Source organism: Colwellia sp., from assembly GCF_013214175.1.
Taxonomy (GTDB): Bacteria; Pseudomonadota; Gammaproteobacteria; order Enterobacterales; family Alteromonadaceae; genus Colwellia.
Window position 1 is genome coordinate 173,015 of record NZ_JABSPA010000008.1, and the last position, 57,671, is coordinate 230,685.

Annotated in this window: 50 protein-coding genes and 1 pseudogene (1 of these 51 cut by a window edge); 13 read left to right on the forward strand and 38 right to left on the reverse strand. The window is 39.3% G+C overall.

The genetic code is table 11. The features are described from left to right. On the forward strand, nt 1-41 hold the final stretch of the coding sequence (locus HRT55_RS17605) for a hypothetical protein (RefSeq protein WP_291623305.1). Its footprint begins 364 nt before the window's first position; 41 of the gene's 405 nt are visible here — the last part of the coding sequence; its start codon lies off the left edge, out of view; the stop codon is at nt 39-41. 640 nt (nt 42-681) lie between these two features. Further along, nucleotides 682-1,740 carry a DUF2971 domain-containing protein gene (locus HRT55_RS17610; protein WP_291623306.1) on the forward strand — a complete coding sequence of 353 codons (1,059 nt, stop codon included), beginning with the start codon at nt 682-684 and terminating at the stop codon, nt 1,738-1,740. 66 nt (nt 1,741-1,806) lie between these two features. Here the strand turns inward: HRT55_RS17610 and sucD are convergent, their stop codons facing one another. The 8 genes from sucD to sdhC all read right to left on the reverse strand — a co-directional run bounded on the left by sucD (nt 1,807) and on the right by sdhC (nt 11,874). Beyond that, nucleotides 1,807-2,679 (reverse strand): succinate--CoA ligase subunit alpha, encoded by an 873-nt coding sequence (sucD, locus tag HRT55_RS17615; protein ID WP_291623308.1) that lies wholly within the window; start codon nt 2,677-2,679, stop codon nt 1,807-1,809. Continuing rightward, nucleotides 2,679-3,845 (reverse strand): ADP-forming succinate--CoA ligase subunit beta, encoded by a 1,167-nt coding sequence (gene sucC / locus HRT55_RS17620; protein ID WP_291614853.1) that lies wholly within the window; start codon nt 3,843-3,845, stop codon nt 2,679-2,681. Before sucC ends, sucD begins: the two co-directional genes overlap by 1 nt. 231 nt (nt 3,846-4,076) lie before the next feature. After that, nucleotides 4,077-5,546: a 2-oxoglutarate dehydrogenase complex dihydrolipoyllysine-residue succinyltransferase gene (gene odhB / locus HRT55_RS17625; protein WP_291623310.1), complete on the reverse strand. Its 1,470-nt coding sequence runs from the start codon at nt 5,544-5,546 to the stop codon at nt 4,077-4,079. 63 nt (nt 5,547-5,609) lie between these two features. Continuing rightward, a complete protein-coding gene (locus HRT55_RS17630; RefSeq protein ID WP_291623312.1) occupies nt 5,610-8,420 on the reverse strand; it encodes a 2-oxoglutarate dehydrogenase E1 component in 2,811 nt (936 codons plus the stop codon). A 236-nt stretch (nt 8,421-8,656) separates the two neighbouring features. After that, nucleotides 8,657-9,364 carry a succinate dehydrogenase iron-sulfur subunit gene (locus HRT55_RS17635; protein ID WP_291614847.1) on the reverse strand — a complete coding sequence of 236 codons (708 nt, stop codon included), beginning with the start codon at nt 9,362-9,364 and terminating at the stop codon, nt 8,657-8,659. A gap of 24 nt (nt 9,365-9,388) precedes the next feature. Beyond that, entirely contained in the window at nt 9,389-11,158 is a 1,770-nt protein-coding gene (gene sdhA / locus HRT55_RS17640; protein ID WP_291623314.1) for a succinate dehydrogenase flavoprotein subunit, read from the reverse strand. Then, the gene (sdhD, locus tag HRT55_RS17645; RefSeq protein WP_291623316.1) at nt 11,159-11,506 is read right to left on the reverse strand and encodes a succinate dehydrogenase, hydrophobic membrane anchor protein; all 348 of its coding nucleotides are present in this window, start codon (nt 11,504-11,506) and stop codon (nt 11,159-11,161) included. It lies immediately after the preceding gene. Beyond that, nucleotides 11,500-11,874 (reverse strand): succinate dehydrogenase, cytochrome b556 subunit, encoded by a 375-nt coding sequence (gene sdhC / locus HRT55_RS17650; RefSeq protein ID WP_291623318.1) that lies wholly within the window; start codon nt 11,872-11,874, stop codon nt 11,500-11,502. The genes sdhD and sdhC overlap by 7 nt, the downstream gene beginning before the upstream one ends. A gap of 559 nt (nt 11,875-12,433) precedes the next feature. Between sdhC and HRT55_RS17655 the strand changes: the two genes are divergently transcribed. Both HRT55_RS17655 and tcdA read left to right on the forward strand, forming a co-directional pair. Then, nucleotides 12,434-13,720 (forward strand): citrate synthase, encoded by a 1,287-nt coding sequence (locus HRT55_RS17655; RefSeq protein WP_291623320.1) that lies wholly within the window; start codon nt 12,434-12,436, stop codon nt 13,718-13,720. A gap of 260 nt (nt 13,721-13,980) precedes the next feature. Beyond that, on the forward strand, nt 13,981-14,799 hold the full coding sequence (tcdA, locus tag HRT55_RS17660) for a tRNA cyclic N6-threonylcarbamoyladenosine(37) synthase TcdA (protein WP_291623322.1): 819 nt from the start codon (nt 13,981-13,983) through the stop codon (nt 14,797-14,799). A 66-nt stretch (nt 14,800-14,865) separates the two neighbouring features. On the opposite strand, the gene HRT55_RS17665 is transcribed toward tcdA, so the two are convergent. After that, nucleotides 14,866-16,629: a SufS family cysteine desulfurase gene (locus tag HRT55_RS17665; protein WP_291623324.1), complete on the reverse strand. Its 1,764-nt coding sequence runs from the start codon at nt 16,627-16,629 to the stop codon at nt 14,866-14,868. 148 nt (nt 16,630-16,777) lie between these two features. Here HRT55_RS17665 and HRT55_RS17670 point away from each other — a divergent pair, with 148 nt between their 5' ends. After that, a complete protein-coding gene (locus HRT55_RS17670) occupies nt 16,778-17,140 on the forward strand; it encodes a hypothetical protein (RefSeq protein ID WP_291623326.1) in 363 nt (120 codons plus the stop codon). A gap of 35 nt (nt 17,141-17,175) precedes the next feature. Here HRT55_RS17670 and HRT55_RS17675 read toward each other — a convergent pair whose 3' ends face one another. From HRT55_RS17675 to rimP, 9 genes are all read right to left on the reverse strand, one after another. Next, entirely contained in the window at nt 17,176-18,741 is a 1,566-nt protein-coding gene (locus HRT55_RS17675) for a hypothetical protein (protein WP_291623328.1), read from the reverse strand. A gap of 70 nt (nt 18,742-18,811) precedes the next feature. Beyond that, nucleotides 18,812-19,726 carry a lipoprotein NlpI gene (gene nlpI, locus HRT55_RS17680; protein ID WP_291623330.1) on the reverse strand — a complete coding sequence of 305 codons (915 nt, stop codon included), beginning with the start codon at nt 19,724-19,726 and terminating at the stop codon, nt 18,812-18,814. A gap of 132 nt (nt 19,727-19,858) precedes the next feature. Next, nucleotides 19,859-21,976 carry a polyribonucleotide nucleotidyltransferase gene (gene pnp / locus HRT55_RS17685; protein WP_291623332.1) on the reverse strand — a complete coding sequence of 706 codons (2,118 nt, stop codon included), beginning with the start codon at nt 21,974-21,976 and terminating at the stop codon, nt 19,859-19,861. A gap of 419 nt (nt 21,977-22,395) precedes the next feature. After that, a complete protein-coding gene (rpsO, locus tag HRT55_RS17690) occupies nt 22,396-22,665 on the reverse strand; it encodes a 30S ribosomal protein S15 (RefSeq protein WP_291623334.1) in 270 nt (89 codons plus the stop codon). 227 nt (nt 22,666-22,892) lie between these two features. Then, the gene (gene truB, locus HRT55_RS17695; protein ID WP_291623335.1) at nt 22,893-23,840 is read right to left on the reverse strand and encodes a tRNA pseudouridine(55) synthase TruB; all 948 of its coding nucleotides are present in this window, start codon (nt 23,838-23,840) and stop codon (nt 22,893-22,895) included. Nucleotides 23,841-23,843: 3 nt separating this feature from the next. Beyond that, on the reverse strand, nt 23,844-24,260 hold the full coding sequence (gene rbfA, locus HRT55_RS17700) for a 30S ribosome-binding factor RbfA (protein WP_291623336.1): 417 nt from the start codon (nt 24,258-24,260) through the stop codon (nt 23,844-23,846). 233 nt (nt 24,261-24,493) lie between these two features. Continuing rightward, nucleotides 24,494-27,160: a translation initiation factor IF-2 gene (gene infB, locus HRT55_RS17705; protein WP_291623338.1), complete on the reverse strand. Its 2,667-nt coding sequence runs from the start codon at nt 27,158-27,160 to the stop codon at nt 24,494-24,496. Between the two features lie 21 nt (nt 27,161-27,181). Continuing rightward, nucleotides 27,182-28,678: a transcription termination factor NusA gene (gene nusA, locus HRT55_RS17710; protein WP_291623340.1), complete on the reverse strand. Its 1,497-nt coding sequence runs from the start codon at nt 28,676-28,678 to the stop codon at nt 27,182-27,184. 48 nt (nt 28,679-28,726) lie between these two features. After that, the gene (gene rimP / locus HRT55_RS17715; RefSeq protein ID WP_291623341.1) at nt 28,727-29,182 is read right to left on the reverse strand and encodes a ribosome maturation factor RimP; all 456 of its coding nucleotides are present in this window, start codon (nt 29,180-29,182) and stop codon (nt 28,727-28,729) included. Nucleotides 29,183-29,737: 555 nt separating this feature from the next. On the opposite strand from rimP, the gene HRT55_RS17720 reads away from it, so the two are divergent. From HRT55_RS17720 to nth, 8 genes and pseudogenes are all read left to right on the forward strand, one after another. Continuing rightward, on the forward strand, nt 29,738-31,642 hold the full coding sequence (locus HRT55_RS17720; RefSeq protein WP_291623343.1) for an EAL domain-containing protein: 1,905 nt from the start codon (nt 29,738-29,740) through the stop codon (nt 31,640-31,642). Between the two features lie 200 nt (nt 31,643-31,842). Beyond that, nucleotides 31,843-32,424 carry an electron transport complex subunit RsxA gene (gene rsxA, locus HRT55_RS17725; RefSeq protein ID WP_291616225.1) on the forward strand — a complete coding sequence of 194 codons (582 nt, stop codon included), beginning with the start codon at nt 31,843-31,845 and terminating at the stop codon, nt 32,422-32,424. Nucleotide 32,425: 1 nt separating this feature from the next. Continuing rightward, on the forward strand, nt 32,426-32,995 hold the full coding sequence (gene rsxB, locus HRT55_RS17730; protein WP_291623345.1) for an electron transport complex subunit RsxB: 570 nt from the start codon (nt 32,426-32,428) through the stop codon (nt 32,993-32,995). A gap of 6 nt (nt 32,996-33,001) precedes the next feature. Next, nucleotides 33,002-35,389, forward strand: a complete 2,388-nt coding sequence (rsxC, locus tag HRT55_RS17735) for an electron transport complex subunit RsxC (RefSeq protein WP_291623347.1) — start codon at nt 33,002-33,004, stop codon at nt 35,387-35,389. A gap of 71 nt (nt 35,390-35,460) precedes the next feature. Next, a complete protein-coding gene (gene rsxD, locus HRT55_RS17740) occupies nt 35,461-36,522 on the forward strand; it encodes an electron transport complex subunit RsxD (protein WP_291623349.1) in 1,062 nt (353 codons plus the stop codon). Continuing rightward, nucleotides 36,522-37,211, forward strand: a pseudogene (rsxG, locus tag HRT55_RS17745) (electron transport complex subunit RsxG); the annotation flags it as partial. The gene rsxD and the pseudogene rsxG, both read left to right, overlap by 1 nt. Before the next feature lie 151 nt (nt 37,212-37,362). Continuing rightward, a complete protein-coding gene (locus HRT55_RS17750) occupies nt 37,363-38,163 on the forward strand; it encodes an electron transport complex subunit E (protein WP_291623351.1) in 801 nt (266 codons plus the stop codon). 90 nt (nt 38,164-38,253) lie between these two features. Continuing rightward, entirely contained in the window at nt 38,254-38,913 is a 660-nt protein-coding gene (nth, locus tag HRT55_RS17755) for an endonuclease III (RefSeq protein ID WP_291623353.1), read from the forward strand. A 134-nt stretch (nt 38,914-39,047) separates the two neighbouring features. Here nth and HRT55_RS17760 read toward each other — a convergent pair whose 3' ends face one another. The 20 genes from HRT55_RS17760 to HRT55_RS17855 form a co-directional block, all read right to left on the reverse strand. After that, nucleotides 39,048-40,301: an alpha/beta hydrolase gene (locus tag HRT55_RS17760; RefSeq protein WP_291623355.1), complete on the reverse strand. Its 1,254-nt coding sequence runs from the start codon at nt 40,299-40,301 to the stop codon at nt 39,048-39,050. A 68-nt stretch (nt 40,302-40,369) separates the two neighbouring features. After that, the gene (locus tag HRT55_RS17765; protein WP_291623357.1) at nt 40,370-41,593 is read right to left on the reverse strand and encodes a beta-ketoacyl-ACP synthase; all 1,224 of its coding nucleotides are present in this window, start codon (nt 41,591-41,593) and stop codon (nt 40,370-40,372) included. Then, nucleotides 41,593-42,324, reverse strand: a complete 732-nt coding sequence (fabG, locus tag HRT55_RS17770; RefSeq protein WP_291623359.1) for a 3-oxoacyl-ACP reductase FabG — start codon at nt 42,322-42,324, stop codon at nt 41,593-41,595. Before fabG ends, HRT55_RS17765 begins: the two co-directional genes overlap by 1 nt. Nucleotides 42,325-42,402: 78 nt before the next feature. Then, entirely contained in the window at nt 42,403-42,852 is a 450-nt protein-coding gene (locus HRT55_RS17775) for a hypothetical protein (RefSeq protein WP_291623361.1), read from the reverse strand. 17 nt (nt 42,853-42,869) lie between these two features. Next, nucleotides 42,870-44,078: a beta-ketoacyl-ACP synthase gene (locus HRT55_RS17780; protein WP_291623363.1), complete on the reverse strand. Its 1,209-nt coding sequence runs from the start codon at nt 44,076-44,078 to the stop codon at nt 42,870-42,872. Then, nucleotides 44,075-44,737 (reverse strand): DUF3261 domain-containing protein, encoded by a 663-nt coding sequence (locus HRT55_RS17785; protein WP_291623365.1) that lies wholly within the window; start codon nt 44,735-44,737, stop codon nt 44,075-44,077. The genes HRT55_RS17780 and HRT55_RS17785 overlap by 4 nt, the downstream gene beginning before the upstream one ends. Nucleotides 44,738-44,739: 2 nt before the next feature. After that, on the reverse strand, nt 44,740-45,840 hold the full coding sequence (locus HRT55_RS17790; protein ID WP_291623367.1) for a methyltransferase: 1,101 nt from the start codon (nt 45,838-45,840) through the stop codon (nt 44,740-44,742). Between the two features lie 100 nt (nt 45,841-45,940). Beyond that, nucleotides 45,941-48,253, reverse strand: coding sequence for a hypothetical protein (locus HRT55_RS17795; RefSeq protein WP_291623369.1), 2,313 nt, complete (start codon nt 48,251-48,253; stop codon nt 45,941-45,943). Beyond that, a complete protein-coding gene (locus HRT55_RS17800) occupies nt 48,246-48,986 on the reverse strand; it encodes an outer membrane lipoprotein carrier protein LolA (protein WP_291623371.1) in 741 nt (246 codons plus the stop codon). The genes HRT55_RS17795 and HRT55_RS17800 overlap by 8 nt, the downstream gene beginning before the upstream one ends. 3 nt (nt 48,987-48,989) lie before the next feature. Then, the gene (locus HRT55_RS17805; protein WP_291623373.1) at nt 48,990-49,439 is read right to left on the reverse strand and encodes a thioesterase family protein; all 450 of its coding nucleotides are present in this window, start codon (nt 49,437-49,439) and stop codon (nt 48,990-48,992) included. Further along, a complete protein-coding gene (hutH, locus tag HRT55_RS17810; protein ID WP_291623375.1) occupies nt 49,432-50,979 on the reverse strand; it encodes a histidine ammonia-lyase in 1,548 nt (515 codons plus the stop codon). Before hutH ends, HRT55_RS17805 begins: the two co-directional genes overlap by 8 nt. An 18-nt stretch (nt 50,980-50,997) precedes the next feature. Next, nucleotides 50,998-52,005, reverse strand: coding sequence for an acyltransferase (locus tag HRT55_RS17815; RefSeq protein ID WP_291623377.1), 1,008 nt, complete (start codon nt 52,003-52,005; stop codon nt 50,998-51,000). Beyond that, entirely contained in the window at nt 51,992-52,870 is an 879-nt protein-coding gene (locus HRT55_RS17820; RefSeq protein ID WP_287206623.1) for a glycosyltransferase family 2 protein, read from the reverse strand. Before HRT55_RS17820 ends, HRT55_RS17815 begins: the two co-directional genes overlap by 14 nt. Further along, entirely contained in the window at nt 52,870-53,241 is a 372-nt protein-coding gene (locus tag HRT55_RS17825) for a thioester dehydrase (protein ID WP_287206621.1), read from the reverse strand. Before HRT55_RS17825 ends, HRT55_RS17820 begins: the two co-directional genes overlap by 1 nt. Nucleotides 53,242-53,243: 2 nt before the next feature. Continuing rightward, nucleotides 53,244-54,695, reverse strand: a complete 1,452-nt coding sequence (locus tag HRT55_RS17830; protein ID WP_291623380.1) for a class I adenylate-forming enzyme family protein — start codon at nt 54,693-54,695, stop codon at nt 53,244-53,246. Beyond that, entirely contained in the window at nt 54,685-55,266 is a 582-nt protein-coding gene (locus HRT55_RS17835) for a hypothetical protein (RefSeq protein WP_291623383.1), read from the reverse strand. The genes HRT55_RS17830 and HRT55_RS17835 overlap by 11 nt, the downstream gene beginning before the upstream one ends. A gap of 38 nt (nt 55,267-55,304) precedes the next feature. Further along, nucleotides 55,305-55,556 carry an acyl carrier protein gene (locus tag HRT55_RS17840; RefSeq protein ID WP_291623384.1) on the reverse strand — a complete coding sequence of 84 codons (252 nt, stop codon included), beginning with the start codon at nt 55,554-55,556 and terminating at the stop codon, nt 55,305-55,307. Nucleotides 55,557-55,569: 13 nt separating this feature from the next. After that, complete coding sequence (locus HRT55_RS17845; protein ID WP_291623386.1) at nt 55,570-55,821, reverse strand: phosphopantetheine-binding protein; 252 nt, start codon at nt 55,819-55,821, stop codon at nt 55,570-55,572. After that, complete coding sequence (locus tag HRT55_RS17850) at nt 55,814-56,584, reverse strand: 1-acyl-sn-glycerol-3-phosphate acyltransferase (RefSeq protein ID WP_291623388.1); 771 nt, start codon at nt 56,582-56,584, stop codon at nt 55,814-55,816. The genes HRT55_RS17845 and HRT55_RS17850 overlap by 8 nt, the downstream gene beginning before the upstream one ends. Next, entirely contained in the window at nt 56,575-57,306 is a 732-nt protein-coding gene (locus HRT55_RS17855) for a beta-ketoacyl synthase chain length factor (protein ID WP_291623390.1), read from the reverse strand. The genes HRT55_RS17850 and HRT55_RS17855 overlap by 10 nt, the downstream gene beginning before the upstream one ends. Nucleotides 57,307-57,671 lie beyond the last annotated feature (365 nt).

Consider the following 57,671-nt stretch of genomic DNA (forward strand, 5'->3'; position numbering starts at 1 on the left):
AGCAAGTTCAATCAACCAAATACGATAAAGAAACCTTATAACCTTACCTTTACCTATGGGATATAATTTGTCACCTTCTACCCTATTCGCCCAAATTCAGCAGAACATTCAATAATAAACTAACGAAGCCTGAGGCCAGGCTATCTCGGTGATAACTTCGAAATCTTGGAGTATTCCGATTTGTTCGGTAATTTAACTACAATCTTCCTCGATCTGACTTAATCTAGTAACAAAGTAATAGTGAACTGGATTCCCGATTAGAAACTTCGGGAATGACAGCTTCAAAGAACGGAGATGTAACAACACAATCACCTAACCTATCAACGCGCAACAAGTCTGCTTGAATCAAGTGCCGCAATGAAAGGCAATATTCACGTATGTTCATCAGGGATGATGAGCAAAGCGATGTCGGCACATGGATGTGCCATCAGCGCTGTTACGTCGAAAATATTGCTTTTAATGTAGGATTACACTTGATTAGCAGCTCCGAGGGATTCCGAAGGGAGGCCGGAGGCAGTCTCCCTTTGGGTGTCGTCGCCACCGCGACATAAATATCAACTGACTCTGATATTGTTGATATCAAATCAACTGTTCTTACCCCTTGATATCACACTAGAAAGTTATAACAAAAAATAGGATACTGAGGGCATAAAATCCCTTAAGATTAGTAACTTACTATTTATGTCATTTTCTTATACTGTTAAATACCCTATCAAGGTACAAATATTAAATAATGAATACACTTTTTCCTGTATAGATTATCCACAGTGTGAAGTAGAGTCAGTTGATTTTCATAAAGGGTTAAATTCCATACAAAATGTAGTCGAAAATTTAATTTGTAAGATAAGCCAAGAGAACAAGTATATTACCCCGCCATCAAGTTTAAAGCAGGTTAAAGACACAAGTTGCGATGCTGCACTTTATTGTGAAGTTGAAGTACAAAAATATTATAGTGCTGTGCCAGAAACTTTGTATTACTACCTCCCCATCTCTGAAATACTTTTCAAAATGCTCATAAATCCATATATTTGGTTCTCAGACCCCAAAGAATTTAACGATCCATTCGAACTACCAGATGTATTTGAACGACAATGGACACCAAAAGAAGAGTGGGACGATTTTGTATTTGTATATAACCAACAAACTAAACTCGACATATTTAAGAAATATCAGACATCCCAAGAAGCGTATATTGATATAAAAGCAAATTCAGAAGCTTTGATGCAAAAAATACTGAGTTTTAAACTTGAGTGCCTATCAGAAACAATAAGCAAAGCTCGTGTTGCATGTTTTTCAAGGTATTATGACAATATATTAATGTGGTCACATTACTCAAAAAAACATACCGGAATAGTAATCGGTTACGACTATGCCTGCATTGTAACTGAAAAGAGTGGAATATTTGGTGGTGATGTAGATTATAAGGTGCATCAAGATAAGATTAGGGCTGGAAGTTATTCAGGTGATATTAAAAATGTAGCCTCCAAAGAGTTCATAACTAGGTCATTACTTACTAAACACCCATCTTGGTCATACGAGCAAGAATATAGGCTTATAAATTCAGAGGACTCAAACGGAAGGTACTCTATAAGTAAAGGGAGTATCAAAGAAGTGTATTTTGGCTGTGAAATAGACCCCGATATAAAGAAATCAATCTTAGCGTTGCTAGTAAACGATAAAATAGATTTTTACGAAATGAATAAATCTCATGACATTAACCTTGACCGGATAAAGATTTAAAAAAACCCGCCTTCTCTATTAGAAAAGGCGGGTTTTTATTAAGATTTACAAGCTGTAAGCGTTAGCCTACCAACCTGTTTTCTCTTTAAGTGCTTTGCCGATATCAGCTAAAGAACGAACAGTTTTAACACCCGCCGCTTCTAATGCTTTAAATTTCTCTTCAGCAGTACCTTTACCACCAGCGATAATCGCGCCAGCGTGACCCATACGCTTACCTTCTGGTGCAGTAACACCAGCAATGTAAGATACAACAGGTTTAGTAACATGTGCTTTGATGTATTCCGCTGCTTCTTCTTCAGCAGTACCACCAATTTCACCAATCATTACGATTGCTTCAGTTTGAGGATCGTTTTGGAACATTTCCAATACGTCAATGAAGTTAGTACCTGGAATTGGATCACCACCAATACCTACACAAGTAGATTGGCCGAAACCGAAATCAGTTGTTTGTTTAACGGCTTCGTACGTAAGCGTACCAGAACGTGAAACAATGCCAACTTTACCTGGTAAATGGATGTGACCTGGCATGATACCAATCTTAGTCTCGCCCGGAGTGATAACACCTGGACAGTTAGGACCGATCATGCGAACGCCAGTTTGATTAAGCTTAGCTTTAACATCAACCATATCTAAAGTTGGAATACCTTCAGTAATAGTGATGATAATTTCAATGCCAGCATCAATAGCTTCTAAAATTGCATCTTTACAGAACGGAGCTGGAACATAGATAACTGTTGCTGTTGCGCCAGTTGCTTCTACTGCTTCACGAACTGTATTGAATACTGGTAGGCCTAAATGCGTTTGACCGCCTTTACCTGGGCTTACGCCACCAACCATTTGTGTACCGTAATCAATCGCTTGCTCTGAGTGGAAAGTACCTTGACCACCAGTAAAACCTTGACAGATAACTTTAGTATCTTTGTTAATTAAGATAGACATTATTTTCCCTCCGCAGCGGCTACAACTTTTTCTGCAGCATCAGTTAATGATTCAGCAGCAATGATGTCTAAGCCAGAGTTTTTAAGAACTTCACGACCTAATTCAGCATTTGTACCTTCAAGACGTACAACAACAGGTACTTTAACGCCAACTTCTTTAACAGCGCCAATAATACCTTCAGCAATCATGTCACAACGAACGATGCCACCAAAGATGTTAACTAAAACAGCTTTAACGTTTTCGTCAGATAAAATGATTTTGAATGCTTCAGAAACACGTTCTTTGTTTGCACCGCCGCCAACATCCAAGAAGTTAGCTGGCTTGCCGCCGTGTAAGTTAACGATATCCATAGTACCCATTGCTAGGCCTGCACCGTTAACCATACAACCAACAGTACCATCAAGAGCTACATAGTTTAGCTCCCATTGTGCTGCATGTGCTTCACGTTCATCTTCTTGAGATGGATCGTGGAAAGCACGCATTTTAGGTTGACGGTAGATAGCATTACCATCGATACCAATTTTGCCATCTAAACAGTGAAGATTACCTTCGTCAGTAATAACTAACGGGTTAATTTCAAGTAGTGCGAAATCACAATCTTCAAACATTTTTGCAAGACCTAAAAAGATCTTAACAAATTGCTTCATTTGCGTAGGGTTTAAGCCAAGTTTAAAACCTAATTCACGTGCTTGGTAAGGTTGAGCGCCAACTAGTGGGTCAATTTCAGCTTTGTGAATTAATTCAGGAGTCTCTTCAGCAATCTTCTCAATGTCAACACCGCCTTCGGTAGATGCCATGAAAACAACTCTTTGTGAAGCACGATCTACAACAGCGCCAAGATATAACTCGTTAGCGATGTCAGTACAGCTTTCAACTAAAATTTTAGTTACTGGCTGACCATTAGCGTCTGTTTGATAAGTAACTAAGTTCTTACCTAACCAGTGTTGAGCGAAATCTTTGATTTCTTCTTTAGATTTAACTAGCTTAACACCGCCAGCTTTACCGCGTCCGCCTGCGTGTACTTGAGTTTTAACAACCCACATATCGCCGCCAATTTTATCAGCCGCTTCGGCAGCTTCTTGAGGTGTATCGCAAGCGAAACCTTCAGAAACTGGTAAACCATATTCAGCGAATAATTGTTTCGCTTGATACTCATGCAAATTCATGGTGTTTTATCCATTTATCTGTAAATAATGACAGTCAATTGCACTTCTAAGAAGTACTGAGAGTCTGCCCGTGAAAAGTATCTCGATTATAGTATAAACGCTCTAATGACGGTAGCCATTAGAGCAAATACTATAGTCGAGGAACTAAATTTTTATAGCTTAAGTTTTTTGTTATCGTTTTCTTAATAAAACAACTTAAAAAACGACTTAGCTATCAAGTTAACTATCTACTTATATATCTAAAAGAAGACGTGTAGGGTCTTCTAACAAATCTTTGATTGTTACTAAGAAACCAACAGACTCTTTACCATCAACTAAACGGTGATCGTAAGATAATGCTAAGTACATCATAGGTAGAATTTCAACTTTTCCATCAACTGCCATAGGACGGTCTTGGATTTTATGCATACCTAAGATTGCCGCTTGCGGTAAGTTGAGGATAGGTGTTGAAAGCAATGAACCAAAAACACCACCGTTAGTGATAGTGAAGTTACCGCCAGTCATTTCAGCCATTGAAAGCTTACCATCACGACCTTTAAGCGCTAATGCTCGAATACCATTTTCAATACCGGCCATGCTTAATTGATCTGTGTCGCGTAATACTGGAGTAACTAAACCACGCGGAGTAGAAACTGCAATAGAAATGTCGAAGAAGTTATGATAAACAATATCATCGCCGTCAATTGAAGCATTGATTGCTGGGTAGCGTTTAAGCGCTTCCGTTACCGCTTTCACGTAGAAAGACATAAATCCTAAACGGGTATCATGGGTTTTCTCAAACAAGTCTTTATATTGCTTGCGAAGCTCCATAATTGGCTTCATGTTAACTTCGTTAAAAGTTGTTAACATGGCCGTTTCATTTTTAGCTGCTAATAAGCGTGTCGCGATTGTTTTACGTAAACGTGTCATAGGTACACGTTTCTGTGTACGCTCACCTAAATCTTGAACAGCTGGTGCAGGGGCTGCGGCTTTTGCTACCGGAGCTGCTGCTGGCTTATTGGCTGCTGCAGCAACGTCTTCTTTAGAAATACGACCACCTTTACCAGTACCAACAACATCTGCTGCTGTTAAGCCTTTTTCTGTCATTAAACGACGTACTGAAGGGCTAGCAATTTCATCGCTGCTTACTGCATCTTCGGCAGTCGCAGTAGCAGTAGTATTCGCTGTAGCACCGGCGTTAAGTTCGCCAATTTTTTGTGCGCCTAAAACAGTATCGCCTTCAACATGGATAATTTTACCAATTACGCCATTGTCTTGAGCAACAACTTCAAGTACTACTTTATCTGTTTCAATATCAACTAAGTTTTGGTCAACTGATACAGTATCACCTTCGGCTACATGCCATGTAGCAACAGTCGCATCCGCTACTGATTCAGGTAAAACAGGTACAACGATATCAATAACTTTAGTTGCGGTTGCAACTGGTGCACTTGCTGCTGCAACCGGTGCTGGAGCCGCTGCGCCGCCTTCTGAATAGGTACCAATTACTTGGTCGCCTAATACAGTCGCGCCATCCACTTGACTAATATCAGTCATAACGCCATCACAAGTAGCTGGGACTTCTAATACTACTTTGTCTGTTTCAATATCTACTAAGACTTGATCACGGGTAAATTTTTCACCAACTTGTACATGCCAAGTTGCCACTGTTGCATCAGCAACGGATTCTGGTAATACCGGAACTTTGATTTCGGTTGTCATTTTATAATTCCTTACAAACTTTCTATACGCTCACTTGTTGAAACAAGTAAGCGCACTAAAGGGTTAATCTAATGTTAACGCTTGGGTAATAAGCGCTTGCTGTTCTTTCACATGAACTGACATATACCCAACAGCAGGTGCTGCTGAAGCCTTACGGCCTGCATAAGTCAAATAAGTACCTTCAGGGATAGCAGCTCTAAAATGATGCTGTGAACAATACCAAGCACCTTGGTTTTGCGGCTCTTCCTGACACCAAACAAATTGCTTCACATGTTGGTATTGTTTTAATACCGCTTGTAGCTCTTGTTCAGGGAATGGGTAAAGTTGCTCAATACGTACAATAGCAACATTATTAAGTTCATTTTTACGGCGTTGATCTAATAGCTCGTAATATACTTTACCGCTACAGAACACTACACGCTCAACTGCACTGGAATCTAATTCGTCTATTTCACCGATAACATTATGGAACACACCCGTGGCCATTTCTTCTAATGAAGAAACCGCTAATGGATGACGTAATAATGACTTAGGTGACATAACCACTAATGGACGACGCATAGGGCGAACCACTTGGCGGCGTAACATATTAAATACTTGCGCAGGTGTTGATGGTACACAAACTTGCATATTATGATCAGCACAGAGTTGTAAGAAACGTTCTAAACGTGCTGATGAATGCTCTGGACCTTGACCTTCATAGCCATGTGGTAACAACATAGTTAAGCCACATAAACGGCCCCACTTTTGTTCACCTGAACTAATAAATTGGTCAAAAACCACTTGCGCACAGTTAGCAAAATCGCCAAATTGTGCTTCCCAAATAGTTAAACCAGCTGGCTCAGCCGTAGTGTAGCCATATTCAAAAGCTACTACTGATACTTCTGACAATACCGAGTCATGAATATCAAATGGACCTTGACCTTCACGGATATTTTCTAATGGTGAATAAGTACTGCCATCATCTTGATTATGTAAAACTGCATGACGATGGAAGAAGGTGCCGCGACCTGAATCTTGGCCGGTAATACGAACACGTTTACCAAGATCAACAATAGTTGCATAAGCTAAGTTTTCAGCCATGCCCCAATCCAGTAATTTTTCACCTTTAGCCATTCTCATGCGATCATCATAGATCTTCTTAACACGCGAATGTACAGGGTGACTTTCTGGAATAGTGGCAATTTTCGTTGCTAAGTCTGTTAGTTTATCAAGCTCTATTGCTTTATCGTAATCATCATCCCACTCATGACCAAGATAAGGGGTCCAATCAACAGAATGTTCTGTCATTGGACGCCATTGCTCAACAGTACACTGACCTTCATCAAGCAATTTACGGTAATAAGCAGTTAGCTCATCAACTTTTGCTTGCGTCAAGCTGCCTTCTGCGGCCAATTTTTCTGCGTATAATTGACGTGGTGTAGGATGCTTTTTAATGATTTTATACATCATTGGCTGAGTAGCACTTGGCTCATCAGCTTCATTATGTCCATGACGGCGATAACAAACTAAATCGATAACCACGTCACGTTTAAATTCATTACGGTAATCAAGGGCTATTTGGGTTACTAAAATAACCGCTTCTGGATCATCACCATTTACATGTAAAATTGGCGCCTGTACCATTTTAGCAATTTCAGTACAGTATTCACCTGAGCGGGTATCTTCTGCTACTGAAGTAGTAAAGCCAACTTGGTTATTAACCACGATACGTACCGTGCCACCCACTTTAAATGCACGCGCTTGCGACATGTTAAAAGTTTCTTGCACCACACCTTGACCGGCAATAGCCGAATCACCATGAATGGTAATAGGTAATACTAAATCACCTTGGTCACCTTCAACACCGCCGCGTCTATCTTGTCTAGCTCTTACCGAGCCAATAACAACAGGATTAACAATTTCAAGATGCGAAGGGTTAAACGCTAAGGCTAAATGAACATTACCGCCAGGAGTAACAAAATCTGAAGAATAACCTTGATGGTATTTCACATCACCCGAGCTTGATATTTCATCATGTTTACCGGCAAACTCATCAAATAACTTTGATGGATTTTTACCCATAACATTAACTAATACATTTAAACGACCGCGATGTGCCATGCCCATAACCACTTCTTTAGTGCCAGCAGTACCAGCGCGAGTGATTAATTCTTTAAGCATGGGAACGAGTGCATCACCACCTTCTAATGAAAAGCGTTTTGCACCTGGGAATTTCGCCCCTAGATATTTCTCTAAACCATCAGCGGCAATCAAACCTTTAAAGATTTCGGTCTTTTCATCAACGCTCAAATTAGCTTGTGACTGAACTGATTCAAGACGTTGTTGTATCCAACGTTTCTCATCAGTTGAGGTCATGTGCATATATTCAGCGCCAATAGAACCACAATAGGTAGCTTTTAAGGTTTTAAATAACTCACCTAACTTCATGGTCTCTTTGCCAACAGCAAATGAGCCTAAATTAAATTCTTTATCAAAGTCGTTTTCTGATAAGTCATGATGCGATAATTGCAAATCACGAACTTTATCGCGTTGCCATAAACCCAAAGGATCTAAATTAGCGTTTTGATGACCGCGGAATCTAAAAGCATTAATAAGTTGTAATACTTTTACCTGTTTAGCATCTCCACCGGAAACAACAACTTGTTTTTGGGTTTGTTTTGCTAAGGTTTTAAATTCTTCACGGATAGCACTGTGGCGGTATTCCACCTCACTGCCTTCGACTTTAGGGAGTTGACCGAAGATTTCTTGCCATTCTGTTGATACAGAGGCGGAGTTATCTAGGTATGATTCGTACAATTCTTCGATATAAACGATGTTGCCACCGTTTAAGTGGGAAGACTCTAGCCAAGCCTTCATTACACCTTCTGGCATTGCCTTGTTCCTTTGCTGGGGGTAAAGCAATTAAAATTTATAACCATTGTAAGTTCAAAATAAACCTAAACGGTTACGCTAAAAACATATTTAATTTAACAGGGTATTCCATTTAAAAGCTAAACGGACAGTTTAACTGAAAAGTATAATACCCTGTTTATTCTTGCATATAAATCAATAAAGTAAACTTAGACTAAAGCAGTAGTTAAAGTAACTTTAGCTAAGCTTAAATGTTATTAAACCGCGCGGTTTAATAACATTGATTTAATATGACCAATAGCTTTGGTTGGGTTTAATCCTTTTGGACAAACATCAACACAGTTCATAATACCGTGACAACGGAATACGCTATAGGCATCTTGTAAATCATCTAAACGCTCTTCTGTAGCAGTATCACGACTATCAATTAAGAAGCGATAAGCATGCAACAAACCTGCTGGACCGATAAACTTATCCGGATTCCACCAAAATGAAGGACATGAAGTTGAACAACATGCACATAAAATACACTCATAAAGGCCGTCTAATTTTTCACGTTCTTCAATTGATTGTATGTTTTCACGCGCAGCGGGTTGAGCATCGTTGATCAAGTATGGTTTAATTTTTTCATATTGCTGATAAAATTGTGTCATATCAATAATCAAGTCACGCACTACCGGTAAACCAGGTAGTGGACGTAAAACGATAGTTTTCGCTTTTAACTCTGATAATGGCGTGATACAAGCCAAACCATTTTTACCATTCATGTTTAAACCGTCAGAGCCACATACACCCTCACGACATGAACGACGGAATGATAAGGTTGCGTCTTCTTCTTTCAAAAGAATAAGCGCATCAAGAATCATCATATCAGAGCCTTCAGGCACTTCCAGCTGATAATCTTTCATGTATGGCTTAGCGTCTACATCAGGATTGTAGCGGTAAATCGAAAAATTTTGTTTCATCGTATATTTCCTACAATTAAGTCCTTAGTAAACACGTGCTTTCGGTGGGAAAGCTTCGCGGTGAACAGGTTTCATATTAACAGCACGTTTTGACATTGCTTCAGTTTCAGGCGTGTAAACTGAGTGACATAACCAGTTTACATCATCACGTTCAGTGAAATCTTGACGAGCATGAGCACCTCGAGATTCCGTACGGAAGTTCGCTGCTTTTGCTGAACAAAATGCCGTTTCCATTAAGTTATCTAACTCTAAACACTCAATACGTTGAGTATTAAACTCAGAAGACTTATCATCTAAACGGGCAACTTTAAGACGATCACGAAGCTCAGTTAATTCAGTCATGCCTTTAGCCATGGCTTCTCCTTCTCGGAAAACCCCAAAGTTCATTTGCATACACTGTTGTAAATCTTTACGAATTTGTACTGGGTCTTCACCTTTCGTAGAAGACTCCCAACGATTAGTACGAGCAAGTGACGCTTCTAAATCAGACTCAGAGGCATCGGTGCCTGATTGAGTTTCATTTAAGTAAGTACCTAAGAAGTTACCTGCAGCGCGGCCAAATACCACTAAATCAAGTAATGAGTTACCACCTAAGCGGTTAGCTCCATGCACAGATACACAGGCAATTTCACCTACGGCAAATAAACCTTCAACGATAGTTTCTTTACCATCAGTGCCAATGTTAAGCGCTTGACCATTAACGTTAGTCGGTACACCACCCATTTGATAATGACAGGTAGGAATGACTGGAATTGGCTCTTCTGCTGGATCAACATGAGCAAAGGTCTTAGATAATTCACAAACACCGGGTAAACGTTTGTATAAGGTTTCGCGACCTAAGTGATCAAGTTTTAACTTAATGTGAGGACCGTATTGAGGATGGTCACAACCACGACCTTCACGAATCTCTGTCATCATTGAACGAGCAACAACATCACGACCCGCTAAATCTTTTGCGTTTGGCGCGTAACGCTCCATGAAGCGTTCGCCGTCTTTGTTAAGTAGATAACCACCTTCACCACGACAACCTTCAGTAACTAATACACCCGCACCCGCGATACCGGTTGGGTGGAACTGCCACATTTCCATGTCTTGCATTTGAATGCCGGCACGAAGTGACATACCAACACCATCACCAGTATTGATATGAGCGTTAGTAGTTGAGGCGAAGATACGACCAGCACCACCAGTAGCAAGTACAGTAGCACGGGCTTTAAAGTAAACAATTTCACCGGTTTCGATACAAATAGCGGTAGTACCTACAACAGCACCGTCACTATTTTTAACTAAATCTAAAGCATACCATTCAGAGTAAACGTTAGTTTTGTTTTTAACATTTTGTTGGTACAAACAATGTAGCAGCGCATGGCCAGTACGGTCAGCAGCAGCTGCAGTACGTGCAGCTTGCTCACCACCAAAGTTTTTAGACTGGCCACCAAACGGACGTTGGTAAATTTTACCATCTTCAGTACGAGAAAAAGGCAAACCCATTTTCTCTAGTTCAATGACAGATTCAGGACCTACTTTACACATGTATTCAATAGCATCTTGGTCACCGATATAATCAGAGCCTTTAACGGTATCGTACATATGTTGTTCCCAGTGATCTTCATGGGCATTACCTAAAGCAACGGTAATACCACCTTGAGCAGATACTGTATGAGAACGAGTTGGAAATACTTTAGAAATCAAGGCACAAGATTTGCCTGATTCAGAAATTGCTAATGCAGCGCGCATACCTGCGCCGCCTGCGCCAATAACTATGGCGTCAAATTCACGAATTGGAACGCTCACTTATACACCCCACACGGTTAAAAAGCCAAACACTAGGTAGGCTAATAAGATAACTGAAAATACAAATTGCAAAGCACCGCGATAAAACGCTGGTTTAACGTAATCTGACAATACTTGCCATACGCCAATTTTAGCGTGAGTAAGTAAAGCTAACAGTGCTAAGACTGTTGCCACTTTAACGCTGGTACAAGCAAAAAAACCTTGCCATAGTTCAAAGGTAACGCTCGGTGTTACCACAAAAAAACCGGCAAGCAGTAAGGTATATAGAGCAAGAATGATGGCACTCGCTCTTAAAAGGATAAAATCATGTACGCCATTTCGGCCTACTGATGCGACGACGTTTACCATAACCAAACTCCTATTACTGCTGATACTGCTAACCAAATAATCATGATTAATTTGGCTGTGGCATTACCTGAAGCTAATTCTTCAAAATGACCCATATCCATAAATAAGTGGCGAATGCCGGCTAATAAATGGTAAGTCAATGCTGAAAGACAGCCAAAAATAATGAAGCTAAAGAATAAGCCATCAAGGTAACCTTGAATTTGACTAAATCCTTCTGCAGAAGAAAGAGAGATGGAAAGGGTCCACAATAAAATGCCAATAGCAAATACCATAATTACACCAGAAATACGGTGAAGTATTGAGGCATTAGCTGCCGGGTGCATTTTAATTGTAGTTAGATCTAGATTTACAGGACGTTGTTTTTTCACAATTGTTGCCTAAAGAGCTCGAAAGCCTTCAACTTTTATTATTGTTACTCATGAACTACCTTTATCTAGTTGATTTCAAAACGTCACATTTGCAACGTAAAACAATAAAATAAAAGTAATTCCCGAAAGTGAACGGTATCTTTACACCCATTTTTGACGAGCGTACCGATCGTATACAATTCTAACTAACTTCATTACACGATTCTAGTTAGATTTTGTAATATGACACAAAAAAAATTAAAGCAAAATGAATCATCGATCGAATAGAAAAAGCTACAGAACATAAGGATTATATAATCGATAACAGTGAATTACAATTTTACCAAACCCTAAGATTTGTCATGGGTTAGTTTTTAAACGATTTTTTGTGCTGTATTAAACTTTAGTATAATTACTCTTACATTTTAAATTGATTTCGAGGTAGAATGTCGCCAGTTTGAAAAACCCAAGAAAAGTCACAAAACTGATTATTTATTCACTAGGCTTAGTACGTGAATTGAGCAAGTTAGTCGAATGTCAGTAAATGTAAATAAATTATAATTGATAGGGGAAAAACATTATGGCTGAATTAAAAGCCACTCTGAGTATTGATGGCAAAGAAATTGGACAGTTTTCAATTTTAAAAGGTACTGCTGGTACCGACGTAATTGATATTAGAACTCTAGGTAGCCATGGCTATTTCACCTACGACCCTGGCTTCTTAGCTACGGCATCTTGTGAATCCTCGATTACGTTCATTGATGGTGATAAAGGTATATTGCAACATCGTGGTTATGCCATTGATGATTTAGCAAAAAAAGCTGATTACTTAGAAGTTTGTTATATCTTATTGAATGGTGATTCACCAAGCCAATCCCAATATGATGAATTTAAAAGCATCATCACTAACCATACTATGGTGCATGAAAAGTTAGCCCACTTCTTCCAAGGTTTTTTACCTGATGCGCATCCTATGGCGATGGTTTGTGGTGTTGTTGGCGCGATGTCATCTTTCTATCACAGTGACTTAGATATCACTGACCCTGCACAGCGTAAACGTAGTGCTCATAGATTAATTGCTAAAATGCCAACTATCTCGGCAATGGCTTATAAATACAGTGTTGGGCAACCTTTTGTTTACCCACGCAATGAGCTGTCTTATGCAGAAAACTTCCTGCACATGATGTTCTCAGTACCTGCTGAAGAATATATAGTAAGTCCTATCATAGCGAATGCTATGGATAGAATCTTTACTTTACATGCTGATCATGAACAAAATGCTTCAACGTCTACCGTACGTTTAGCGGGTTCATCTGGCGCTAACCCTTATGCTTGTATTGCAGCGGGTGTCGCTTCTTTATGGGGACCAGCACATGGCGGCGCTAATGAAGCCTGTTTAACTATGCTTGAAGAGATAGGCACGTTAGACAGAGTTGATGAGTATGTTGCTAAAGCGAAAGATAAAAATGACCCTTTCCGCTTAATGGGCTTTGGTCATCGTGTATATAAAAACTTCGACCCTCGTGCAACGGTAATGCGCGAAACATGTCACGAAGTATTGAAAGAACTAGGTATTAGCGATCCACTACTTGATGTTGCTATGGCATTAGAGAAAGTAGCACTTGAAGACCAGTACTTTATTGAAAAGAAATTATACCCTAACGTAGATTTCTACTCAGGTATTATTCTTAAAGCCATTGGTATCCCGACAAGCATGTTCACAGTGATTTTTGCTATGTCTAGAACAGTAGGTTGGATTGCTCACTGGGATGAAATGTTATCTCAACCGGGTCAAAAAATCGGTCGTCCTCGCCAAAAGTATACTGGTGACATTAACCGTGAATTCGTACCATTAAACAAAAAATAATGACTTAATTAAAAATTATTAAGTTAAAAAGGCAGCATTTGCTGCCTTTTTTGTGTCTATCTTTTGGGAAAACCCTCAAACAAAGCATAACCTTAGTCTATACTTGCTATTCACAAAAGAAATACTCGCTAGTGGTGATTACTAGAGATAAAGACACTTTTGATAGATAAGCAACTAAATTCCATTCCACTCCCTGCAGCTAGCCGTTATAATATCATTCTCAAATCTCTCACTTTCACAATAAGATCCCTTTATTACTTATGTCTAACTACTCTTTACGATTCGGTGGTATTAGCCGTTTATATGGCGAACATGGCGCAAACATATTAAAACAAGCACACTTCTGCGTTATTGGTATCGGTGGAGTGGGCTCTTGGGTCGCCGAAGCCCTCGCTCGCAATGGCATAGGTCAAATTACGTTAATCGACTTAGATGACATTTGTACCACTAATATAAACCGTCAAATACATGCGTTAACCGATACTATTGGCCAAAGTAAAGTTGATGTAATGAGTGAACGAATTAAGCAGATCAATCCAGATTGCCACGTTAATATCATTGAAGACTTCGTAACCGTTGAAAACTTATCAACTCTAATTACTAGAGATTATGATTATGTCATTGATGCTATTGACTCTGTTGACATCAAAACCCGCCTCATTGCTTTTTGTCGAGGAAGTAAACTGCCCATTATCACTATTGGTGGTGCTGGCGGACAGGTTGATCCAAGTAAAATTGAAATAACTGACTTGAGTAAAACGTATCAAGATCCCTTACTCGCTAAGGTAAAAAATCAACTACGCCGTGAATTTAATTTTCCCCGTGCAGACTTAAAAACAGCAGGGAAACGAAAGTTCTCAATTGATGCAGTATATTCAACAGAGCAACTACGTTACCCAGCTGATAATAACGCAGGAGAGATTTGTTTGGCAAAACCAGATACTAGCAATAACGAGCACAACAGTATGCGATTAGATTGCCGCAGTGGATTTGGCGCTACCACGCATGTTACCGCAACATTTGCATTTTTCGCAGTCGGTAGAGCAATTGATAAGCTGTTAAAAAAACACAAGAAATAATCGAGCTAAGATTAATGGCGTCAAACGATGAAGTCTACCCGGCTATAAGTGCAGGCTTGATGAGCTTTATGGATTCGCCAACAATCTAATTTTATCGACGATAGCTAATACACCATTACCCCGTGAAGGGCTTAAGTGCTGCATTAAACCTAATTTTGCAAAGTATTCATTGATATTAGTATCGTGTATTTGTTGTGCAGTTTTATTATTAAGCGCAGCAAACACAACCACTAATAAGCCACGAATTATCTTGGCGTCACTGTCGGCTATAAAAGAATATAAGCCTTGGCTATCTTGTTCGACACTCAGCCAAGCAAGACTTTCACACCCAGCGATGATAGTTTCATCGTTACGTTGCGCTTTTTCCATACGAGGTAATTTTTTACCTAGCAGCATAATTTCTCTATGCCGGCTATCCCAACCTTTAGTTTTTGCAAATAAGGTAAGTATATCGGCCATATCGTTAGTCGGTGTACTTGTTGACTGCCCTTTTTCAACTTGATTTTCTTGTTCTAAACATGGCTCAAGCAAGAATTTTTTTATACTATCGATAAAATAGTCAATTTCAGCCATGGTGTTATATGCTGCTAGAGAGACCCTTAAACAACCATCAATGTTTAAATTAGCCATTAACGGCATAGCACAATGATGACCAGAGCGAATAGCGACACCATAAGTATCAAGTGTGGTAGCTACATCGTGATTATGATGTCCTGTTAACGTAAAAGCGATAACGCCAATATCGGGTATTCCTTCAACAATAAAGTTTACTTGCGCTATTTTAGCTAACGATTGATAGCAATAGTTAAGCAGTTCTTGCTCATATACCTGGTAACCTTTGCTTATATCAGCTAAATATGGCGCTAAAAAGTTAATACTTTCGCCAAAAGCGATGACAGCGGCAATATTAGGCGTACCTGCTTCAAACTTAAAAGGTAATGAGTTAAAGGTTGTCTCTTGAGTAAAACTCACTGTTTTAATCATTTCCCCTCCCCCCTGATAAGGCGGCATAGCTTCTAAATGCTCTTTTTTACCATAAAGTACACCAATACCTGTTGGCCCATACATTTTGTGGGCAGAGAAAACATAAAAATCACAGTCCAGCGCTTCAACATCTATAGCTAAATGTGCCACGGCTTGAGCACCATCAATTAAACTTATCGCGCCAACAGACTTTGCCTTTGCTATGACTTTCTTAACAGGGTTTATCCGCCCTAATACATTAGATATATGGGCACAGGCAACAAATTTTGTTTTATCCGTTATGATGTTATCTAGCTTAGTAACATCAATATAACCTTGTTTAGTTAAAGGTAATATTTTGATCAGCGCGCCTGTTTGCTGTGCAACGATTTGCCAAGGGACTATATTGGCGTGATGCTCACTGGCACAAAGTACTATTTCATCTCCTGGCCTTAAGGTATTTCTAGCCAGACTTTGCACAACTATATTAATACTTTCGGTCGCTCCCTTAGTCCAAATGATTTCTTTAATGCTGTGAGCACCGATAAAGCCTTGTACTAGCGTACGGGCATTTTCAAAAGCAAAAGTAGCTTTACTACTCAGTTGATGTGAAGCTCTATGGACATTGGCATTATAATGGCAATAATAATCTTGTTGACTATCAATCACTTTTTGAGGTTTTTGTGTGGTCGCGGCATTATCTAAATACACTATAGCGGATTGTTTGCCGTTTTTATCATGCCTAGGCGAGCGGGTGTTTTGTAATAATGGAAATTTCTTTCGAAAGTGGTAAGGCTCAAATTTTTTCATAAATACTCTGATAGAGAAAATAGCGGTATAGAAAAACCAAGATAAATAAGTAAGCATTATAACTTATTTTCCTACAACGATTTAAGTACTTAGTGAAACTTACCTGATTCATAGACTAATGCAGAGAGAAAAACAAACTACATAATAGGTAAAAATTAGGGATTTAGACTATAACTAATAAAGTGTCCTATTAAAGGGTATTTGAATGAGTCTTTTAGCCTACCTATATCAATTTAAAGCAAGTTTATATCGATTTTTTCAATTGAAAAGAACCGTTCTAGCTAAACAAAAAAAAACTAAATATGCTCGAGAAGTGAGTGTCGATGCAAAGAAAAACCTTAAGCTTAGGTGTAAAAAAGCCGAACAGGAGGTGCAATACTTAGGTAGTTTTAGCCATTGGCCGATCGCTAAAGCGAAAAAATCAATAGAACAAAATTCTTTAATCTATTTAGATGTCAGTCGCAGCAGACGGACTGTTTTAAAGCATGAAATACGAGGTAATGAGCAAGTCATTAGCGTTATTTCTAAGACAGTATTGTCTAAGACAAAAATAAAAAAACTTCCTTGACCTTTAAGATAGCCAAACACTAGCAAGTCACAGTCTTAAAAGTCCCCAGATAATATAGTCAACTTTCTAAGCGGCTCACTTTCCCATTCTGCCGCTTGCCTTAACCAGTATCTAGCTCTTGAATTGTTACCTTGTTGGTATAAAGCAAAGGCGATGTTGTAATGAAAACTCGGCATTAAATAGTTCGACGGTTTGGCTTTTAATAAAGTAAGGTATTCCTCAGGAAACTCATTGGCGAAATACCTAAGTTGAGTGCGCCGATTTAACGGCTTAAATGCTGAATAATGTGGCGACAGCTGACTTGCTGTTGCATTGGCTACTACGCTAGACTGTTGACAACTTTCAGCTAGGTAGACACCTACTCGCTCTTTAAAAGCTATCGGTGTGCCTAAACGCCATATTTTTTTACTGCTAGTACTGTTATCAACCGCTTGTAAAATAGGTGTACTCACTTTTATTTCACTGGCCCAAGCTAAACTAGCTAAGACGCTAGCTCTTACATGGTCTCGCTCACCTTGATAATACTTGTTTAATACCGCAATATTATGGGCAAATGTTTTTTGTTGAACGTCCTGGCATGTCTCATGGTCTTTACTTAATGGGTATTCATCAACAAAGCCGAGTAAATGACTTAATTCATGGCTAAAAACATCGGCACTATCCTCGACATCAAAATAAAGAATACCCAAATGTACGTTGGCGCCGCCTTCTTTTAGCATTAAGCCTATGTGACGGCTACCTACCTGGTTTGCTACACTTTGCCAGCGTGTCTCATCACATGTTATAGCTTGCTCTGCTTGAGCCATACAATCAATACGGTTCTTGCTAATGTAACGTGGCGTCGGCAAACATATAAAAGGTGCAAGGACTTGCTGCTCCTTAAAGGTTTTGATCAGCTGATTAAGGTGCTTTAAATGAGCCAAATTAGTCGCATAAAGTTGTAAACTTGTGATACAAGTTAATGAAGTTTCAAACGGTAAATTAATTTGACCGCTAACCTTATTTTTTAAAACCTCGGTATTTGTTATTACCGAATATTTATTTAAGTCAGCTAATAGGCGCTGCGCTTGGTTATCGCCATAGCGCTTAAACCTGTTAGACGTTAGTAACTGCTTAACTAAAGTCACATTTCCTTCAGAAACAGCAATTTTTAAACTTAATACTAGCCAATTTTCAGATAAGTTAATATTTTTAAGCGTTGCTGGCAATTGCCTTAAGACAGTTTGTGCTTTTAAAAGTTTATCATCTTTAAAATAGAGCTGTGCTAGCGCGATAGCGGCTTGTTGTGAACCTAAACGAATAGCTTGTTCAAACCACATAACAGCAGTGTTTATCAATGCTGTATTTGATTCTTGCTGGAATTTCTTCTGATACCAATGACCAAGCTTTAATGCTGTATTTGCTTGGCTTTTACCTAACTTCTGGTTTAGTGCTAACCAATTCCTGCTGTCAAAACCAGCTGATTTTTCTTTTATTGTTAGCGCGGCAATATGGTCATGTTTTAGTCCGTAGCTAAGTTGACCACTGCGGTAGTTATTTTTACCCAACTGTTTAGTTAGGTAGTCCGATAAAAAAAATGAGCTTGATGATAAAAATATCATCAAGCTCATCATTAATATAAAAAGGCAGAATTTATTAAAACGCATTGAGTGGCAATAGCAGTTAGTATTATTAGGGTTGAGTCTTAGTGGCCGTTGTTGTGCGCATTAAATCTAATTCAAGCTTAGCGTATCTGTGCTCAACAAATTCATAAACATTGGTACTTAATGCCAGCTTAAAAAAGTTAGCGGCACTACCACGATAGCCTAAAGTTTGGTTATATTTACCTAAATAAAAGTAGGCTTCACATAGCCGCTCGGTCAATTCTTTATTCGAGCGAACATTTTTAGTTAAACCGTTAACGAACTCCCCTTGCGATATTTCCCCTAGATAAAGCTGAATTACCTGTTTCGCCCACGTAGCATCATCAACCTGTTCTGCTCGCTGTTTTAATGAGTATTTTGCTGCCAGTGGATCAATTTCATATTCGGTCAAATACAACCACAATAAACGGTATGGATCATCCTGTTGCTGTTGATGAAAGGCTTTAAAGTCAAGGCTTGCTAGCTCAGGTCGTGAACCATAATAAAGCGCTATACCTCGATTTAAATAGGCATATTCATGTTCAGGAGCTAACTCTAAGGCCGAATCAAATTTTTCATAGGCCTGGGAGAATTCTTGTAATTGGGTGTAATGAATGCCTAAAAAGTTATAAGCATCAATGAGGTTAGGTTTTAATTGCAGTGCATGGGAGAAATCGAATCTTGCCAGTGAGCGTAAACCGACACTGTCATACAAGACACCACGATCATAAAAAAGTTGTGCTCTTTGTTCATCAGTTATTTGCGCCCTATTTATCACTTCCGATAAACGCGCGATGGCAATTTCACTTTTAAAATTAATTGCCAAAGGCTCAGCAATCACTAGATTATTCATTATTGCGAAAGGAGCATTTCCTTCCTGCGATTGCCTTGAGGCACAACCTTGCGTCAGTAGTGTACTGGTTAACAACAACGTGAGAAGAGTTATCTTGAGAAGTGAATGCACAAAAATGCCTTTTATATAAATAGCTAACCATAGGAATTAATTCATTATAAACAAAAAAGGAGCCTTATGGCTCCTTTTTACTTAATGAAATGTAAAAGTTTTTGTATTAACTAAGTAGTTAATCAGCAACTATTACTCAGCAGCAGGTGTTTCTGTTGCAACTGGCTTTTCGATTGCTTCTTTGATGCTTAAACGTACACGACCTTGACGATCAACTTCTAGTACTTTAACTTTCACTTCTTGACCTTCTGTTAAGACATCGCTTACGTTATTGACGCGCTCTTCAGAGATTTGAGAAATGTGTACTAAACCATCTTTACCTGGAAGTACGTTAACAAAAGCTCCAAAATCAACGATACGTACTACTTTACCAGTGTAAAGTGTACCTACTTCAATTTCAGCCGTTAATGCTTTAATGCGATTAATTGCATCTTGTGCTTGCTCATTTGAAGTTGCAGCAATTTTAACAGTACCGTCATCTTCGATTTCAATCGTGGTACCAGTTTCTTCAGTAAGCTGACGAATAGTTGCGCCACCTTTACCAATGATGTCACGAATTTTATCTTGGCTAACTTTCATAGTATGAATGCGTGGAGCAAACTCAGAGATATCATCTCTGTGACCACCGATAGCTTCATCCATAACAGATAAGATATGAGTACGTGCAGCTTTTGCTTGGTTTAAAGCAATTTGCATGATTTCTTGGGTAATGCCTTCAATTTTAATATCCATTTGAAGCGCAGTAATACCACCCGTAGTACCAGCAACTTTAAAGTCCATGTCACCTAAGTGATCTTCATCACCTAAGATGTCAGAAAGAACAACGAATTTTTCGCCTTCTTTAACAAGACCCATAGCAATACCAGCTACAGATGCTTTAATTGGCACACCAGCATCCATCAATGCTAATGAAGCACCACATACAGACGCCATTGAAGATGAACCATTTGATTCAGTGATTTCAGAAACAACACGTACTGCGTACGGGAATTCTTCAAGTGATGGCATAACAGCTAACATACCACGTTTCGCTAAACGGCCATGGCCAATTTCACGACGCTTAGGGCTGCCAACAAAGCCAGTTTCACCTACACAGTATGGAGGGAAGTTGTAATGAAGCATGAATGGGTCTGTTTTATCACCCATTAAGGTATCAAGACGTTGTGCATCACGTTGCGTACCAAGCGTAGCAGTAACTAATGCTTGAGTTTCACCACGAGTGAATACAGCAGAGCCGTGAGTTCTTGGTAAAACACCTGTCATTACGTCTAAAGCACGAATTGACTCAGGATCGCGACCATCAATACGCGGGTGACCATCGGTGATACGGCCACGTACAACAGTTTTTTCTAAGTCGTGGAATAAATCCTTAGTTTCTTGCACGTCTAAATCAGCATCTTGTGCTAATAACGTTTCAACTACAGAGTTACGAATTTCTTTAATTTTTTCATAACGAACAGCTTTTTCAGTAATTTGGTAAGCTTCGTTTACTTTCGCTTCACTTAACTCAGCAATTTTTGCTAATAAATCAGCATTTTTAACTGGTGCAGTCCATTCCCATACAGGGGTGTTTACTTCAGCTTTAAATTCTTTAATTGCTGAAACAGCTACTTGCATTTGCTCATGGCCGTACATTACTGCGCCAAGCATTACTTCTTCAGATAGTACATCTGCTTCAGACTCAACCATTAATACTGCCGAATCAGTACCAGATACCACTAAGTCTAATTGACTTGTTGGTAATTCAGCTTGCAGTGGGTTAAGTATGTATTGACCATCGACATAACCAACACGTGCTGCGCCAACAGGACCATTAAATGGTGCACCTGAGATAGCTAACGCCGCAGAAGCACCAATTAATGAAATGATGTCAGGGGCAATTTCAGGGTTAACTGAAATTACAGTGATGATAACTTGAACTTCGTTAATAAACCCTTCAGGGAATAATGGGCGAAGTGGACGGTCAATTAAACGTGCAATCAATGTTTCTTCTTCTGAAGGGCGACCTTCACGTTTGAAGAAACTGCCTGGGATTTTACCCGCAGCGTAAGCACGTTCTTGATAGTTTATTGTTAGTGGGAAGAAGTCTTGCCCTGCTTTAGCTTCTTTTTTAGCAACAACAGTAACTAATACACAAGTATCATCCATGCTTGCCATTACAGCACCAGATGCTTGACGAGCAATAGCGCCAGTTTCAAGTGTTACGGTATGTTTACCGTATTGAAATTTTTTAGTAATTGGATTTAACATCTAATTAATTTCCTTAAATTTTGTCTTTATTAATAATATTTACCAATCTGTACAATTATTTATTCACTAGATATTTTATGCCAAAAGCATGGCTACCAAGTCGAACAAAAAATTATACAGTTTGGATTGGTTTGTGTTTAAAAAATAACTATGCCGCTTTCAAATTTATGCAAAGAACAACACATGTAAATTTTCACCGACATTATACTAAGTAAGCAGGTGAATGCTAGCGTCAAAGCGTAATTAGTACCGTAAAGCATGCATTTATAGCAAACAGCTAGGTTAACTGGTCAACTGAGCACTATATTAGTGAGCTTAGAACAAGGATTTAGTCAGACGGTTAACGATAGATCACAAAAAAGGAGCCAATAGGCTCCTTTTTTTAATTCGTATAAGTTACGTACGTTAGCAAGTTGCTATTAACGACGTAGACCTAATTTAGCGATTGCTGCTGTATAACGTTCAACGTTCTTACGCTTAAGGTAATCAAGTAATTTACGACGTTGTGCAACCATGCGTAATAAACCACGACGTGAATGATGATCATGGATGTGTGCTTTAAAGTGACCTTGTAAGTGGTTGATTTGTGCAGTTAACAAAGCAACTTGAACTTCTGGAGAACCAGTATCACCTTCTGATTGAGCATATTCTGCAACGATTGCAGCTTTTTCTGTAGCATTTAAAGACATAATTAATCCTTAGTGTGTTAAATCCCGCCCTCATTTTATTGAGTTAAGAATGTTAGAAATACGCATCAAGCCAAACACTAATTCAGCATTGATGACGAAAGAGCGCGTATTTTAGCAGCCAATAACTAAAAAGCAAGCGATTACTGCTACCTATAGGCCAATTAACCTTGATTGGCTAGTTGGCCTATAAAAGCTATCGAGTAAAGGACTACCAAACAATAGTGCTTTTATATAACAACAATACGTTTAGGAGCGAGTAAACCATCATCATCAATAAAACCAACACCGATAAATTCAGCATTAGTATCGTTTTCATCTTCACCGATATAAACCTGTACGCTGCCTTCACTTGGCGCGTTATAAGCTTGTACAGGATTACCATGACGTAAGAAATTTGCCGACATATCATCAACATAAACACAATGCATGCCATCTACTGCGCTATTCATTGGTAATAATAATGGGTCAAGTAATTCCGACGGCGTTATTTCTTGCTCAATAGCTTGTTCAAGTAAGGCTTCAAGTTCTGGCAGTGTTACCATTTTTTCAATGGGGTAATTACCTACAGCGGAGCGTCTCAGCGCTGACACATGAGCGCCACAACCGAGTAGTTCACCTAAATCGTCAACGATGGTGCGAATATAAGTGCCTTTAGATACATGGATACTTAATTCAACTTCATCATCTTCAAAGCGTAATAATTCAAGATTGAAAACGGTAATATCACGTGCTTCACGAGGAACCTCTATACCTTCTCTGGCATACTTATACAAAGGCTGACCTTTGTGTTTTAGCGCAGAATACATAGACGGCACTTGTTTGGTAGTACCGCGAAAACTATCTAAAGCTACCGCTAACTGTTCGCTTGAAACGTCAACCGCTTTTTCACTAACAACTTCACCACCAGCATCACTGGTCGTAGTACGGATACCTAGCTTTGCTGTTACTTGATAGGTTTTATCGGTATCAAGTAAATATTGTGAGAACTTAGTGCCCTCGCCTAAACAAATTGGCAACATACCTGTTGCCAAAGGGTCTAATGCACCCGTATGACCCGCTTTTTGTGCGAAATAAATACGTTTAACTGTTTGTAAGGCATGGTTTGATGACAATCCATGTGGCTTATCTAATAGCAATACGCCATTAATCGCACGGCCTTTTCTCCGTTTAGCCATGTCTTACTCGCCTTGCTCACTATCATTATTTTTTTCATCATCTACTGATGAGTCATCAGGTTTTTTATCACTGGCAACCGCTCTGTCCACCAAGGCGCTCATGCGAACACCTTCGCTCATTGAACTATCATAAACAAAACGTAAATGCGGCATAATACGCGCGCGTAAACGTTTACCTAATAATGAGCGTATATAACCTTCTGCTTCCGCTAAAACTTCTAAAGAAGCTTTAATTTCATCGGCATTATCGTTGAAAAATGTCACGAAAATCTTAGCATAAGCTAAATCTCGTGTTACTTCTACCGCAGAAACTGTGGTCATGCTTAAGCGAGGATCTTTAATTTCGCGCATTAAAATAACGGCAATTTCTTTTTGGATTTGCTGACCAACTCGGTCAGTACGGGCATATTCTCTAGCCATCGTATACTCCTATGAAGCTGTTACTAACAATTCGCAGCTTTCTTGGTTTATTAATTAGTTAGCTAATTAATTATAAATTATCAACACAAAAGGGGCAGAAGCCCCTTTTTAAAAAGTATTTAACTATCTGTTCGATGCTAGTTGGTGCAAATATGAGGCAGAAGCACGGAGTTGACACATGTCAATGAGTACTTCTAACGCAATAGTTGACCCTACTAGCAATGAGTCGGTAGTTATAATGTACGTTCAACTTCAATCGTTTCGAATACTTCGATTTGGTCGCCGACACGAACATCATTGTAGTTCTTAACACCGATACCACACTCAGTACCGTTACGAACTTCTTGTACGTCGTCTTTAAAGCGGCGTAAAGATTCAAGTTCACCTTCGTAAATAACTACGTTTTCACGTAATACACGAATTGGCGCTGAACGTTTGATAATACCTTCAGTTACCATACAACCGGCAATAGAGCCAATCTTAGGTGATTTGAATACGTCACGAACTTGAGCAAGACCAATAATAACTTGCTTGAATTCTGGCGCTAACATACCACTCATGGCTTGTTTAACTTCATCGATTAGTGCGTAAATAACACTGTAGTAACGTAAGTCAATATTTTCAGACTCAATCACTTTACGAGCAGAAACATCAGCACGTACGTTAAAACCAATTACTATGGCGTTCGACGCTGCAGCAAGTGATGCATCAGTTTCAGTGATAGCACCAACACCTGAGCCAATAATTTTAACTTTTACTTCATCGGTAGAAAGTTTCAATAATGAATCGCTAATCGCTTCAAGTGAACCTTGAACATCAGACTTCAATACCACGTTAACTTCTGAGATTTCACCCGATGCCATGCTAGCAAACATGTTTTCAAGTTTAGCTTTTTGTTGACGAGCAAGCTTAACATCACGGAATTTACCTTGACGGAATAAAGCAACTTCACGCGCTTTTTTCTCATCTTTAACAACAGTTGCTTCATCACCTGAAATTGGTACACCACTAAGACCGATGATTTCTACCGGAATTGATGGTCCAGCTGACTGGATTGTTTTACCGTTTTCATCACGCATGGCACGAACACGACCGTATTCTAAACCACACAATACGATATCGCCTTGCTTGATAGTACCTTCTTGAATTAGCACTGTTGCTACTGGACCACGACCTTTATCTAGTTTAGATTCAATCACAACACCACTTGCCATAGTATCTACTACCGCAGTAAGCTCTAATACTTCTGATTGCAATAAAATTGCATCAAGTAATTCATCAATACCTAAACCAGTTTTGGCTGATACGTGACAGAATTGAACTTCACCGCCCCACTCTTCTGAAAGTACATCGTGCTGTGATAATTCACTCTTAACACGATCTGGATCAGCTGACTCTTTATCCATTTTGTTAACAGCAATAATAATTGGCGCATCTGATGCTTTAGCATGCTGAATTGCTTCAATTGTTTGCGGCATAACACCATCATCAGCAGCAACAACGATAACAACAATATCAGTCGCCTTAGCACCACGAGAACGCATAGCTGTAAACGCAGCATGGCCTGGAGTATCTAAGAAAGTGATCATGCCATGACCAGTTTCTACGTGATAAGCACCAATATGCTGAGTAATACCACCGGCTTCACCGTCAGCTACTTTTGCTTGACGAATGTGATCAAGTAGTGATGTTTTACCATGATCTACATGACCCATGATAGTTACTACAGGCGCACGAGTTGTCGCTTCACCTGAATTATCACGATCTGCTAATACAGCTTCTTCTAAAGCATTTTCTTTAACAAGTACTACGTTAAAGCCCATTTCTTCTGACACTAATGCCGCAGTTTCTTGGTCGATTACTTGGTTAATGGTTGCCATGGCGCCCATTTTAAACATAGCTTTAACTACTTCTGCGCCTTTTTTCGACATTTTATTAGCAAGTTCTGCAACAGAAATTGTTTCACCAATGCGAATGTCTTGTAGTTTAGTTTCAACAGGCTTAGTAAAGCCATGTTGTAAACTTTGTGGTGCCGATAATTGCTTACGACCACGGGCATTACGACCACGGGCATTACGGTCAGCTGGTTTTTTCTTCTTACGACGTCGACCGGCAGTTTCATCGGCAGCATCAACTTTATCTTCAGCTTCTTGTGCGTATTTAGAAGAAGTAACATGAACCACTTCTTTTTCTTTCGCTTTACGCTCAGCTTCTTGCTCTTTCCAGCGACCTTCATTTTCTTCCGCTAATTTCTTAGCTGCTTCACTGGCTTCTTTCGCTTCTGCTTCAACTTTGTCCGCAACTTCTTTTTCTTGTGCTAAACGTAGTTTTTTTGCTTCTTCTGTTTCAGCAACTTTTACAGGTGCGTTATCAACATTTTTAGCTTTTTCAACAGCAGTTTGTTTTGCTTTAGCTGCAGCTTCAACTTTTGCTTCTGCTTTTTTTTCTGCGGCAACTTCAGCTTTTACTACGGCTACAGCTTTAGCGTTGTCAGCTTCTTTCGCTGCAGCTTCAGCATCAGATTTAGCCTTAGCTTCTGCTAACACTGCTGCTTCTGCTTCTGCTTTAGCAGCTTCTTCAGCTAGTTTTTGATCTTCTAACTCACTACGTTTTACATAAGTGCGTTTTTTACGTACTTCAACATTTACCGACTTAGCTTTAGAGCCATGTCCCATGGTCAAAGTAGATTTAGTTTTACGGTTTAAGGTAAGCTTGCTCGGGTTTGCTGCCGAATCATCACCATGTTGCTTTTTAAGGTAACCTAACAAGCCTTCTTTTTCTTCTTGCGAAATAGCATCGGTAGCCGATTTTTTCACGCCTGAGTCAGCTAACTGACTTACTAAGCGATCCACCGGTGTTCCGATTTCTTTGGCAAGTTCTGCTACAGTTATATCTGCCATCTATAATATTCTCCGGTGTTATTATTCTTCGTTAAACCAACAAATGTTACGTGCAGCCATGATTAGCTCGCCCGCTTTGGTTTCAGTTAATTCTTCAATATCGCTAATTTCATCTATACCTTGTTCAGCTAAGTCTTCGAGTGTGCGAACACCGCGGCTTGCTAAAACAAAAGCTAAATGACGTTCTAACCCTTCAAGGTCAAGTAAATCTTGTGCAGGCTCTGCACCTTCTAAAGTCTCTTCACTCGCTAGTGCTTGAGTAGTTAACGCTTCTTTAGCACGTTCTCTAAGCTGCTCAACGATTTCTTCAGTTAAGCCTTCAATCTCTAACATTTCAGCCGCTGGTACATAAGCAATCTCTTCTAATGAAGTGAAGCCTTCTTCAGCAAGTAATGTAGCGAAATCTTCGTCAAGATCTAACTTATCAATAAATAAGTTTAATACTTTATCGTTTTCTGCCTGATGCTTTTCTTTCATGTCAGCAACAGTCATTACGTTTAATTCCCAGCCAGTTAACTGACTCGCCAAACGGATGTTTTGACCACTACGGCCAATCGCCATAGCTAAATTGCCTTCTTCTACAGCAATATCCATGGTGCCTTTGTCTTCATCAACAATTATTGACGCAACTTCAGCAGGGGACATAGCATTAATAACGTATTGGGCAGGGTTGTCATCATATAAAACGATATCAACACGTTCACCGCCTAACTCACCCGATACCGCTTGAACACGTGAACCACGCATACCAACACAAGCACCAACAGGGTCAATACGCTTATCATTGCTTTTAACTGCAATTTTAGCGCGAGAACCAGGATCGCGAGCGGCCCCTTTAATTTCTAGCATTTCTTCGCCAATTTCTGGCACTTCAACGCGGAAAAGTTCAATTAACATTTCAGGCTTGGTACGACTAACAAATAACTGTGCGCCACGTGCTTCTGGTTTGATTTCATATAATAAACCACGTACTCGGTCGCCTGGACGGAACGTTTCGCGTGGTAACATATCATCACGGTAGATTACTGCTTCAGCATTATTACCTAGATCAATAATGACGCTATCACGACTGGATTTTTTAACAACACCGGTAACAATTTCGCCTAACTGATCTTGGTAAGCTTCAGTGATCAAAGCACGTTCAGCTTCTCTGATTTTTTGAACAATCACTTGTTTAGCTGTTTGTGTGGTTACACGGTCAAATGTTACTGACTTAATTTGCTCTTCAACATAATCACCCGCATTTAATTCAGGTTCATCGTATTGTGCCGCTGCCAGTGTAATTTCACCATAAGGGTTTTCTAACAACTCGCCCTTATCATCAATGATTAACCAACGACGAAAAGTTTCAAATTCGCCACTGACACGGTCGATACAAACACGTACTTCAATGTCACCTTCGTATTTTTTCTTGGTAGCTGTTTCTAAAGCAGTTTCCATTGCTTCAAAAATGCTTTCTCGTGGTAATGCTTTTTCATTAGAAACCGCATCAACAACCAGTAATATTTCCTTACTCATGCTACTTAGCCTTTAATTTATGTTAACTATTTTTAATTTTTTTAACGTTTACAACTTTGCGACAAGGTTCGCTTTGTCGACGTTACTGATAACAAGTTCGTAATCGATGCTATCAACTTCTACAATTAATTTGTCATTTTCTATCGCCACTAATGGGCCTTTAAATTTTCGACGACCATTTAAAGGCATCGATAATTTTACGTTGACAATTTCACCAATAACTTCTTGAAAGTGCGCCATTTCAAATAAAGGACGATCAACACCTGGTGATGAAACTTCTAAATTATATTCACTACTAATTGGGTCTTCTACATCTAATAGTGCACCAACTTGGCGACTCACTTCTGCACAATCATCGACATTAATGCCATTCTCATGGTCAATAAACAAGCGTAAAACCGAGTTATTACCCGCACTGATAAATTCAATACCCAGTAAAGTTTTGCCCGTTTCTTCAACAGCAGGCCTTATTAAATCAGTTAATTTGTGCTCAAATTTAGCCAAGCGTTTTCTCCTGTTATGCTACCCCGACGCAAATACATCAGTGATATTATAAAAATTTAGATATAAAAAAAGGGCATATAGCCCAGCGAAATCTTGCTGATTTCATTTTTTATCGCATGTTTCACACGCGTTAAAAAACAAAAAAACCCCAATTCAGGGGCTTATTTCACTGTTTTCCCCCTAGATAAAACAAGAAACGCTGCTTTATCTGGTTATTAATAGCCAAGCTATCAATAATATTAATAAGAATATAAACAACACAACAATCGGTGAGTTTATCCAGTGACATCTTACTAAGTTCTATTGTGACAAATTATATAATGGTGCGCTAACAAGCGCAAGGGGCATTAAGCATTATCGATTAGAAAAGTATATTCTTTTGCTATATCAGTTTGTATTCGTCATGATAAACATAAGCTAAAATTAATATATATTTTACAATATGTTAGTATTACCACTATAATATAGCTGTTATTTCATGCAAATATTTTGCATTGGTATATGAAGTACCTCTTTCCCTCTTGATAGGATTTAAACGGAGTATTTAATTTCATCATGTATAAGTTTTCTAAGTTAGTCATCAAAAATGCAATATTCGCATTAACATTTATTATAGCAAGTGGCGCTATCGCATTTTTTTTATTAACCGCTTATATAGCTAATAAAACCCAAGAGCACCAACAAACCATACAAACGATTAGTCAACAGTTCGTTAGCGATGCTGAGTCTATTGAAGAAGTTGCCACTAAGTTCGCTGCTATACTAACTGCCAGCACTGATTATCAAACCTTAATTATCAAAAATAATTCCATTACCTTATTTAATTTTCAGAGCAGTCACATTCCACCACACGAATATGTCTTAGCAAAACGAAAAACCGTCTCCGCCGGTAAACTTAATTTGCAAGTTCAATATAAGCTCGCATTCACTGAAATCATTAATTTAATTACCCAATTATTTATCGGCCTTATAGCCTTAGCCACAATTTTTGTTTTGATATCAGCACAGCTTAATTATAAATTACAGTCGGTTATTTTTAGTATCATTAGTAAGCAAATAAGCAACGAGTTAGCGCAAATTAATGACTCTGACTTTATCACTAGTGAACAGAGCAATGAGCAGTTATTGGAGATCCCTGCATTACAAGAAGGTATTGCTGAAATCAGAGCTATGATGACCGAGCAATTCAAGAATACCACCAGTTTAGAAATGGAAGCACACGTTGATAGTTTAACCGGCATTGAGAATCGTAACCGTTTTGTACAATTTTATGAAAAACAAATAGTACAAGAAAGTCCGGTTAAATTTGGTGTTTTGCTTATTACCCGTTGCTCTGAGCTGCAGACAATTAATCAAGTGCATGGCTATAACTCAGGTGACAACTACATAATTAAAGTTGCTGACATAATCAAAAATGCTTTAACTACACTACCTACTGGTAAACTTTTTCGTTTAAATAGTTCCGACTTCGCTACCATATTAATTAACGAAAAGTTAAAAGTGGCGGAAGATTACGCTCGCGAATTAAACATTAAGTTTAATGATTACCAGCAACTTAATGAGTTAGATTCGGTCGCATTCACCGGTTTAGTGTACTTTGATAAGTCCAAGCCTTTAGGTGAATTATTAGCCCTAGCTGACACCGGTGTCAGTGTTGCTCAGACACAAAAATCAAACTCATGGTATTCACAAACTGATATCAATATTTTAACTGATAACAGCGCTAATTTTGGTAGTCAAAATTGGCGACAAGAAATTGATAGCGTTTTAGATGGTGGTCGTATTAACTTGTTAATTCAACCCATTCAGCCAAGTGGTCGTAACAACCGTGTTTATGGTGAAATATTAGCGCGTTTTCTAAATGCTAACGGTGACATGCTACCAACAGCTACTTTTATCGCCATGGCAGAAAAGCTTGATAAAATAATCCAAGTTGACCGGCTGATTATCGAAACAGCAATTAAAGAGATAACCAGCAAAAATATGCTCGATAGTAGCTATGGCATTAATATTAGTGCTCGAAGCATAAATGATGAACATTTTATGATTTGGCTTGAACGTAAGTTACTACGTGAACCGGGCGCTGCGCCTAGGTTAGTATTTGAAATATCTGAGTTAGGATTACAACAAAATATAAAGACGGCTAAGCGCTTAGTAGACATGTTACATCGCGTTGGTTCAAGAGTTACCGTTGAGCGATTTGGTGTTGGCTTAACTTCCTTTAAGTTTTTCAGAGATTTAACCCCTGACTTTATTAAAATGGATAGCTCTTATACCCGAGACATCGATGATGATAAAAACAACCAATATTTCTTACGTTTGATGGTTGATTTAGCCCATAGACTTGGCATTAATGTCCTCGCAGAAAGTGTTGAGAGCCAAGAAGAAAAGCATACTTTAGAAAAATTATTTATTGACGGCTGTCAGGGTTATTACGTTGGCAAGCCAACTCAACTATAATGATTTACAAGCACTACCGAGTTTAAAGCCGAATGTGTCACTAGCATTCGGCTTTTTTATAGATAGACAAATTGTTATTACATCGCAAAGAAAAATGCATAAAGGGTAATACCCCTACTGCTGATGTGTTGTTATATAGGATAAAAACACGGATAATAGCGGTATTATTATAATAAATAACCTAATGACCTTTAAAGTAAATGACTGATTACCTGTTACTTCTCGTTGGCACTGTACTTGTAAATAACTTTGTTTTAGTACAATTCCTTGGCCTATGCCCTTTTATGGGGGTTTCTTCACGTACTGAAACAGCTATTGGCATGTCGTTCGCCACTGTTTTTGTTATGACTTTGGCTTCACTGCTAAGTTATTTAGTGACCACCTACCTGCTTGTCCCCCTTGACCTTGAATACCTGACAACCATGAGTTTTATTTTGGTGATTGCAGTCGTGGTGCAATTTACTGAGATGGTTGTGCATAAAACCAGTGCTAGCCTCTACCGCTTGCTCGGTATTTTCTTACCGCTGATCACAACAAATTGTGCGGTACTGGGTGTTGCTTTACTGAATTTAAGATTACAGCACAGCTTCTTCGAGTCCATTATTTATGGCTTTGGTGCTGCAGTAGGCTTTTCTTTAGTGTTAGTGATGTTTTCTGCCATGCGTGAAAAGTTAGCCAATGCTGATGTGCCAGGGCCGTTTAAAGGTACGGCTATTGCCATGATTACTGCTGGCTTAATGTCATTAGCTTTCCTAGGTTTTACTGGTTTGGTGAAAATTTAGCATGAACATTCTCCTTGCCATTCTTGTGCTGGGTAGCATTGCTGCCGTATTTGGAGCACTCCTGGGTTATGCCTCCGTTCGCTTTAAAGTCGATGCCGATCCAATTGTTGAGCAACTCGATGCCCTGTTGCCACAAACTCAATGTGGTCAATGTGGCTATCCCGGCTGTAAACCCTATGCACAAGCTGTTGCCGATGGCGAAGCCATCAACAAATGTGCCCCTGGCGGTGAAGACACCATTAAGAAAATTGCGGACTTAATGGGGGTTGAAGTTCTGCCCCTTGATGAAAGTCATGTCCATGGTGATGCACCAAAAAGTAATAGACCTAAGGTTGCCTTTGTTATTGAAGAAGACTGTATTGGCTGTACCAAGTGTATTCAAGCCTGCCCTGTTGATGCCATTATTGGCGCAGCAAAACAAATGCATACCATTATCATAGATGAATGTACGGGCTGCGACTTATGTGTTGCTCCCTGCCCAGTAGATTGTATTGAAATGCGTGAATTGCCAGATACTATTAATAATTGGCAATGGGATTTAACCAGTATTCCAGTGAAACAACTGGATTAGGAGAATATGGTGGAATCAGTTATAGCGCGTATCACTCGTGGGCATTTTTGGGATTTTCATGGCGGTATTCATCCTCCTGAGCAAAAAACGCTAACGGCAAGTAAACCTATCAAGCAACTTGCTTTACCGAAACAGTTAATCATTCCATTACAGCAACATATTGGCCGTGAAGGTGATTTGCTGGTAAAAATTGGCGATCAGGTATTAAAAGGCCAAGCGTTAACGTTAAGTAGCAACCCTATGGTGGTACCCATTCATGCACCGACCAGTGGCACTATTAGTGCTATAAAAATGTCGGTAATTGCTCATCCTTCAGGCTTAAGTCAATTATGTATATTTCTTGATGTTGATGGTGAAGATACCTGGCGAAAAAGAGCAGTATGTGCCGATTTAGAGCAATTATCTAACAGTGAAATAATTGAAAAAATTGCCGATGCCGGTATTGCTGGCATGGGCGGCGCAGGGTTTCCAACCCATATCAAAGCGAATACTAAACCTGACATTAACTTTTTAATCATCAATGGCGCCGAATGTGAGCCCTATATCACTGCTGATGACTTGTTAATGATGGAGCAAAGTAACGCTATTGTCGATGGCATAAAAATTCTCGATAAATTGTTATCCCCAGCGTTTATTCTTATTGCCATCGAAGATAACAAACCCAAGGCTATTAAAGCGCTACAACAAGCAACCGTTGACATTGAAAAAATAAAAGTTTGTGTAGTTCCTACTAAGTACCCTACTGGTGGCGAAAAACAACTGATTCAAATTTTAACCGGTCAAGAAGTCGCATCAGGTCGGTTACCCATCCATGCTGGCATCGTTATGCAAAACGTGGCCACTTGTTTTGCTATTAATGAAGCGGTAAGACATGACACGCCGCTTATTCGACGTGTTGTTACAGTCACAGGACAAGCCTTAGCAAAACCTCAAAATGTTTGGGCATTACTCGGTACGCCAATCGAATTCTTGCTTGAGCAATGTGGTGTGCAAGAGATTGAAAATGAAAAACAGCCTGTGATCATGGGCGGTCCTATGATGGGCTTTAGTGCCAACAGTGAGCTAGTACCTATTGTTAAAACCAGTAACTGTATTTTAGTGCCCAGTAAAAAAGAAATGCCCAGTGCCTTTGAAAAAGAAAGTAACGAAGTTGAGTGTATTCGTTGTGGTCAATGTAGTGATGTTTGCCCTAGTCAATTATTACCGCAAGAACTGCAGTGGAGCGCCAAAGCTAAAGATTATTCACAGTTAGAAAAACTGAATTTAAGTGATTGTATTGATTGTGGCGCTTGTGCTTATGTTTGTCCGAGCCAGATCCCTCTGGTGCATTACTACCGTATTGCTAAAGCCGAGATACGTCAACAGCAACAATTAGATTTAAAAGCAGAAAAAGCCAAAGTTCGCTTCGAAGCGCGTAAATTACGCTTAGAAAAAGAAAAAATTGCCCGCCAAGAAAAACATAAAAAAGCGGCAGCAGCACGTAAAGCGGCTATGAATAAAACCAGCCCTGAAGCGACAGGCGCAAAATCTGCGGTCGCTGCTGCACTAGCACGGGTAAAAGCCAAGAAAGCAGCAAAAAGTCAAAGCCAAGCTAGCGCTACCGATGTTAAAAATGACGGACAAAAAAGTAATGAACTGCCAACCGATACGGCTGATGCAGTAGATGACCAAAAATATCAAGTAGCTGCAGCTATTGCTAGAGCCAAAGCCAAGAGACAACTCAAACAAGCAGCGGCTAGCCCCAAGGCTAATAAGGACCTGATTGAAAAATCGGTAGCAGAAAAGCAGAATACGGCTCCGCAATCGACTAGTGATGATAAAAAAGCAAAAATAGCCGCCGCTATTACTAAAGCTAAGGCAAAGAAACTGAGTAAATCAACTGATGCTACTGAAGCAGTCAATACAGATACGTTAAGCGAAGAAGTAAAGGCTGAACAAGCGGTAATTTTAACTGATAAAAAGGCTAAAATTACCGCAGCAATTGCCAAAGCGAAAAGTAAAGCGCTGGCAAAAAAATCAGCTCAACAAGCTCAATTAAAAACTGAAGATGCTGTCGCTGATAAGACCGATGGTATTAACGCTAAGAAAATTAGCACTGATGAAATTATCGCTGACAAAAGTCAAGCAGATCCAATTGAAGCTAGTAGTCCTGTTATAGCGAGCGAGCCCGCTGATTCAACAGATTTAACCAGTTCAGCTAAAGTGGATACAGAGTCGGCTCAATTGCTACAAGATACTTCGGCTGAAAGTCCAAGCGAGACAAAAACGAATGCCGCGGCAGATAAAAAAGCAAAAATTGCTGCCGCCATTTCTAGAGCTAAAGCGAAGAAGAAACGTAAAGAAGCAGACAAGCTTGCCAGCACCGTAAAAAATAATGACCAAGATAGCGTGTAATATATGAATCATAACAAAACAAACTCGAATAAAAACGATCAGCTAAACAACCCGACGAGTCGACATAAATAATGGCATTTTGGATAGCAAGTTCACCACATAACCATAACCAAACGAAAACACCTAATTTAATGCGTTTGGTTATTTACGCCGCTCTGCCCGGCGTTTTGGCGCAATGGTACTTTTTTGGTTGGGGAAATTTAATTCATATTGCCTTAGCTATGGCAACAGCCCTAGTCTGTGAATTCACCGTATTGTCACTGCGTAAAAAACCTATATCACATGAATTATTTGATGGTAGTGCCTTTTTGACCGCGTTATTGCTCGGTATATGTTTACCGGCATTAGCTCCTTGGTGGATATCAGTTATTGGTACAATGTTTGCCATTGTTATTGTTAAGCAGCTTTATGGTGGACTAGGTCATAATCCATTTAACCCCGCCATGGCAGGTTATGTGATGTTATTAGTATCTTTTCCTTTACAAATGACTCTATGGCAGCCGCCGTTAAGTTTAGTGGCGGTTGATTTAAATTTCACCAATACCCTTACTACCATTTTAACCGGCTTTACCCTTGAGGGTTATTCGGTTGAGCAAATACGGACCACAATTGACGGTATCACTATGGCTACGCCCCTTGATACTCTTAAAACAAATACCGGTTTGGGTTTAACCGTACTGGAAAGTATTGAAAGTCCCGTTTTTGGTGACAACTTTGCTTTAGGTTGGGAATGGATAAATGCCGGTTTTTTATTAGGTGGGATTTTTCTTATCTTTAAAAAAGCCATCGCTTGGCAAACACCCGTCAGCTTTTTAATCAGTTTATTTATCTGCTCTTTTATCGGTTACAGCATTAGCCCAGACAGTAGTGCTTCAACTATGTTCCACTGGTTTTCTGGTGCGACCATGTTAGGGGCATTTTTTATTTTAACAGACCCGGTTACCGGCGCTACCAGCACTAAAGGTCGTATTGTCGTTGGTTTACTTGCGGGTTTATTAGTGTATTTAATTCGCACTGCCGGTGGCTATCCTGATGGCATTGCTTTTGCTATTTTGCTTTGTAATATGTCTGCACCTTTAATAGATCAATACACTCGCCCTCGTACTTATGGCCATATTAAGGGAGATAAATAATGTCTGATAAACCTGACTCCACACAAGAAAATTCTGCGCATAATAAAGCTAAAGACAATGACAAAACCGACAAATCAGCATTAAGCATTGCAGTTTCTAAAAATACGAAAATATTGGCGCTGTTTGCCATCGCTTGTACTGTCGCTGTCGGTTTAGTCAATGAACTCACTAAAGATCGGATAAAAAAACAAGAACAGCAACATTTATTAAGAACCTTACATAGTATTATTGAGCCAAGTCGTTATGACAATGATATCGCCAATGACTGTATTATGATGAGTGCCCCTGAGCTGGGCGTAAATGAAGTCCATACTGCCTATATCGCTAGAAAATCCGGAAAAGTCATAGCCGTTGCCATGACCAGTACCGCGCCAAAAGGCTACAATGGCAACATAGATTTTATTATGGCTATCAATAATGACGGCAGTGTCAGTGGTGTTCGTGTACTAAAACACCAAGAAACCCCGGGTTTAGGTGATAAAATTGAACTCAGAAAAAGTGACTGGGTCACCAGTTTTACTGGTAAGAAATTACTTTCAGAAGATGATAGCCGTTGGGCGGTAAGTAAAGATAATGGCATGTTTGATCAATTTACCGGGGCAACTATTACCCCACGTGCCGTCGTTGAAGGTGTAAAGAAAACTCTCAATTACTTTACCAAGAATAAGACCAGTTTATTAACTCGCCCCAACGCTTGTGGCGAAGTACTTATTACCTCGACAGTTACAGATACGCCGCCAACGACAGCTAGTTCGAACCAAAAATCGGACCAAACAGCTAACCAAACAGCTAACCAAACAGCTAACCAAACCGCGAAACCAATAAAGCAAGAGGCTGCTAATGGACAATGATATAGCACCACAAAACAGTAAAGAAGCTGATGTTACTGATAACATTGATGAGCAAGAAGCAGCGGCTGAAAAGTTACAAGCCGCAGCTGATCTGAAAGCCGAATATAAAGAATTAGCCATACAAGGTTTATGGAAAAATAACCCTGGTTTAGTACAACTGCTTGGTTTATGCCCGTTACTTGCGGTAACTTCCACCGTAACGAATGCTATAGGCCTTGGCGTGGCAACTATGCTGGTACTTATTTGTTCCAATGTTACCGTATCAGCAATCCGTCATTGGGTACCTAAAGAAATTCGTATACCTATTTTTGTCTTGATCATTGCCGCCTTTGTCACTTGTGTGCAGTTGCTGATGAATGCCTATACCTTTGGCATTTACCAATCTTTAGGCATATTCCTACCGTTAATTGTTACTAACTGCGCCATTATTGGTCGAGCTGAAGCTTATGCTTCAAAAAATCCAGTTAAACAATCGGCTTTTGATGGCTTAATGATGGGTCTAGGCTTCGCTATTATCTTAATTATATTAGGTATAGTAAGAGAGATATTGGGACAAGGCACACTCTTTGATGGTGCTGAATTACTACTAGGTGACTGGGCCACTGTACTTCGCATTGAAGTGATGCAGCTTGATAGTCAGTTTTTACTGGCGATTCTGCCACCTGGTGCCTTTATCGCCATGGGCTTTTTAATTGCGCTTAAAAATGCCATTGATAACCATATAAAAACTAAAAAAATAGTTGATAAAGACCTAGTTATTGAACGAGTACGGGTAAATTTTGACTCTTAGCTTCCAATTTGCTTAATTTGTCCAATTAAGCAAAAATCGTCAACAAATCAATTAATAGAATAGAGTTGAATATAAAAGAAGAGCAAAGTCATGAATAAAGAAACACGCTTAGAGATGTTAACGCGGCTGCGCGCTAATAATCCAGAGCCAACCACAGAGTTAAATTTTTCTAGCCCATTTGAACTACTTATTGCGGTATTACTGTCAGCGCAAGCCACCGATGTTGGTGTGAATAAAGCTACCGACAAGCTCTACCCTATTGCCAATACACCACAAGCTATTTTAGACCTTGGCCTTGAGGGTTTAAAAGGCTATATCAAAACCATTGGTTTATTTAATACCAAAGCAGCTAACACTATTAAAACCTGTCAAATGTTAGTCGACTTACATGGTGGTGTAGTACCAAAAAGTAGAGCCGCTCTGGAAGCATTACCCGGTGTAGGTCGTAAAACCGCCAATGTGGTGTTAAATACCGCTTTTGGCTGGTTAAAAGATGATGAAGGTAATTACTTTATTGCCGTTGATACTCATATTCAACGACTCGCTAACCGCACTGGTTACGCTAAAGGAAAAACCGTAGAAGAGACCGAAAAAAACATCATTAAACATACCCCGAGAAAAACAGAGTTCTTTTTTAATTTACACCATTGGTTCATTCTTCATGGCCGCTATACTTGTGTTGCGCGTAAACCTAAATGTGGCTCATGTATTATTGAAGACTTGTGTGATTTTAAAGAAAAAACTGAATAGACAGCGTTTTTTTGATACGTATACTGTGTTATCGCACATTCATGTAGCAAGCTACACGTCATTCGCTCTGCCTTGCCTACATTTCAAACGAACTGCTGTAAAAATAATATCGAAAGATCAATAGACCCAGATACTCAGTCAGCCTTATTTAGGCTTAGCTTTTCATAGTGCTCAGCTAATATTTTATGAAAGCGTTGCACAAACACTTCTTGCTTCAAGATCTGCGCATGCTGTGCTTCAAAGCCATAGGTTTTAGTGGCTTCATCTTGTAATGACAAAGAAAGTTGGCTGCTCATTGGTACAACACCATCGCCCTCTTCTCCTGGTAAGTAGGAGAAAACCAAATGATAGGCAGTATCATCAGGCATACGCCAACGGTGAACTCTTCGAATATAATCACTGTCTGTGGCTAAATCACGACATGACGCGATAATAATAGGAGATGAATCCACTCCTGACCTGGCACTATCCATACCGTATAAAGGGCTATTAATTGTCATATACAAGGAAACATTAAACTTGGCTTGCTCTTGTTGATGCTTCATCAAAAATGAGCGAGACATTAACCCGCCCATGCTATGAGTAATCAAATGAATATCGACAAAGTCATACTCTGTCTTCATTTGCTTTAGTGAACTTAGAAAATAGTCACTCACCAAGTCTAATTGAATGCCGCTAGGGTAATAGAGTACCCATGGCTGATATCTATCACGGTCGAGTGTTTGAATTATTTGATTAAATTCGGTTGGATTACCTAATGCACCATGAACAAAAATTACGAGTGTTTTATCTAGCTCATATGCTTGTAACATGAATAAGCCGCCGCCAAATTTATCGAGAAAAGTTAGTGGCTGCCATAAACCGAGGGAAGAATTTTCTTGGGCGAACATTTTATCAGTTAATGAGACAACCTTACCTATATTGGCCTTAACCTTAGGCAGCCTTATTTTTATATTGTCAGTGCCATTAGGATTAACCGCTTTATCTACACTAAAACTATCAACAATGTAGTGCTGGTCGGCAACAAGGTGAATGTTTTGAAAGATGTTAGTACCTTGACTATAAAAGACCAACTTTTCACTTTTATCTCTTAGCTGATTTTTATTTTCATCAATGTAAGCACCAACAATATAATTGCCGGGCAATAAATCAAACTCATAATGCTTGCTGTTATCCAGTATGGTTTGATTTAAGACTTCTAAATGTGTGTCATATTGCTTGAGCAGCACCACATAAACTGGTTTTTTAACGCCACTGGTCTCAATAGTCCCTGAGATAGAAGCAATGTCTTCTAACTGCTCTGATTGCTTTTCTAACTCAAGCAGAGTACAAGCAGAGATAGCAAATAAACAAACGAGTATTTGCAAGGCGTGCCTTATTGTTAACATATTTCGTCCTTAAATTTATTTAAAAGCAGCCCTTCACTCACTAGAATATTTATTAATTCAGTGAGGTCTTAATATTTTTTAAAAATCAATGAGGTATTAATACCGCCAAAAGCAAAGTTGTTAGTCATAATGTAATCTGTGTTTCTGCTTAGGCCTTCACCTTGGATATAGTTTAAATCGCCACATTGAGGGTCAATATCTGTCAAATTGGCTGTTGGTGCAAACCAGTTATCATTCATCATATTAATACTTGCCCAAGCTTCAATGCTGCCACAAGCACCCAAGGTATGACCCAGGTAGCTTTTAAGAGAGCTTATCGCGGTATCTTTACCTAGCGCTTTTTCTGTCGCCTGAGTTTCAGCAATATCACCTTTTTCTGTTGCCGTGCCATGGCCATTAACATAACCAATGTCACTTGCTTGTATGGCGGCATCTTTTAGTGCCATTTCCATAGCAATTTGCATAGTTTCAGCTGACGGCTGAGTTACATGCTGACCATCTGAGTTAGTACCAAAACCAACGAGTTCTGCAAAAATTGTCGCGCCGCGCGCTTTTGCAGATTCATAACTCTCCAGAATAAAGCTACAAGCCCCCTCACCAATCACTAAACCATCACGCTGGACATCATAAGGTTTAGGGTTGTTTTTCGGTTTGTCATTCTGTGTACTGGTTGCAAATAAGGTATCAAAGACTGCCGCTATAGTGACACAAAGCTCTTCTGCGCCGCCAGCGATCATCGCGGTTTGTTTACCGTATTTAATCGCTTCGTAGGCATAACCTAATGCTTGCGAGCCAGACGTACAAGCAGAACTCGTTGTATATACACGCCCTTTAACACCAAAAAACACACCTACATTGACTGCTGTGGTATGTGCCATCATTTTGATATAACTGGTCGAGGTTATGCCGTTCATACTTTTTTCACTGAGCAAATTAGCAAAATCAACAAATGGTGCGGTAGAGCCAGTGCTTGAGCCGTATGCTATGCCCATATCACCGTTAGTTAATAACTCACTTTCTAACAAGCCTGCTTGTTGTAATGCCTGCTCAGTAGCAGTGGTTGCCATCAAGGAGACTCGGCCCATAGAGCGGCATTGTTTTCGGGTATAATGTTTAGGTTTTTTAAAATCAACAATAGGCGCAGCTAAGCGCGTATTAAGATCATCATAACCATCCCACAAGGTATGATATTGAACGGCATTTTCACCTTTTTTCAGCTTAGCTGAGAAGTCCTGCCAGTTATCGCCTAAGGCAGTAATTGCTGACATTCCGGTAACGACAACACGATGCATTAACTTAACCCTCCATCAACGCTTATGACTTGGCGAGTGATGTAGTTGGCCCCTGACGAAAATAAAAAATTTACTGTCGCTGCTACTTCAAAATCACTACCTGCTCTGCGCATCGGCACTAATTGCTTGATCATATCGTCAGGCATATCCTCGGTCATTTCTGTTTTAATAATACCTGGCGCAACACAATTGACTGTAATTTTACGTTTCGCTAGCTCTAACGCTAAGGCTTTTACCGCACCAATTAAGCCTGCTTTTGAAGCACTATAATTAACTTGGCCGCGATTACCTAAAATACCCGACACCGAAGAAATAGCGACGATACGGCCACCTTTTCTCAGCTGGATCATTGGCATAATTAGCGGGTGAACCACATGATAAAAGCCATCTAAATTAGTGTGAATCACTTTATGCCATTCATCACTCGTCATGGAAGGGAAAGCATTATCACTATGTACACCAGCATTACAAACAACACCATAATAAGCACCAAACTCTGCAATATCGCTGGTTAAAACCTGCCTACTTTGCTCTTCATTGGCAATATCAAACTGGACAATGCGGCTATTACCGTCACTCTGGTGCAGATTCACTTGGGTTAAGGTTTCTTGTGCACCTTTGATATCGCTATTATAATGAACGACGATATCAAAACCACTCTTTGCTAACTCAATAGCTATAGCTTTACCAATGCCCTTACTAGAGCCTGTTACTAACACTGTATTATTCATTTATATTTCCTGTCACTTACTTAGCTATTCTGCCTATGATTCAGTTAAGTATGTCCGCTTAATATTTAGCTGACACTCTTAGCTGACATAGTCCGCAGCATTGTCTGGCTGATATACATTGATTTTTGCTCGCGCTAAAATAATTTCTTGCTGGTGTTTTGCAACAATGGTGCAATCAAAAACGGATAAACCCGCAGCATCTGCCAATAGTCGTGTAGCGGTTACCTGTAAGGTTTCACCGCAGGTAAAAAAGCTACAATTAGGTTTATATTTACGAGTACCTAATAAAAAACCAAGTCTGATGTCGCCACCGCGAGCGAGTTCATTTGCACCCGCCTGAGCAGCAATACACTGCGCCATATATTCAATACCAATATAACTCGGTACGCCGCGTCGCTCTGCTTGATAAAACTCACTTTCTTCATTGATATTTACCAATACACAAGCACTGCTTTCATCAAACGAAATTAATTGATCGACTAAACGCATCGGTTTTCTATGTTTTATTACTGCTTCAATATCATACATAATTTTAATAAAAGCCTTTAATTCGCTTTCTCAACGGATAAAATCAAACTGGCATTATTGCCGCCAAAAGCATAAGAATTAGACATGCAGTGTCGAAGTATTTTATTTGTCGGGCTCTTTCCAGTGATTAAATTTATCGGCGCAATATTTGTATCTAAATCGCCAATAATTTCCATGACTGGATAGTGATTATCTTTGTTAAGATCACTTAATAATAACCAGCATAAACCCGCTTCAATAGCGCCAGCAGCACCTAAACAATGACCATGTAAGTGTTTGCTGGCAGTGGAAGGTATTGTAGGTGTAACATTATCAAATACCTTCGCCACCGCCTTAGCTTCCATGGCATCATTTTGTACCGTGCCTGTGCCATGTAAATTAATATAGCTAATATCACTTGCTGATAAACTAGCACTTTCTAGGGCTGCTAACATGGCTTTACTTGCCCCGTCGCCATCTGGATGTGGCGCTGAAATATGGTGAGCGTCACTGGTTTCACCAAAGCCCGTCAGAGCGATATCATCTGCTGACTGACTCATAACAAATAATGCCGCACCTTCACCAATATTAATGCCACAGCGCTGAGCTTGAAATGGCAACGTATGAGATGCAGAAATAGACGCTAGCGCATTAAAACCATTGATGGTCATTTTGCATAAACTATCAACGCCACCAGCGATAACAATATCGGCTAAGCCATTTTCTAACAAACGTTGGCCGCTTATTAAGGCCTTAGCACTTGAGGTACATGCCGTTGAAATACCATAAACACTGGCATTGGCCTTTGCTAACTTAGCAATAAATTCAGCGGTGGCGCCCATCTCTTGCATGGCATAGTGATAATTTTTATCATGTTCTCCGCTAGCTAAATATTGCTGCATTGATTGTTCGCCACTGGCGATACCTGAGGTGCTAGTGCCAATAACAACAGCAATATTAAGTGATCGCTTTTTTTCATCACCAAGCGTTACTATTAATTGTTTTAGCTTTACTGAGATCTGTTCAAAGGCAAGAAAAGCTAACTGGTTATTACGACTATTTTGGTAATCACCAAATACAGTCAAATCAGGTAATTTAGCGTCCACTTTGCCAATAACGGTGTTAATGCCAAAGCTACTATCGGCTTTCATAAAGCCTTGCTCACCGGCAAGAAAATTAGTTAACACGGTTTTCTTATCTGTACCCAGTGCACAGACTAAGCCAAGCTCATTCAAATAAATGCTCACGGGGTGATCTCCACGTTATCAGCGGTTAGTTCATTCACTGAGCCATTTCTATCTGATTTTTCATTTAACTTTGTTTCTGACAGAGACCAGCGGTCTAACTCTTTTATCTCAATTGAATAGCCAGCTTTAACATTCACTAATTGGCTAATATTATCCTGCTGTTTAATTTGATAAATAACGTCATTATTTGAGCTTATCTCGCGATAGTTAACACTTAGCACTTTCAGTGTTCCCTGCTCTAAACCTTGTGTAACATCACTGCTAGGCCAGAGCACTAATTGCAACTCCGCCAGCACTCTTAAGGGGTCAATGGCAATTTTTTTATCATAAACCAGTGTGCCCAATTCGGTATGCCAATCAAGGCTAAACAGTGATAGTCCTTCAATGGTAAAACCCGAAACGAGTAGACGAGATGATGTCATCTCAACTTGAATCATAAACTGGCTTTCTTTACCCTGCTGCTTAAGTGTAAATACTGCTTGTATGCCCGTATTAACCAACGTCTCAGGTATAGGTTGCAATATATAAGCAATATCATCATCAAGGTTCACTCGATGAACATTATCCATGTGCATAGCACAGCCACTGACCATAAGAGCAGCACAGACCAGTAAAATGTATTGATTAACTTTAGCGAATAATTTTTTACTTACTTGCATGGTTATTTTGCCGCTTTACTGCACACTAATAAACTATGGCCTAAACCAATATTATCAATTTGTTGTTCTATTATTAAACCGCTCGCTGTAACTAAAGCCTTGAACTTATCTGCGGCATACATACGACTATTGCCGTTAGCAAAACAGGTGAAATACAGTGAGGTGGCATTTAAGCTAAAAGCTGCGGCATCAAATTTTTGTGCATCCCAAAAAGTTTCTAAAATTAACACCTTTTGTCCAGCTGAAATACCCTTAGCAATATTCGATAAAATCACTTGAATTTGCGGCTCAGAGAAACAATCTAAAAATTGACTCATCCAATAAACATCAGCATCCGCAGCTAATACTTGGTTTGGGTCTAACATATCACAAGGAAATGCATGGAAACGCTCACTTAACCCGGCTTGGTCAATATTTTGTTGTGCTTTGGCCAACTGCGGCGGTAAGTCCATAATGGTTACCTGCACTTCACTATCATGCTGTAAACACTTAGTCGAAAAACGTCCGGTATTACCACCAATATCAACAATATGTTTCGGTTTGCTAGCAAAAACCAATGGCAATATTTCATCAAAAGCATGGTCAGAATAAAAATGATCAAAGGCAAACCAACTCGCTCTTGTTTTGTCCGGCAGCTCGGGTAAATGTGGATATAATGTTGGCCAATCACCAAACATTTTTAAGCCCTCTGGTTTACCGGTTTTAATTGACTCAGTAAGGTTAGCTAACCCCTGATAAGCAAAGTGTTGGGTGAAATCAAAGTTCACCACCGACATTTCATCATGTAAAAGAAAAAACGCAACTTTGGTTATACGGTAACGTGATAAGCCCTTAGGCTCATTCTCTTCATGAGTAACGGTAATTAAGCCACAAGTTAAGGCAAAGTCTAATAAAACACTCACACCGTATTCACTGACTTTTACTGCGTCAACAATGTCATTTAACAAAACACCTTTACGTCTATTTTTATCGATAAACTGTAGGATACCTAAATCTTTCAATGCGGCTGTTGCTTGAAAAATATAAGGTGAAAAGGCGATATGTTGCGCCATAGACTTAGCGGCAACAGCAGAGAGTTCGCCTTGTTCAGGTAATTGGATCATATTTTTACTTCCGTTTAGTATGGCGTATTCAGATAAGCGCCATTAAAATTTATTATTATCTTGTTTATTACATTACTTATTAGCTAAGCTATTGTTTAATTTAATTTTTAGCTTTCTTATTAGTGAACGTTAATGGTGTTAAGTGACTTAACAGCCAAGCTAAGCAAATACCGATTAATAAGGTTAAGCCAAAGCTACTCACCGCAGGTGTAGTGCTAAAAGACATTACGCCAAAGGTTAGCGCTGATGAAAGCGCGGAAAGACTAATGGTGTGACTAATGATTTTTGTCACACCATGACTTCTAAAAAACACCACATAATCAATGGCTAAGGTAATAATCAGTAAACAAGCCAATACATTAAAAATATTTAAACTCGGTTGGAAAAGTTGACTAAAGACCAGTGCCAGCCCAGCAGATACTGTCGGTACGAGCAACATAATGAAGGCACTCCGTAGACCAAAATAAAGACTTAAAATGACTAATATCACTAACATTGCCGGTAAGGCAAGCTGTAAAACATTTGTCCTCACCTCTGCTAACTGCTGTGACAGCGCAAGGGGTAAATTGACATAACTGGCATTTTCAAAGGTGCTGATAAACTGCATTTGCATGTCGGAAACCGGCGCACTCAATAATAAAGCTGTCCAATATTTCCCCGCTACTTCTTTAATATCTAGGCCCATATTTTGTGCAATAAAGCTTGGCATTGTTGCTATGGGTTTTGCTTGGCTAATTAACGATGCTATCGCGCTTTCATCGAAATAAGGCGCAATAGTCTGATAGTTATTTAATCGCCAATTCGCGGTGACTAAGTCAATATTATTTTGCTGTGCGGATTTAGAAAGTTGCCAATCGGCAATGCTTTTTAATACCGTTCCCTGCCCTCGTAGACCTTTAGTAAGTCGCTGGGCATCTGCAAGTAGCTCATCTTGACTATTCGCTTTAATCAGTACCATATAAGGATAAACACTCTCTCCCGTTAACCTGGCGACCTTTTGCTCTTCTTGTACTAACAACGTTGATTTAGTATTTAAATTACCAATGTGATCATCAAAATTTAACCCCGAAATGCTAATGGCAAAAATAACCATGGCGATAACGAGGTAGGCAAAATTTTGTTTAGGTAATACCGCAAAGGAAGTACCGCGACTTTTAAATGTAATGCTAGGTAATAACAGTAAGGCACTCAAATAAGCGCCAACCAAACCAAAACCAACAAAAACCACCACTTGGTGTAATAAAGTAATCGGTGTGGTAAAAAACAAACTGTAGCCGGCAATGGTTGAAACCAAGGCAATGGTAAGTGGCAGAAAGACTTTCCGGCGAATACTCTCTGCTGATGCTTGTGTCTGTTGGCGCAAAACCAAAACATGAAAACCGTAATCAACGGCAATACCCAAGATACTGACCGCAAAGACAAAAGCCAGTAAATGTATGGTTTCAAACCATAAGGTTAAGGCAACTATGCCCACCAACAGTGCACTACCGATAACAGCTAAGCAAGCAAGTAACGGTGTGATAGCCCGAAAGGCCAAAAGAATAATTAAGATAACACCAAGCAGAGAAAATAGACCAAAGCTGCTAATTTCAAACTGCGCCTGCAAGCTTGCTGCGGCTGAGTGCAAAATCATGCCTGTCATTAATACTTCACTAGCACTTTTATTCTCGGTAGCAAAGTGTGTATAGCTCGCTTTGATGTTTTGTAACTCTTGATAAATATCAACTGAATCACGAATATTGGTAAACTCTGCCTTGATGCTGATAAAAATAGGGATGTAGTTTTTATCATCGCCCTTAAGCATAAATTCTTGTTGGTTAAACTGCCAATGACTGTTTCCTTGAGTACTTATAGATAAGCGCTCTTTTATGAATGAAGCCAAGGTTAAGGTGGCATCTTTTTCTAAAGACTGGCTAACAATGGGATCAGCCCATTGATTCAGCAAGGAAAAATATTGCGCAGAAATAGCGTCTGTTTGTTTGTCTGTTAACGCGGAAGTCAGTATTGCTTTTTGTTTGTCGGCTAAATAGCTAAATGGTGATGCGCCATAATAGGAAACAAGTTGTTGTAACTGTTTAGAATTAAGTGGGTTGCTATAGACATTTTCTAGCCAAGGCTGGTGTTGTAAACGTGCTCTTATTTCGCTCGCCATAGCTACTGCTTGTTCAAGCTGTTGATGACTGACCAGTATTAATAATTTATTTTGATAATTCTGCCCAAGGCTGATGGCTGCTTGATGTTTTGGGGTGTTTATTTCCAGGGTAGCCAGCAGACCAGCATGATATTGTTGCTCTGATTTATTGAATTTAAGCAATAAAATAGCACTACAAACTAGGACCATTAACAGCCATAACACTAAATATGATCTCTCAGTTAAGCCCTTAGCAGAACCCTGATTCAAACCCTTAGTCAAAATAAGCTAACTCCTTGGCGCTTATTGACTCACTTGATAACTGCAAGTTAATTTCAGTGTTATTACCGTTAGCTTCAATCAGCTCTATTTTACTCGGCATTCTTTTCGGCACAGCTTTCGGCTCTACGCTAGAGATTCTGCCGCCATTATTGTCTTCACTCATGCAAAGATTAATGGTTTTAAACAAGCTTTGCATAGTCTCACTCAGGGGTGTTAACGCCAGACAAAGTGAGTGTCCATCAGCAGCATTATTTGGCAATGATTCAATGATAAAAAATCGTGTTAATTTTTCTTGATCAGCGGAAAATAAGGCCAAGAAAAACTCATTATCAAGTTGTGCCTCTTTTACCAAAACACCTTGTCCATTAACTTTATAAACACCGTCATTAGCAAACAACTTTATTGAGTCAATCGGCTTTTGTGTATGCCAAAGTAGGCCTTTATTAGGCCAGTAAACAAAACTGCCCTGTGACTTAAAAGGACGTTTTAACGGTTTTATATTTTTACTTTGTGAAAAAAAACCTTTTACTGGCTGTAAAGCATCGGCCTTTTCCATAACAATATTCGCCGCTGAAGCCGTATTTGCTGATGAGGTAAAAAGTGTGGCTAGTATTAACGTTAGCATTACAGTTAACGTTGTCATTGACGTTAAGGCTGATGTTAGTGCTGGCATTAGCTTTAATAGTAAAGTATTTGGTGTAGTCACTTTTTTCACCTTGGCAAAATTCATCATTACTTATCTCGTGGCGCTGCTAATATGGGCAGCTAAGAAAGGCTGTAATTTTTCAATTAAAATCGCCGGCGACTCAAATTGCAACTCATTAGTGTCCATCGAAACCGCCGCTTGTATGGTATAACCTTTGGTTAACTTTGCGCCGCTATTTTTATCGGTGATCAAATAATTAATTTTGATTCTGTTTTCATACTCAACCAAAGTCGCCGTAACCGTTATCATTTGAGTAAACTTAGCTGAGCCGACGTACTTTAACCTCATATCGACAATAGGCCACATATAACCCGAGGCTTGCATATCTAGATAGTCGTAATTAAATAAACGTAATAATTGACAGCGAGCCACCTCAAAATAGCGTGGATAATTACCATGCCAAACCACGTTCATCGGATCACAATCATGAAACGGAATTTCAATATCAACAGCGGTAGTTACATACTCTTGTTTACTCATAAAGTGACCATCTCTGCTCTTGGATATATGACACCGTCGCTCTTAAAACACCTTCAAGTGGTCTATCTTCAGTCACTAATTCAAAAAACTCACCAATATCCGTCAACATTTCTGCAATCGGTGCCGCTAGCGTATCACGATCTAATTCATTTTGTTGAATGCGTAAAGTAACCGCTTGATAACTAGATAAAAGTGTCGCTGCCACTACTTGCTCGGTAAGCTGTAGAATCCGTAAACAATCTCGCGCCGCAATAGTGCCCATACTGACTTTATCTTGATTATGACATTCTGTTGAACGGGAAAACACACTGGCTGGCATGGTCAGTTTTAACGCCTCAGCAGTCCAGGCTGAAGCACCTATTTGTACCGCTTTAAAACCATGGTTAATGGCAAGTCGCTCTGGTCCCGCCGCCGATAGATTCGGCGGTAGACCATTGTTGTATTTTACATCCACTAAACTGGCCATTTGCCTATCAAGTAAATCAGCGATATTGGCAACAGCGGTTTTCATACTGTCCATCGCCATCGCAATATGGCCACCGTAAAAATGACCACCATGTAAAACGTGTTCACCAATGCCATCAATTATTGGGTTGTCATTAGCGCTGTTCAATTCATTTTCTATAAACTGTCTCAGCCAAGGTAATGAGTCCGCCAGCACACCAATAACGTGCGGTGCACAACGAATTGAGTACCTGTCTTGTAACCTATGTGAATTGCGTGGATGCTCATGATGATTTAAGTCATGTTGTATCCATGAGGCTACATCTGCTTGACCAGGATGAGGTTTAACCGAGAACAATATGTCATCAAAGTGATTACTGTTGCCCTTTAACGCTAAACTGCTCAAGGCCGTGATCCTAGCACTCAATTTTGTTAAATAAGCTGCTCTATCAAAAGCTTGGCATGCTAATGCTGTCATTACCGCCGTACCATTCATTATCGCTAAACCTTCTTTAGGGCGTAGGGTAATTGCATTAAGCTTTTCGTTAGCTAACGCCACTTTGGCCGAAACTTTTTTACCTTGGTAATACACATCACGCTCACCACAAAGGGCAGCTGCAACATAAGATAGTGGTGTTAAATCACCACTGGCACCAACCGAACCTTCTTCAGGAATAACCGGAATAATATTGTTATTTAAAAACGCAGTAAATTGTTTTAACAACGCCCAACTAACACCTGAGTAACCACGACTCAATGACGCTAATCGAGTGGCTAAGATTGCTCTGCCCTGCTCTGGAGAAAAATAATCACCTAAGCCACAGCCATGAAAACGGGTTAAATGCAGTGGTAATTCATTGGCTAATTCTGGCGGAATTTCCACTGTACATGATTCACCATAACCGGTTGTTACACCATAAATCACGCCATCTTCTTTTAATAACGCATCTAAAAAAGCAACACCGGCATCTATCTTTTGGGTAAAGCCACTGTCATTTGACAGCGCCACTTTTTTTTCATTTTTAGCTATAGCAACTATATCTTCAATGGTTAATGCTGCTGCGCCAAAAACTGTGGTGTTATTTTCTTCTAACATATCGGTATCCTACTACTCTTAGCGGTTTCGCTTAATATTGTTACTTTGTTGAGTATTAATATTATTGCTATTAATACTGTTGCTATTGATGCTGTCTTGTTGCCAAAAATCAAAAAAATTAAACCATTGCAGTGGGTAACGTGCACAGTATTTCTCTAATGTTTCAGCGTATTTTTTTACTAATTTACTTAACTCAAGGTCACGTGTTTTTCTACGCCAGTGCACACCCGGAGATAGCTCTTCAAAAATTAAATCATATGCATGTTTGCTCGATGAAGCTGCCTTTAAGCAAAACATCATTAACACCGGACATTGCAATATTCCGGCAAGAATAAAAGGCCCTTGAGAGAATGGTGCTTGTTCACCTAAAAAGTCATGATAAATAACGCGGCTAGCCACCGTGGTGGAGGTTCTATCACCGGCAATAACAACATATTCACCTTGGTTGATTTTTTCTTGCAGCATAATCGCAAGAGCTGGCCCCATTTCAGTGACTTCAATTAGGTTTACTTTAACGTCGCTATTTAAACTATTAATCAGCTCATTAAATTGCTGGGCATGTTCGGTAAATACTAATACGTTAAAACAGGCACCGGTATTGTCGTTAGCTAACGCACGGCATACCTCAAGATTACCTAAGTGTGAGCCGATGATTAACGCGCCTTTATTTGCCACAAGTAAGGGTTCAAAAATAGCATAGTTAATATGATTAATAGAGTTCATGCTGATTTTCCCTAACCAGACATCCACTTTATCTAAAGCGGCAAAACCCATGGCTAAAAAGTGTTTAAAGCTAAGCCATAGGTTAGGTTTTTTCGCTAAATAACCCGCTTGATGCAGTTTAGCCAAATACTTTTGTGACGCCGTTCGACTTGTTTTACCTGTGATAAAAAAATACAAAATAACAGGGTATAAGATAAGCAAGGCTAAATAGCGGCCGCCGTATTGATAAAACAGCAAAAATGTTTTTAAACCAAGTTTTGAGCCACGTTCACCCATTGATGACCAATGACTAGTTGTCGTCATGAGTAATACCTTGCTCTACTTTGTTAGCGGTTTGGTTTTTGTGTGTTTCTGCTTTTGGCTTTGATTCTGTCTTGAACGTGGATTTAACTTTTGATTTTAGCAATCTACTCATCACTAAATAGGGTAATCGTACCAACATGCCAATAACTAAGCGGGTATGCAGCCAGCTAATTAGTACATTATCATGTAAAGCTCTAAAGTGAGATTGGCCATCTTCGGGGTAATCCACTTTGGTTGGTATAAACTTTATATCAACATTGCGCCAAAAAAGACGCACCATAATTTCAATATCAAAGTCCATGCGTTTACCTAGACTGACCTGATTTATTAACTGACAACTAGTGGCCAATGGATAAACTCGAAAGCCACACATGGTATCTTTTACTTGCAGGGACAATGTTTCAATATGCACCCAAAAGTGCGTGATAGAGCGCCCCCATAAACGGCCCTTAGGAATACTGTCATCGTATACCGGTTTACCACTGATTAACGCCAGCGGATATTTTACCGACAATGCTAGTAAGGCCTCAATATCATTAAGGTCATGTTGTCCATCCGCATCTACTTGTAAAGCATGGCTAAAACCCAGCTTTTGCGCAGCCATTAAACCGGTGATAACCGCGCCGCCTTTGCCTTGGTTTACTTGATGGCTTATTAAGTGAATATTATCATCGCCATCGCTAATTTCTACTAACACAGTACTGTGCTCTGCCGTGCTGGCATCATCAACAATAATTACCGCGATATTTTTTGCTAATAATGCGGCCGTGATTGGCGCCAACTTAGCACTATGATTAAAACTAGGTATAATTGCGCAAACAGTGCTGCTATCAATACTGTTGGTACTATCGGTATTACCACTCATTAGCCTAATACCACGCGCGCTGAAGCAAACTTATCGTCATCTTTGAAATAACAAAAGCTAAATTTTTCCGAATGTTTTTTCTCTATAACAAGCTGTACTTGCATCTCAGGTAAGAGTAGTTTTTGAAATTTCAAGACACTAATATTTAGCACATCACCTGACATAGCTAAATATTCACGAGCAAAGGTAATAGCCCAATCTAATTGCACCACACCTGGCACCACGGCAACATCATCAAAGTGACCTTTGAAACATCTTAACTGTGCATTTATTTTTAAATCTAATATCACAGAATCACTCGTTCGTTCTATGGCGGTAATACTCGGCAGTAGTTTTTGGGCATTGTTTTTCATTAATATTTGCTCATTCATCTTTATTCATTAAGGCAGATGCTCATTAAGTCATACTGATGAACCTTATTACTCGAGTTAAAAAGGGTTACTAATTCAGTTTTTACTAGCTTGCCTTGGCTATTAAAAGGCAGCTGCGCAACAAAACGCCACTTCCTTGGTAATAAGGACGGTTCAAATACTGACAGTAAGGCTTTTTTACAGCTATTGATTAACAACTTCTTTTCGCTTAAATCACTAGGTAGCGCATTGTTATTTTTTAAGGCTATTACCGCAACCAATGCGCTTTTATTTTGCAAGGTATCTAAAACAAAACAATGACAAGCATTAACATTTTCCAGGCTGATTAATTGGCTTTCCATTTCATCAAGGGACAGCCTTTTTTCATGTAACTTGATAATGCGGTCAACTCGACCCAGCAAGTTAAAAAATCGACCGTTGAGCTCAACTCTATCATCAGTTTTGTAACGCTCACCTTCAGCCAAAAAATTTGATGTTAATACTAAGGTGTCATCTTTGGCTAAGCTCACTTGGTGTTGTGGAAATAACTGCCATTGGACACTTTTACTTTGTTGTCGCCAAGCGATACCGCCGGTTTCCGTACTGCCATAAACTTCAGTAATAGTTTGCTGGTATTTGCTAAAAATTTCATCTGCAACATTTGCACTTAACGCCCCGCCCGAGCAGAAAACGCGCTGAATCTTTGTCATTGTTTGCGCTGAAAATTGCTGAGCCGTACGGGCTAAATAACTTGGACTTGAAATCAACAATAGTTTAGTGAAATTTTGACTGTACTGTTCAATTTGCTCTGGGTATTCAATCGTTTCACAAATAATTTGTTTATCGGTAAATACTGGCCAAATTAATTTAAACAACAAACCATAAATATGTTTATGGGTAACCGTCGACAAAATACAGCTGCTTTGCTCAGAAGTAAGCTGTTGAGGAGAAAGCGCCTGAGGAAACAGCTGCTCTAAACATTCAACTTCATTTGCTAGCTGGTACCAATACTTCTTAATGGCTTTGGCATCACCGGTCGAGCCTGAAGTAAACAAAGTGATAGTAGTGTTGGCATTAATATTAAGTGCTATTGGCGTTGAATCTTGGACCAAGCAGTCTTTATTAGGACTAAAATGTGCTAAAGGTTGCGACTGGTTACTTTCACCACTAACACTGTCAGTAATTATCCTGTCACCAATGGTGATATCGGCAAACTTAGCTGCCTGTTGTAACCGTTCAGCTTGTTCACTTTGTGCGAGCACAATATTTTTATCTGCTAATAAAAGGGCAAAAAAGTTTATACTGAATTGATAAAAATCATCCTGATATAACAGCCAATTTTCCTCGCTATAACTATTTATCTGTTGTGCTAAGGCTATGCATTCTTTTGCCCATTGTTGACCAGAAATACTCACTTCGCGCTGAATAAAGTTATTCTGCTTGTCGACAGGGAAAGTATAAAGATCAATTGTCATTAAGTTTTTGCACCCTTAACCTCACCAGATACTCGCCAGTAAAGAGCAGCGCCATTAAACAATAAGCAATGAAGCCATTGTAAATAGTCCACGTTTGTAAACTAGTAAATAAGGCGGTATAACAAGCAACGAAGCCATTGAGGATGAAAAAACCTAACCATACTTTAGTTACCGTACGTGTATAAATTACCGCATGATCTGGCAAATCAGCTTGAGTTAGCCGTGCAAGACGCTCAATGATGGGTGGAGGATTGACTAACGAATAGGAAAAAATCAAAGCCAAAGCGCTATTAATAATAACGGGATAAAACAACAAGCCCACTTCAATATCAAAAATAAAGCTACACAGTAAAAAGCTTAATACCAATACTGAAATCACTTTACTTGCTTTGGGGCCTAATACTTGCGCAGAATTATTCTTGATGCTGCTACTTTTTCTTAATATTAATAAACGAATAGAGAAAAGTAGCAACAGGATAAAGCTAACCCAGCGGATAGAAAACTCAGCTAAACCATAAAACACCACAAAGGGATAAACGAGCGTTACTAAGGCTAGAATTATTTTTACCACAAGGATTTTACCAACGTACTTTGATAGATAGTTTATCGTTAAGCAGCCAAAGAAATCTCAGCTAAGGCATTAACAATATCGCCTATAGTGCGAACTTGTTTAAATGACTCGGGGTCAATTTTTACACCGGTGAGTTCACGTAACTTAACAACTAAATCAACAGCATCAATGCTATCTAAATCCAACTCGTCATATAATTTAGCTTCTAAACTGATATCTTCAGCAGGAATTTCAAACTCATCAACTAAGAGTTCAGTTAACATTGAAAATATTTCTTCTTTACTTTGCATGCTCTTCTCAGTACTAATTTTGTTCGATAAAAAGAACTAGGTTATTAATTGAATAAAAGTGTTCTTTGGTTTTTTCTGAATTGGCTTCAATTTTTACATCGAAAGTTTTCTTAATTGCTAAACCAAGCTCTAGCGCATCAATCGAGTCTAAGCCTAAGCCTTCACCAAATAATGGTTCGCTATCAACAATGTCCTCAGGAGATATATCTTCTAGGTCAAGCGTTTCAATAATTAATGATTTTAATGTTGCTTTAAGATCAGTCATTAAGTTTTAGTTCCTTACAAAAATACTGCTGTGTTGCTCGAGTCAATGCACGCACGGCTAAAGAGGGGTTTTGCTCATCAAAATGCACACTGTTATCAATGATTGCTTTAGCTGTCAAAGTGATAACAAACTTTTTATCCGGCACATCATACCACGATTTATTTTTAGTTAATGTACTTGGCTGTACTGAAATGAATATTGGTTGATAATTTGCTTGGCAGCGCACAGCGATATTCGCAGCCCCTCTTTTAAAGTGCAGAGGTTGGCCAATTTCGCTACGGGTACCTTCAGGGAAAACCACAATATTACAGCCCGAAGCCAAGCTTTTTTTGCAATCAATAAAGAGTTGCTCAGCGCTTTCATTGTCAATATAGCCCACTCGTTTTACTACCCCCCGTAAAAAGGGATTAGTAAATAATGATGACTTAACTACACAATCGGCATTAGGTAAGTAGGCAATAATTAGAATGACATCAATAAGTGACGGGTGATTAGCAATAACCACATGCTCGCGTAAGTTTTCCAGCTGGGTAAAGTTTTCTAATTTGACGCTGAGCACACCAAAGAACTTCATCATAACAACAAAGAATCGAAATGCTTTATGTATGGTATAGCGCGCAACTTTACTGCGTTTACTTTTATCCTTGATAAATAACGTTTGTAGCGGAAATATAATCGAAGAAATAAATAGCGCGCCTAAGCCAAAGCTAACGAAGCACAGACCAGTGGCAAACAAACGCCAATAATAATTCGCTAGCTGCATGACTTAAAGTCCAGTGAGATCAAATAGTTGCCACTTGCTATTGTTTGATTGTTTTTACTGTAAAAATGTCGAATGAAGCTCAACTCTGCTGGCGAGGTATTTTCACTGTCTGCTTTAGCGTTATTTAAGGCAATATCAATAGCGGCCAAATTATGATTTTCTCTTTTACTCGAGAGGATCATAGTGATGCAACGAGCGGGTTTTTCCTGCTCAAATTGTCGATATTCCTCGGGTACATCTAAGTCACAATAACTATAAATAACCTGGGTATTAGTTTGCTGACACTGCATGCTAGCTTCAATAAGACCTTCAAAAAAAGTGTTAGCTCCGGCGCTTATGGTAGTAGTTGCCGCAGTATTATTGGTTGCTATGCTAAATAATCCCGAGGTGGCGTTATGGACTGACAAGGCGAATTTGGTCGGTGATAAGTCTTCACCTAAGGCCGCATCTTTAATTAACGTGATTGTTTTGGCTAAATCACCATGCTGAGAAGCAAATATTAAGGGTAAGTTTTGGCTTAATGCTGCTGGAATATCCAAACAATGTAGAGCAATCTTACTAAATGGGCTTAATCGTCTTAATTGCCCCTTAGGATAATACTGAGGCTTGGGAATGATAAAGTCTTCTGCTAGCTTTAATTCGTTATTCGCCCATGAAGTTAGCGATAAGCTATTATCTAGCCCTTGTAGCCATACATTAATATTTTTTATATAAACTTTCATTATTATTTCGTAGTAACTACTTGTCTTAGATCGTTTTTATTTTATTACCGGGCACTTTACCAAAATGCTATTTAGTCTACAAACTTGTTTGCCGAGATAATGACAATAACAACAGAAAATAAGACCAATAATATTTGATTCCTTATATGTAAATGATCTTAAAAAAAACCTATTGTAGAGTAAAAGTACCAGCACTGTCACTGGCAAGAGCAGGGGTTATTTCGCCATTTTATTGGTTTTGATTTAAAATGCCAACTCACCACTGTGATAGTATAACTGAAAGGTCGAAGCCCCATTGCCGCCCTGCCTCCTTATTCAACTTGACCAACTTAATTTAACTTAACCTTCTTTTAGCAAGTAGAGAG

Bases quoted from the DNA above. Each gene is read 5' to 3' on its own strand.
- HRT55_RS17720 (WP_291623343.1), top strand. From the start codon at position 29,738: ATGTATAAGTTTTCTAAGTTAGTCATCAAAAATGCAATATTCGCATTA.
- HRT55_RS17610 (WP_291623306.1), top strand. From the start codon at position 682: ATGTCATTTTCTTATACTGTTAAATACCCTATCAAGGTACAAATATTA.
- odhB (WP_291623310.1), bottom strand. From the start codon at position 5,546: ATGACAACCGAAATCAAAGTTCCGGTATTACCAGAATCCGTTGCTGAT.
- HRT55_RS17750 (WP_291623351.1), top strand. From the start codon at position 37,363: ATGGACAATGATATAGCACCACAAAACAGTAAAGAAGCTGATGTTACT.
- infB (WP_291623338.1), bottom strand. From the start codon at position 27,160: ATGGCAGATATAACTGTAGCAGAACTTGCCAAAGAAATCGGAACACCG.
- rbfA (WP_291623336.1), bottom strand. From the start codon at position 24,260: ATGGCTAGAGAATATGCCCGTACTGACCGAGTTGGTCAGCAAATCCAA.
- rsxC (WP_291623347.1), top strand. From the start codon at position 33,002: ATGGTGGAATCAGTTATAGCGCGTATCACTCGTGGGCATTTTTGGGAT.
- HRT55_RS17845 (WP_291623386.1), bottom strand. From the start codon at position 55,821: ATGACTGATCTTAAAGCAACATTAAAATCATTAATTATTGAAACGCTT.
- truB (WP_291623335.1), bottom strand. From the start codon at position 23,840: ATGGCTAAACGGAGAAAAGGCCGTGCGATTAATGGCGTATTGCTATTA.
- HRT55_RS17665 (WP_291623324.1), bottom strand. From the start codon at position 16,629: ATGCTTACTTATTTATCTTGGTTTTTCTATACCGCTATTTTCTCTATC.
- rsxB (WP_291623345.1), top strand. From the start codon at position 32,426: ATGAACATTCTCCTTGCCATTCTTGTGCTGGGTAGCATTGCTGCCGTA.
- sucD (WP_291623308.1), bottom strand. From the start codon at position 2,679: ATGTCTATCTTAATTAACAAAGATACTAAAGTTATCTGTCAAGGTTTT.
- HRT55_RS17805 (WP_291623373.1), bottom strand. From the start codon at position 49,439: ATGAGTAAACAAGAGTATGTAACTACCGCTGTTGATATTGAAATTCCG.
- HRT55_RS17655 (WP_291623320.1), top strand. From the start codon at position 12,434: ATGGCTGAATTAAAAGCCACTCTGAGTATTGATGGCAAAGAAATTGGA.
- HRT55_RS17760 (WP_291623355.1), bottom strand. From the start codon at position 40,301: ATGTTAACAATAAGGCACGCCTTGCAAATACTCGTTTGTTTATTTGCT.
- HRT55_RS17855 (WP_291623390.1), bottom strand. From the start codon at position 57,306: ATGAAAGTTTATATAAAAAATATTAATGTATGGCTACAAGGGCTAGAT.
- sdhD (WP_291623316.1), bottom strand. From the start codon at position 11,506: ATGGTAAACGTCGTCGCATCAGTAGGCCGAAATGGCGTACATGATTTT.
- rsxA (WP_291616225.1), top strand. From the start codon at position 31,843: ATGACTGATTACCTGTTACTTCTCGTTGGCACTGTACTTGTAAATAAC.
- HRT55_RS17840 (WP_291623384.1), bottom strand. From the start codon at position 55,556: ATGCAAAGTAAAGAAGAAATATTTTCAATGTTAACTGAACTCTTAGTT.
- nth (WP_291623353.1), top strand. From the start codon at position 38,254: ATGAATAAAGAAACACGCTTAGAGATGTTAACGCGGCTGCGCGCTAAT.
- nusA (WP_291623340.1), bottom strand. From the start codon at position 28,678: ATGAGTAAGGAAATATTACTGGTTGTTGATGCGGTTTCTAATGAAAAA.
- HRT55_RS17800 (WP_291623371.1), bottom strand. From the start codon at position 48,986: ATGATGAATTTTGCCAAGGTGAAAAAAGTGACTACACCAAATACTTTA.
- HRT55_RS17825 (WP_287206621.1), bottom strand. From the start codon at position 53,241: ATGAATGAGCAAATATTAATGAAAAACAATGCCCAAAAACTACTGCCG.
- HRT55_RS17635 (WP_291614847.1), bottom strand. From the start codon at position 9,364: ATGAAACAAAATTTTTCGATTTACCGCTACAATCCTGATGTAGACGCT.
- HRT55_RS17815 (WP_291623377.1), bottom strand. From the start codon at position 52,005: ATGACGACAACTAGTCATTGGTCATCAATGGGTGAACGTGGCTCAAAA.
- sucC (WP_291614853.1), bottom strand. From the start codon at position 3,845: ATGAATTTGCATGAGTATCAAGCGAAACAATTATTCGCTGAATATGGT.
- HRT55_RS17670 (WP_291623326.1), top strand. From the start codon at position 16,778: ATGAGTCTTTTAGCCTACCTATATCAATTTAAAGCAAGTTTATATCGA.
- tcdA (WP_291623322.1), top strand. From the start codon at position 13,981: ATGTCTAACTACTCTTTACGATTCGGTGGTATTAGCCGTTTATATGGC.
- HRT55_RS17630 (WP_291623312.1), bottom strand. From the start codon at position 8,420: ATGCCAGAAGGTGTAATGAAGGCTTGGCTAGAGTCTTCCCACTTAAAC.
- HRT55_RS17790 (WP_291623367.1), bottom strand. From the start codon at position 45,840: ATGATCCAATTACCTGAACAAGGCGAACTCTCTGCTGTTGCCGCTAAG.
- hutH (WP_291623375.1), bottom strand. From the start codon at position 50,979: ATGTTAGAAGAAAATAACACCACAGTTTTTGGCGCAGCAGCATTAACC.
- rpsO (WP_291623334.1), bottom strand. From the start codon at position 22,665: ATGTCTTTAAATGCTACAGAAAAAGCTGCAATCGTTGCAGAATATGCT.
- HRT55_RS17820 (WP_287206623.1), bottom strand. From the start codon at position 52,870: ATGAGTGGTAATACCGATAGTACCAACAGTATTGATAGCAGCACTGTT.
- fabG (WP_291623359.1), bottom strand. From the start codon at position 42,324: ATGAATAATACAGTGTTAGTAACAGGCTCTAGTAAGGGCATTGGTAAA.
- HRT55_RS17785 (WP_291623365.1), bottom strand. From the start codon at position 44,737: ATGCAAGTAAGTAAAAAATTATTCGCTAAAGTTAATCAATACATTTTA.
- pnp (WP_291623332.1), bottom strand. From the start codon at position 21,976: ATGTTAAATCCAATTACTAAAAAATTTCAATACGGTAAACATACCGTA.
- rsxD (WP_291623349.1), top strand. From the start codon at position 35,461: ATGGCATTTTGGATAGCAAGTTCACCACATAACCATAACCAAACGAAA.
- HRT55_RS17830 (WP_291623380.1), bottom strand. From the start codon at position 54,695: ATGACAATTGATCTTTATACTTTCCCTGTCGACAAGCAGAATAACTTT.
- HRT55_RS17775 (WP_291623361.1), bottom strand. From the start codon at position 42,852: ATGTATGATATTGAAGCAGTAATAAAACATAGAAAACCGATGCGTTTA.
- HRT55_RS17675 (WP_291623328.1), bottom strand. From the start codon at position 18,741: ATGATATTTTTATCATCAAGCTCATTTTTTTTATCGGACTACCTAACT.
- HRT55_RS17850 (WP_291623388.1), bottom strand. From the start codon at position 56,584: ATGCAGCTAGCGAATTATTATTGGCGTTTGTTTGCCACTGGTCTGTGC.
- HRT55_RS17765 (WP_291623357.1), bottom strand. From the start codon at position 41,593: ATGCATCGTGTTGTCGTTACCGGAATGTCAGCAATTACTGCCTTAGGC.